General features: G+C 72.4%; 49 protein-coding genes and 2 pseudogenes (2 of these 51 running past the window's edge). 26 read left to right on the top strand and 25 right to left on the bottom strand.

Annotated features, from left to right (window positions below; all coding sequences use genetic code 11):
* Both DEJ46_RS37400 and DEJ46_RS37395 read right to left on the bottom strand, forming a co-directional pair.
* Positions 1 to 528, bottom strand: partial view of a GntR family transcriptional regulator gene (locus DEJ46_RS37400; RefSeq protein WP_150273530.1) — the 5' portion only. Its footprint begins 327 nt before the window's first position; the window shows 528 of its 855 coding nt (coding positions 1-528); its start codon is at positions 526 to 528; its stop codon lies off the left edge, out of view.
* Between the two features lie 33 nt (positions 529 to 561).
* Positions 562 to 1,329: a GntR family transcriptional regulator gene (locus DEJ46_RS37395; protein WP_150273528.1), complete on the bottom strand. Its 768-nt coding sequence runs from the start codon at positions 1,327 to 1,329 to the stop codon at positions 562 to 564.
* 205 nt (positions 1,330 to 1,534) lie between these two features.
* Between DEJ46_RS37395 and DEJ46_RS37390 the strand changes: the two genes are divergently transcribed.
* The 8 genes from DEJ46_RS37390 (at position 1,535) to DEJ46_RS37355 (ending at position 11,109) form a co-directional block, all read left to right on the top strand.
* Positions 1,535 to 2,788, top strand: coding sequence for an extracellular solute-binding protein (locus DEJ46_RS37390; RefSeq protein WP_223835377.1), 1,254 nt, complete (start codon positions 1,535 to 1,537; stop codon positions 2,786 to 2,788).
* 44 nt (positions 2,789 to 2,832) lie between these two features.
* Positions 2,833 to 3,864, top strand: a complete 1,032-nt coding sequence (locus DEJ46_RS37385) for a carbohydrate ABC transporter permease (RefSeq protein ID WP_223835376.1) — start codon at positions 2,833 to 2,835, stop codon at positions 3,862 to 3,864.
* Between the two features lie 104 nt (positions 3,865 to 3,968).
* Complete coding sequence (locus DEJ46_RS37380) at positions 3,969 to 4,718, top strand: carbohydrate ABC transporter permease (RefSeq protein WP_223835547.1); 750 nt, start codon at positions 3,969 to 3,971, stop codon at positions 4,716 to 4,718.
* A 9-nt stretch (positions 4,719 to 4,727) separates the two neighbouring features.
* A complete protein-coding gene (locus DEJ46_RS37375; protein ID WP_150273524.1) occupies positions 4,728 to 6,218 on the top strand; it encodes a beta-N-acetylhexosaminidase in 1,491 nt (496 codons plus the stop codon).
* 17 nt (positions 6,219 to 6,235) lie between these two features.
* Positions 6,236 to 7,660 (top strand): cellulose binding domain-containing protein, encoded by a 1,425-nt coding sequence (locus tag DEJ46_RS37370; protein WP_150273522.1) that lies wholly within the window; start codon positions 6,236 to 6,238, stop codon positions 7,658 to 7,660.
* Between the two features lie 268 nt (positions 7,661 to 7,928).
* Positions 7,929 to 8,369, top strand: a complete 441-nt coding sequence (locus DEJ46_RS37365) for a hypothetical protein (RefSeq protein WP_223835375.1) — start codon at positions 7,929 to 7,931, stop codon at positions 8,367 to 8,369.
* Complete coding sequence (locus DEJ46_RS37360; RefSeq protein ID WP_150273521.1) at positions 8,366 to 10,252, top strand: GMC family oxidoreductase; 1,887 nt, start codon at positions 8,366 to 8,368, stop codon at positions 10,250 to 10,252. The genes DEJ46_RS37365 and DEJ46_RS37360 overlap by 4 nt, the downstream gene beginning before the upstream one ends.
* Positions 10,249 to 11,109: a hypothetical protein gene (locus DEJ46_RS37355; protein ID WP_150273519.1), complete on the top strand. Its 861-nt coding sequence runs from the start codon at positions 10,249 to 10,251 to the stop codon at positions 11,107 to 11,109. The genes DEJ46_RS37360 and DEJ46_RS37355 overlap by 4 nt, the downstream gene beginning before the upstream one ends.
* A gap of 26 nt (positions 11,110 to 11,135) precedes the next feature.
* On the opposite strand, the gene DEJ46_RS37350 is transcribed toward DEJ46_RS37355, so the two are convergent.
* From DEJ46_RS37350 to DEJ46_RS37295, 11 genes are all read right to left on the bottom strand, one after another.
* Complete coding sequence (locus DEJ46_RS37350; protein ID WP_150273517.1) at positions 11,136 to 11,840, bottom strand: DUF2470 domain-containing protein; 705 nt, start codon at positions 11,838 to 11,840, stop codon at positions 11,136 to 11,138.
* A gap of 143 nt (positions 11,841 to 11,983) precedes the next feature.
* Positions 11,984 to 12,880, bottom strand: a complete 897-nt coding sequence (locus DEJ46_RS37345) for a geranyl diphosphate 2-C-methyltransferase (protein WP_150273515.1) — start codon at positions 12,878 to 12,880, stop codon at positions 11,984 to 11,986.
* Between the two features lie 3 nt (positions 12,881 to 12,883).
* The gene (locus tag DEJ46_RS37340) at positions 12,884 to 14,176 is read right to left on the bottom strand and encodes a family 2 encapsulin nanocompartment cargo protein terpene cyclase (protein ID WP_150273513.1); all 1,293 of its coding nucleotides are present in this window, start codon (positions 14,174 to 14,176) and stop codon (positions 12,884 to 12,886) included.
* A 113-nt stretch (positions 14,177 to 14,289) separates the two neighbouring features.
* Positions 14,290 to 15,699 (bottom strand): family 2B encapsulin nanocompartment shell protein, encoded by a 1,410-nt coding sequence (locus DEJ46_RS37335; RefSeq protein ID WP_150273511.1) that lies wholly within the window; start codon positions 15,697 to 15,699, stop codon positions 14,290 to 14,292.
* A 288-nt stretch (positions 15,700 to 15,987) separates the two neighbouring features.
* Positions 15,988 to 17,253 carry an alpha/beta fold hydrolase gene (locus DEJ46_RS37330; RefSeq protein ID WP_150273509.1) on the bottom strand — a complete coding sequence of 422 codons (1,266 nt, stop codon included), beginning with the start codon at positions 17,251 to 17,253 and terminating at the stop codon, positions 15,988 to 15,990.
* 99 nt (positions 17,254 to 17,352) lie between these two features.
* Positions 17,353 to 18,033, bottom strand: a complete 681-nt coding sequence (locus DEJ46_RS37325; protein WP_150273507.1) for a GntR family transcriptional regulator — start codon at positions 18,031 to 18,033, stop codon at positions 17,353 to 17,355.
* 47 nt (positions 18,034 to 18,080) lie between these two features.
* A complete protein-coding gene (locus DEJ46_RS37320) occupies positions 18,081 to 19,466 on the bottom strand; it encodes an aldehyde dehydrogenase family protein (RefSeq protein WP_150273506.1) in 1,386 nt (461 codons plus the stop codon).
* A gap of 157 nt (positions 19,467 to 19,623) precedes the next feature.
* On the bottom strand, positions 19,624 to 20,532 hold the full coding sequence (locus tag DEJ46_RS40330; RefSeq protein WP_150273502.1) for a dihydrodipicolinate synthase family protein: 909 nt from the start codon (positions 20,530 to 20,532) through the stop codon (positions 19,624 to 19,626).
* A gap of 79 nt (positions 20,533 to 20,611) precedes the next feature.
* A complete protein-coding gene (locus DEJ46_RS37305) occupies positions 20,612 to 22,135 on the bottom strand; it encodes an NAD(P)/FAD-dependent oxidoreductase (protein WP_150273500.1) in 1,524 nt (507 codons plus the stop codon).
* The gene (locus tag DEJ46_RS37300) at positions 22,116 to 22,430 is read right to left on the bottom strand and encodes a (2Fe-2S)-binding protein (RefSeq protein ID WP_055645314.1); all 315 of its coding nucleotides are present in this window, start codon (positions 22,428 to 22,430) and stop codon (positions 22,116 to 22,118) included. Before DEJ46_RS37300 ends, DEJ46_RS37305 begins: the two co-directional genes overlap by 20 nt.
* A 62-nt stretch (positions 22,431 to 22,492) precedes the next feature.
* On the bottom strand, positions 22,493 to 23,692 hold the full coding sequence (locus DEJ46_RS37295) for an NAD(P)/FAD-dependent oxidoreductase (protein WP_150273498.1): 1,200 nt from the start codon (positions 23,690 to 23,692) through the stop codon (positions 22,493 to 22,495).
* A 199-nt stretch (positions 23,693 to 23,891) separates the two neighbouring features.
* Between DEJ46_RS37295 and DEJ46_RS37290 the strand changes: the two genes are divergently transcribed.
* From DEJ46_RS37290 to DEJ46_RS37270, 5 genes are read left to right on the top strand one after another with little or no spacing between them, the layout of a single operon-like run.
* The gene (locus DEJ46_RS37290) at positions 23,892 to 25,637 is read left to right on the top strand and encodes an ABC transporter substrate-binding protein (protein ID WP_150273496.1); all 1,746 of its coding nucleotides are present in this window, start codon (positions 23,892 to 23,894) and stop codon (positions 25,635 to 25,637) included.
* A gap of 20 nt (positions 25,638 to 25,657) precedes the next feature.
* Complete coding sequence (locus DEJ46_RS37285) at positions 25,658 to 26,605, top strand: ABC transporter permease (RefSeq protein WP_150273494.1); 948 nt, start codon at positions 25,658 to 25,660, stop codon at positions 26,603 to 26,605.
* Positions 26,602 to 27,588, top strand: a complete 987-nt coding sequence (locus DEJ46_RS37280; protein ID WP_150273492.1) for an ABC transporter permease — start codon at positions 26,602 to 26,604, stop codon at positions 27,586 to 27,588. Before DEJ46_RS37285 ends, DEJ46_RS37280 begins: the two co-directional genes overlap by 4 nt.
* Entirely contained in the window at positions 27,588 to 28,592 is a 1,005-nt protein-coding gene (locus DEJ46_RS37275) for an ABC transporter ATP-binding protein (RefSeq protein ID WP_150273490.1), read from the top strand. The genes DEJ46_RS37280 and DEJ46_RS37275 overlap by 1 nt, the downstream gene beginning before the upstream one ends.
* On the top strand, positions 28,589 to 29,605 hold the full coding sequence (locus tag DEJ46_RS37270) for an ABC transporter ATP-binding protein (RefSeq protein ID WP_150273489.1): 1,017 nt from the start codon (positions 28,589 to 28,591) through the stop codon (positions 29,603 to 29,605). Before DEJ46_RS37275 ends, DEJ46_RS37270 begins: the two co-directional genes overlap by 4 nt.
* A 61-nt stretch (positions 29,606 to 29,666) precedes the next feature.
* Here DEJ46_RS37270 and DEJ46_RS37265 read toward each other — a convergent pair whose 3' ends face one another.
* The 3 genes from DEJ46_RS37265 to DEJ46_RS37255 form a co-directional block, all read right to left on the bottom strand.
* Positions 29,667 to 30,596, bottom strand: a complete 930-nt coding sequence (locus DEJ46_RS37265) for an ornithine cyclodeaminase family protein (protein WP_411757849.1) — start codon at positions 30,594 to 30,596, stop codon at positions 29,667 to 29,669.
* A 5-nt stretch (positions 30,597 to 30,601) separates the two neighbouring features.
* Positions 30,602 to 31,633: a proline racemase family protein gene (locus tag DEJ46_RS37260; RefSeq protein WP_150273487.1), complete on the bottom strand. Its 1,032-nt coding sequence runs from the start codon at positions 31,631 to 31,633 to the stop codon at positions 30,602 to 30,604.
* Between the two features lie 112 nt (positions 31,634 to 31,745).
* Entirely contained in the window at positions 31,746 to 34,163 is a 2,418-nt protein-coding gene (locus tag DEJ46_RS37255; RefSeq protein WP_223835373.1) for a collagenase, read from the bottom strand.
* Between the two features lie 802 nt (positions 34,164 to 34,965).
* Between DEJ46_RS37255 and thpR the strand changes: the two genes are divergently transcribed.
* Positions 34,966 to 35,568, top strand: a complete 603-nt coding sequence (gene thpR, locus DEJ46_RS37250; RefSeq protein ID WP_150273483.1) for an RNA 2',3'-cyclic phosphodiesterase — start codon at positions 34,966 to 34,968, stop codon at positions 35,566 to 35,568.
* Between the two features lie 37 nt (positions 35,569 to 35,605).
* Here the strand turns inward: thpR and DEJ46_RS37245 are convergent, their stop codons facing one another.
* The 3 genes from DEJ46_RS37245 to DEJ46_RS37230 all read right to left on the bottom strand — a co-directional run bounded on the left by DEJ46_RS37245 (position 35,606) and on the right by DEJ46_RS37230 (position 38,270).
* On the bottom strand, positions 35,606 to 36,217 hold the full coding sequence (locus DEJ46_RS37245) for a hypothetical protein (RefSeq protein WP_150273481.1): 612 nt from the start codon (positions 36,215 to 36,217) through the stop codon (positions 35,606 to 35,608).
* 465 nt (positions 36,218 to 36,682) lie between these two features.
* Positions 36,683 to 37,444, bottom strand: a complete 762-nt coding sequence (locus tag DEJ46_RS37235; protein WP_411757848.1) for an NPP1 family protein — start codon at positions 37,442 to 37,444, stop codon at positions 36,683 to 36,685.
* A 133-nt stretch (positions 37,445 to 37,577) separates the two neighbouring features.
* On the bottom strand, positions 37,578 to 38,270 hold the full coding sequence (locus DEJ46_RS37230) for an alpha-ketoglutarate-dependent dioxygenase AlkB (protein ID WP_150273477.1): 693 nt from the start codon (positions 38,268 to 38,270) through the stop codon (positions 37,578 to 37,580).
* Positions 38,271 to 38,416: 146 nt separating this feature from the next.
* On the opposite strand from DEJ46_RS37230, the gene DEJ46_RS37225 reads away from it, so the two are divergent.
* The 3 genes from DEJ46_RS37225 (at position 38,417) to DEJ46_RS37215 (ending at position 41,400) form a co-directional block, all read left to right on the top strand.
* Entirely contained in the window at positions 38,417 to 38,671 is a 255-nt protein-coding gene (locus DEJ46_RS37225; RefSeq protein WP_150273475.1) for a hypothetical protein, read from the top strand.
* A gap of 104 nt (positions 38,672 to 38,775) precedes the next feature.
* Positions 38,776 to 40,881: a HEAT repeat domain-containing protein gene (locus DEJ46_RS37220; protein WP_150273473.1), complete on the top strand. Its 2,106-nt coding sequence runs from the start codon at positions 38,776 to 38,778 to the stop codon at positions 40,879 to 40,881.
* A gap of 150 nt (positions 40,882 to 41,031) precedes the next feature.
* Positions 41,032 to 41,400, top strand: coding sequence for a hypothetical protein (locus DEJ46_RS37215; RefSeq protein ID WP_223835372.1), 369 nt, complete (start codon positions 41,032 to 41,034; stop codon positions 41,398 to 41,400).
* 18 nt (positions 41,401 to 41,418) lie between these two features.
* Here the strand turns inward: DEJ46_RS37215 and DEJ46_RS37210 are convergent, their stop codons facing one another.
* Positions 41,419 to 42,318, bottom strand: a complete 900-nt coding sequence (locus tag DEJ46_RS37210; protein ID WP_223835545.1) for a DMT family transporter — start codon at positions 42,316 to 42,318, stop codon at positions 41,419 to 41,421.
* A gap of 148 nt (positions 42,319 to 42,466) precedes the next feature.
* On the opposite strand from DEJ46_RS37210, the gene DEJ46_RS37205 reads away from it, so the two are divergent.
* Complete coding sequence (locus DEJ46_RS37205) at positions 42,467 to 43,399, top strand: LysR family transcriptional regulator (protein ID WP_190623080.1); 933 nt, start codon at positions 42,467 to 42,469, stop codon at positions 43,397 to 43,399.
* Between the two features lie 335 nt (positions 43,400 to 43,734).
* On the top strand, positions 43,735 to 44,166 hold the full coding sequence (locus tag DEJ46_RS37200; RefSeq protein ID WP_150273471.1) for a hypothetical protein: 432 nt from the start codon (positions 43,735 to 43,737) through the stop codon (positions 44,164 to 44,166).
* 89 nt (positions 44,167 to 44,255) lie between these two features.
* Here the strand turns inward: DEJ46_RS37200 and DEJ46_RS37195 are convergent, their stop codons facing one another.
* Complete coding sequence (locus DEJ46_RS37195; RefSeq protein ID WP_150273469.1) at positions 44,256 to 44,798, bottom strand: GNAT family N-acetyltransferase; 543 nt, start codon at positions 44,796 to 44,798, stop codon at positions 44,256 to 44,258.
* A 136-nt stretch (positions 44,799 to 44,934) separates the two neighbouring features.
* Here DEJ46_RS37195 and cpt point away from each other — a divergent pair, with 136 nt between their 5' ends.
* A complete protein-coding gene (gene cpt, locus DEJ46_RS37190; RefSeq protein WP_150275103.1) occupies positions 44,935 to 45,456 on the top strand; it encodes a chloramphenicol phosphotransferase CPT in 522 nt (173 codons plus the stop codon).
* Between the two features lie 96 nt (positions 45,457 to 45,552).
* Here the strand turns inward: cpt and DEJ46_RS37185 are convergent, their stop codons facing one another.
* Together DEJ46_RS37185 and DEJ46_RS37180 are read right to left on the bottom strand one after the other, a co-directional pair.
* A complete protein-coding gene (locus DEJ46_RS37185; RefSeq protein ID WP_150273467.1) occupies positions 45,553 to 46,689 on the bottom strand; it encodes a radical SAM protein in 1,137 nt (378 codons plus the stop codon).
* Positions 46,690 to 46,804: 115 nt separating this feature from the next.
* Positions 46,805 to 46,999, bottom strand: a complete 195-nt coding sequence (locus DEJ46_RS37180) for a hypothetical protein (protein ID WP_150273465.1) — start codon at positions 46,997 to 46,999, stop codon at positions 46,805 to 46,807.
* A gap of 535 nt (positions 47,000 to 47,534) precedes the next feature.
* Here DEJ46_RS37180 and DEJ46_RS37175 point away from each other — a divergent pair.
* The 3 genes from DEJ46_RS37175 to DEJ46_RS37165 all read left to right on the top strand — a co-directional run bounded on the left by DEJ46_RS37175 (position 47,535) and on the right by DEJ46_RS37165 (position 51,904).
* Positions 47,535 to 48,131, top strand: coding sequence for a hypothetical protein (locus DEJ46_RS37175; protein WP_150273463.1), 597 nt, complete (start codon positions 47,535 to 47,537; stop codon positions 48,129 to 48,131).
* Positions 48,132 to 48,200: 69 nt separating this feature from the next.
* The gene (locus DEJ46_RS37170) at positions 48,201 to 50,333 is read left to right on the top strand and encodes a DUF4139 domain-containing protein (protein WP_150273461.1); all 2,133 of its coding nucleotides are present in this window, start codon (positions 48,201 to 48,203) and stop codon (positions 50,331 to 50,333) included.
* An 8-nt stretch (positions 50,334 to 50,341) separates the two neighbouring features.
* Positions 50,342 to 51,904 (top strand): DUF4139 domain-containing protein, encoded by a 1,563-nt coding sequence (locus tag DEJ46_RS37165; protein WP_150273459.1) that lies wholly within the window; start codon positions 50,342 to 50,344, stop codon positions 51,902 to 51,904.
* A gap of 327 nt (positions 51,905 to 52,231) precedes the next feature.
* Here the strand turns inward: DEJ46_RS37165 and DEJ46_RS37160 are convergent.
* Both DEJ46_RS37160 and DEJ46_RS37155 read right to left on the bottom strand, forming a co-directional pair.
* Positions 52,232 to 52,457, bottom strand: a pseudogene (locus DEJ46_RS37160) (helix-turn-helix domain-containing protein); the annotation flags it as partial.
* Between the two features lie 125 nt (positions 52,458 to 52,582).
* A pseudogene (locus tag DEJ46_RS37155) lies at positions 52,583 to 53,076 on the bottom strand (AMP-binding enzyme); the annotation flags it as partial.
* 46 nt (positions 53,077 to 53,122) lie between these two features.
* Between DEJ46_RS37155 and DEJ46_RS37150 the strand changes: the two are divergent.
* The 3 genes from DEJ46_RS37150 to mgt form a co-directional block, all read left to right on the top strand.
* Positions 53,123 to 53,734 (top strand): TetR/AcrR family transcriptional regulator, encoded by a 612-nt coding sequence (locus DEJ46_RS37150; RefSeq protein WP_150273458.1) that lies wholly within the window; start codon positions 53,123 to 53,125, stop codon positions 53,732 to 53,734.
* Positions 53,735 to 53,820: 86 nt separating this feature from the next.
* Positions 53,821 to 55,476, top strand: a complete 1,656-nt coding sequence (locus DEJ46_RS37145) for an acyl-CoA dehydrogenase family protein (RefSeq protein WP_150273456.1) — start codon at positions 53,821 to 53,823, stop codon at positions 55,474 to 55,476.
* 259 nt (positions 55,477 to 55,735) lie between these two features.
* Positions 55,736 to 56,485 carry the 5' portion of a macrolide-inactivating glycosyltransferase gene (mgt, locus tag DEJ46_RS37140; RefSeq protein ID WP_150273455.1) on the top strand. 462 nt of this gene lie beyond the right edge of the window, so 750 of the gene's 1,212 nt are visible here — the first part of the coding sequence; its start codon is at positions 55,736 to 55,738; its stop codon lies beyond the right edge, outside the window.

Genomic DNA, 56,485 nt, shown 5'->3' with positions numbered 1-56,485 from the left:
ACCGGGCACCAGGTCCGCCGGGACGTGCAGCTGTTCCAGGGCGATCGGGTCGCCGTCGACGTACCGGATGCGGGTCACGTGCACCAGGTCCGCCGCCGGGGAGAGCGTGAGCTTGCGGCCGATCCGCGCGCCGGCTCGTACGGTACGGAGTTCGAGCACCCTGCTCGTCCAGGCGCCCCGGCCGCCCTGGCCTCGGGGCGTATCGGCCGGGTGCTGCTCGGCGACCAGTTCCTGGGTGATCTTGACGGGGGCGACGAACATGCCCCGGCCGTGCTCCCGCACCAGCAGGCCCGTGGCGACCAGTTCGTCGACCGCTGCGCGCAGGGTGGGGCGGGAGACCCCGAGGGTCGCGCAGAGGGTGCGCTCGGAGGGGATGGCGTCCCCGGGGCGCCGGGCGTCGATGACGGTGAGCAGGTGCTCCCGTACGCGCTCGCGCTTGAGTTCCGGCCGGGCCGCCACGGCCCGCGCGTCCGGTTGCGTCCCGGACCGCGCATCCGGCTGCTCCCTGCCCCCTCCGTACGGCTCCATCCCGGTCCTTCCCCGTCGTCGGTCGGTTGCGCGTCAGTATGCATCCCCCTCGGTGGAGGAGGTCACGAGGCCGTCGCGGGTGAAGTCGAGGCGGGAGACGATCCGGTAGCGGTCGCCCCGGTACACGGAGTGGACGTACTCGACCGGGCGTCCGGCGGTGTCGAGGGTGAGGCGTTCGATCAGCAGGGCGGGCGAGAGGACGGGGACATCGAGGAGCGCGGCCTCGGCCTCGCTGACGACGGTGGGCTCGATCGACTGCGTGGCCTCCTGGACGTGGACCTCGTGGTGCTCCCGCAGGTGGTCGTAGAGGTCGCCCGCTTCGAGCTCCTCCGGGGTGAGCGCCGCGCCGACCAGGTCCGCCGGGATGTGCAGGTGCTCGATGGCCATGGGTGCGCCGTCGACCAGGCGGAGGCGGGCGATGTAGAGCAGTTCGGCGGCGGGCGAGAGGCGGAGCCTGCGGCCGATGCGGGCGCCGGCCCGCACCGTGGCCGATTCCAGGACCGTGCTGGACCAGCTGCCGGAGGCCCGCGGGACGGCGAAGGCCGCGTCGTCGGGGGCGAGCCGCTGGGTGATCTTGGCGGGGGCGACGAACATGCCGCGGCCGTGCTCCCGGACCAGCGCGCCCGTGGCGACGAGTTCGTCGACCGCTGCGCGCAGGGTGGGGCGGGAGACCCCGAGGGTCGCGCAGAGGGTGCGCTCGGACGGGATCGGGTCACCGGGGCCGCCGGCTTCGATCAGGCCCAGCAGGTGTTCCCGTACGCGCTCCCGCTTCAGTACTCCGCCGGAGGAGTCGTCGTTCATGCCGTGCCGCCCTTCATGCCGCGCCCCCGGTCATCAACTGGTCAACTGGTCAACTGGTAAGTCGGATACTAGTCCTCTGAGTTGACCTGCAATCGACTGAACAGCACATCTTTTCCTGGGGATTGACGGCGCGATTGGCCCATGCCACCTTCTGGGCACACACCTGACCACTTCACCAATTGGTCAACTACCCATCGAGGTGCCCGTGCAGACCATCCTCCGTACCGCCGCCCTCGCGGCGGCCGTCGTCCTCGCCGCCACGGCCTGTGGCGGGCCGAGTTCCCCGGCCGCCACCGACGGGGCGGAGAAGGTGACCGTGTGGATCATGAAGGACAGCGTCACCGACTCCTTCCTCACCCGCTTCCGCACCGGCTTCGAGGCGGAGCACGAGAACATCGAGCTCGACATCCAGATCCAGGAGTGGGACGGCATCGGCGAGAAGGTCACTGCCGCCCTCGCCAGCAAGGACGCCCCGGACGTCATCGAGGTGGGCAACACCCAGGTCGCGCAGTACGCGGCGAGCGGCGGCGTCCGCGACCTCAGCGACAAGGTGGCGGAGCTGAACGGCGCCGACTGGCTCCCGGGGCTCGCCGAGCCGGGCAAGGTCGACGGCAAGCAGTACGGCGTCCCCTGGTACGCGGCCAACCGCGTCGTGATCTACCACAAGGACCTCTTCGCCGCGGCGGGCGTGACCGCGCCCCCGAAGACGCAGGCCGAGTGGCTCGCCGTCACCGCGAAGCTCAACAAGGGCAGGACCCAGGGCATCTACCTCCCCGGCCAGAACTGGTTCACCCTCTCCGGCTTCGTCTGGGAGGAGGGAGGCGACCTCGCCGTCCAGGACGGCACGGCGTGGAAGGGTGCACTCGACACCCCGCAGGCCCTCGCCGGCATGGACTTCTACCGCCGTCTCCAGTCGCTCGGCAAGGGTCCGAAGGACGCCGACGAGGCCAAGCCCCCGCAGGCCGAGGTCTTCGCCAAGGGCGACATCGCCCAGATCATCGCCGTGCCGGGCGGAGCGAGGATCGTCGAGGAGATCAACCCGGCACTCAAGGGCAAGCTCGGCTTCTTCCCCGTGCCCGGCAAGACGGCGGACCGGCCCGGCGCCGTCTTCACCGGCGGCTCCGACCTCCTCGTCCCCGAGGCCTCGACCCACCCGGAGGCCGCCTATCAGGTCGTCGCGGCCCTCGCGGGCGAGAAGTGGCAGACGGACATGGCGAGAACGATGAGCTACGTCCCCAACCGCACCTCCCTCGCCCGTCTCATCCAGGGCGACGCGGGCACGGCCGCGATGGCCGCCGGGGCGGCCCAGGGCCGGGCCACACCCAACTCCCCGCAGTGGGCGGCCGTCGAGGCCACCAACCCGATCAAGCAGTACATGACCGCCGTGCTGACGGGCAGCGATCCGGCGACGGCGGCCGCGACCGCCTCGCGGAGCATCACGAAGACCCTCGGCTCGTGACGGGGCCGGAAGCGACGAGCCGCGCAGCACAGGCGGGCCGAGCAGTGCGGAGGAGCCGCCCAGCGCAGGCGAGCCGCCCAGCGCAGGCGAGCTGTCCGGCAGCGACGAATCGGCCCGAGGCGAAGCTCCGTCCGGCGCCGAAGCAGCCCCCGCCATCGAAGCTCCTCCCCCGCCTCCCGCACCTCCCCCGGGGCTCGGCCCTCTGGCCGTACCTCCTCGTCGCCCCCACCGTCCTCGGCGGCGTCCTCCTCCTCGGATACCCCCTCGTCCGCAACCTGCTGATCTCCTTCCAGCAGTACGGCATGGGCGAACTCATCCGCGGCGGCGCGCCCTTCGTCGGCTTCGACAACTACCGCACCGTGCTGACCGACCCCGAATTCCGGGCGGTCGTCCGGCGCACCTTCTGGTGGACCTCCGTCAACGTCGTCCTGATCATGGTGATCGGCACGCTGATCGCCCTGATGATGCGGAAGCTCGGCCGGCGGATGCGGATCCTCGTGACGAGCGGGCTGGTCCTCGCGTGGGCCAGCCCCGTGATCGCCACCACCACCGTCTTCCAGTGGCTCTTCGCCTCCCGCCTCGGCGTGGTCAACTGGCTCCTCGTCCGGCTCGGGTTCGAGTCCTTCGAGGGTTACTCGTGGCTGGCCGACGGCCCGGCCGCGTTCACCGTGCTCGTCCTGCTCGTGGTCTGGCAGTCGGTCCCCTTCGCCGCGATCACCCTGCACTCGGCGCTGCTGACCGTCCCGGACGAGCTGTACGAGTCGGCCCGGCTGGACGGGGCCGGCGGCGGGCGCATCTTCCGCTCGATCACGCTGCCCCTCCTCCGCCCGATCTTCGGCCTCGTCCTCTGCCTCGAAGTCATCTGGGTCTTCCGCTGCTTCGCCCAGATCTGGGCCGTCACCAAGGGCGGCCCGGGCGAGGCGACGACCACCCTGCCCGTCTACGCCTACCGCGTGGCCCAGTCCCTGCACCGCTACGACCTCGGGGCGGCCGTCTCCACGCTCACCGTCCTCCTCCTCGTGGCCGCGCTCGTCGTCTACTTCCGCCAGCTGCTCCGTCAGGAGGCCGACCGGTGACACCCCGCTCCCGCTCCCGTCCGCGCTCCCGCTCTCTGCGCCGGCTCCCCCTCCACACGGCGGCGGCGGTCGTCTTCGTCCTGGCCGTCTTCCCGGTGTACTGGATGGTCCTCACCGCCTTCCGTCCGACCCGCGACATCCAGTCCGAGACCCCGGGGTTCCTTCCCGTGTCCGTGACCCTGGAGCACTTCGGGAAGGCCGTGGCCGCGGACGGCTTCTGGATCTTCTGGCGCAACAGCCTGCTCGTGACCGCCGGGTGCGTCCTGCTCGCCCTGGTGGTGGCGCTCGCCGCCGCCTTCGCCGTCGCCCGGATGCGCTGGCGCGGCCGGCGCGGCTTCATCCTGATGGTCTTCCTGGCGCAAGTCGCGCCCTGGGAGGCGCTGTTGATCCCGATGTACGTCATCGCCCGGGACGCCGACCTGCTCGACCGGCTGGCGACCCTGAGTCTGGTCTACTTCATGATCACCCTGCCGTTCACCATCGTGACCCTGCGCTCCTTCCTGGCAGCCGTCCCTGCCGAACTGGAGGAGGCCGCTCAGGTCGACGGCTGCACACGCGCCGTCGCCTTCCGCCGCGTCACGCTCCCCCTGCTCGCTCCCGGGCTGCTGGCGACCTCGCTCTTCGGATTCATCACCGCCTGGAACGAGTTCGCCTTCGCCAACATGCTCGTGATCAAGAACCAGGACGACCGCACGCTGCCCGTCTGGCTCTCGTCGTTCTCCAACGTCTTCGGCACGGACTGGGGCGCCACCATGGCCGCCTCCACCCTCTTCGCCCTGCCCGTACTCGTCCTCTTCCTGGTCCTCCAGGGCCGGGTCTCCGCCGGGATGACCGGCGGAGCCGTGAAGGGATAACGCACCTCGATGCCCCTGCCCCGACTCGTCCCCGCGCCCACCCACCTCTCACCCATGCCCGGCCGGTTCACCTTCGACGCGACGACCGCGCTGAGGGTCTCGGCCGGCGCCGGCCCCGCCGCGCGGCTGCTGCGCACCCTGCTCGGACCGGCCACCGGGCTGCCGCTGCCCACTCACCCGGACGGCTCCGTCGTCCTCGCCGTCGACGGCGCCCTCACCGGCCTCGGCGAGGAGGGATACGGGCTCACCGTCGGCCCCGAAGCGATCCTGCTGCGGGCCGCCCACCCCCGCGGACTCCTCTCCGGGGTCCAGACGCTGCGCCAGCTCCTGCCCGTCGACGCCCTCGGCGGCGAGCCCGCGCCCGGCGTCGAGTGGTCCGTCCCCTGCGTGCAGATCACCGACACCCCGCGCTTCCCCTGGCGTGGTTCGATGCTCGACGTCGCCCGCCGCTTCCGCCCCGTCTCCTACCTCCGCCGGTACGTCGACCTGCTCGCCCTCCACAAGCTCAACGTCCTCCACCTCCATCTCACCGACGACCAGGGCTGGCGCATGCCGGTCGCCGCGCTCCCCCGGCTCACCGAGGTCGGCGGGGTGCCGCACGGCGGCGCGTACACCCGGGCCGAGCTCACCGGGCTCGTCGCGTACGCGGCGGAGCGCGGCGTCACCGTCGTGCCCGAGATCGAGATGCCCGGCCACGTCCGCGCCGCCCTGGCCGCCTACCCCGAGCTCGGCAACCACCCCGGCCGGACCTACGAGGTCTGGGACCGCTGGGGGGTCTGCGACACGATCCTCGGCGTCCACGACGAGGCCCTCGACTTCTGCCGCACCGTCCTGGACGAGGTGATGGACGTCTTCCCCTCCTCGTACGTCCACATCGGCGGCGAGGAGTGCCCCACCACCGAGTGGCACATCTCGGCGTCCGCGCTCCGGCGTGCCGCCGAGGAGGGGCTGTCGGGTCCCGACGCCCTGCACGGCTGGTTCATGGAGCGGATCGGACGCCACCTGCTCGACGCGGGCCGGCAGCCGCTCAGCTGGACCGAGAACGGCGCCGACCTCCCGCCGTACTTCACCGTCATGCCCTGGCGCGACTCCGACCACGGCCGCGTCGCCGTCCAGCGGGGACACCACGTCGTCATGGCGCCGCACCGTACGACCTACCTCGACTACCCGCAGTCCGCGAGCCCCGCCGAGCCGCCCGGCCAGGCCGGCGAGGTCGTCGACCTCCGCACGGTCCACGGCAACGACCCGGCGCCGGCGGAGTGGACCGCCGAGGAATCGGCACGGGTCCTCGGCTCCCAGGCGCAGTTGTGGACCGAGTACGTGCCGACCGCGGCGCACGCCGAGTACCTCACCTTCCCCCGGCTCTGCGCCCTCGCCGAGGTCGTCTGGACCGGCCGCCACGACTGGCCCGGCTTCCAGGAGCGCCTGCGCCACCACAGGACCCGGCTCGACGCCCTCGGGGTGCCGCGCCGTCCCTCACCCATGTCCGTCCCCACCTGAGGAGAGGAACCACCACCATGAACGTCCCCACGAGGACCAGGAGCGGCCTGCGGGTGCGTGCCGCGCTCGCCGTCGCCGCGGTGACCGGGCTCGGCGCCACCGCCCTGACCGCGCTGCCCGCGGCGGCGGCCGGTGAGGCCGTCACCGTCCAGTACCGGCAGAGCGCCACCGGCGGCGACCAGGCCGAGCCCTGGCTCAAGGTCGTCAACACCGGTACGGCCGGCGTGCCGTTGAGCCAGGTCAAGGTGCGCTACTACTTCAAGGCCGAGGCGGGCGCCTCGTACGCCTACGCCTGCTCCTGGGCCGTGAAGGGCTGCGCCAACCTCACCGGCACCTTCGGGACCCTGGCCAATCCGACCGCGACCGCCGACCGCTATCTGGAGATCGGTTTCACCGCCGGCGCCGGCTCGCTCGCTCCCGGCGCGGACACCGGTGACATGCAGCTGCGCTTCCACCGCTCCAACTGGCAGCCGCTGAACCAGAACGACGACTACTCCTTCGGCCCCGACCGGACCACGTACGCCAACTGGTCGAAGGTCACCGCGGCCGTCGGCGGCGTCCAGGTGTGGGGGACGGCCCCCGCGGGCAACGAGCCCACCCCGACGCCGACCGACCCGACCACGCCCCCGCCCACCGGGGCCGCGCTCTTCGACGACTTCGACTACACCGGCCACACCGACCCGGCGATCGCAGCCCACGGCTGGAGCGTACGGTCCAACTCCGGCGGCCCCGGAGTGCCCGGCGCCACGTGGGCCCCCGAGAACGTCACCTTCGCCAAGGAGGGCACGAACTCCCTGATGAACCTGCGGAGTTCGACCGCCGGTACGGGTGAGTCGACCAAGCACACCGAGATCCTCACCCGCGCCTCGAAGTTCCGGAACGGCACCTACGCGGCGCGTGTGCGCTTCTCCGACGCGCCGCTCTCCGGCCCGGACGGCGACCGGATCGTCCAGACCTTCTTCACCATCAACGACCTCAAGGCCCCGATGGCCGACGACTACGCCGAGTACGACTTCGAGTACCTGCCCAACGGCGGCTGGGGCGAGCCCGCCAACATCCTCTACACGACGTCGTGGGAGACGTACCGGCCCGACCCCTGGGAGGCCGTCAACCAGCACTCGGAGGTCCGGGCGAGCTACGCCGGCTGGCACGACCTCGTCCTGACGATCGACGACAACGCCATCGTCTACTACGTCGACGGCCAGGAGTTCGGCCGCCACGACGCCCGCTACCTGCCCGAACGTCCCATGTCCATCAACTTCAACCAGTGGCTGATCGACCTGGCCGGCCAGACCTCGACGACCCCGCGCGCGTACGACCAGAAGGTCGACTACGTCCTGCACGTCAAGGACCAGGTACTGACCCCGTCCCAGGTGGCGGCCAAGATCGCCGCCTACCGCTCGTCGGGCACGACCTTCGAGGACTCGGTCCCGGCGGCTTAGCGGCCCACTGCACCCGGCCCGCGGCGGCGCCGACGCCATCGGCCGCCGCCCAACCGGCCCCGCCGGCCGTCACCGCGACGGCCGGCGGGGCCTCCGCTCGGCCCGAACGCGCCAAAGGCGCCCCGGGCGCCGCGCGCCCCCGGAACGCGCCATCGCACGCCGCCGTCGGTCGGCCATCTCACCTGCACGGTTGTCCTGAACTGGACGCGTCCGAAGCTCGGCGTCGGGGAACGATCACCGTCGTGCGTCGAGGGAGGGGTACGGGTACGTGAACGTGTCGAGTGCGGCCGAGGCCTGGGGTGGTACGGAGGAGTTCGTCGAGCTGTCCTCGGTGCTCAGCGGATTCAGCGTGCCCGAACTGGAGAAGACGGGGATGGCCGGGACGTACGCGGAGTTCGTCGCGGCGCGGGTGGGCGCCGCGCCGTGCCGCGCGCTGCGGGCCGCCGTCGCCGGGCTCCCCCGCACACCGGAATCCGTCGGGGAGCTCGCGGAGAGACTGGCGGAGGAGCCGCTCGGCCTCGCCAGAGCGCTCACCTGTCTCTGGTACACGGGCAGTTGGCCGGGGCCGCCCGGATCGGCGCCCACCGTCGTCTCCGCCCGCTCCTATGCCGAGGGGCTGGTGTGGCGGGCCCTCGGCGGGCATGCGCCCGGCACCGGCCGGCCCGGGTTCGGGAGCTGGTCCGAGGCGCCCGAGGGGGCGGTCCGATGAGCGCCGCCGGGAGGCCCGCCGCCGCACCCGGTCCCGGTCCTTACGACGTGATCGTGGTCGGCGCAGGGATCGCCGGTTCGCTCGTCGCCCGGCGGCTCGGCGAGCTGGGGCGGCGGGTGCTGGTCCTGGAGGCGGGGCCCGCGGCGGCCGACCCCGAGTCCGGGCACCGGGCCGCGCTCGACACCTTCCTCACGGCGGGCGTCAAGGTCCCCGGTTCCCCGTATCTCCCGAGCCCCGAGGCGGCCTGGCCGGAGGTGACCGATCTGACCGGCCCGCCCCCGGGCGGGTACGCGGCCGAGGGCCATCTCCTCCAACGGGGTCCCCTCCCCTACGCGAGCGGTTACGTACGCGTCAACGGCGGCACCGGGAACGTCTGGACCGGCCTCACCCCGAGGATGCACCCGGAGGACTTCCGTACGGCCGAGTTCGGCTACGGACGCAGCTGGCCGATCGGCTACGACGAGCTGGAGCCCCACTACCGGGCGGCGGAGTACGAGATCGGGGTCGCCGCCGACGTCGACGAGCAGCGCGAGCACGTCGGGCTGCCGTTCCCCGAGGGTTACGCCTTCCCCATGCGGGCGCTCCCCGTCAGCCACCTCGACCGGACACTCGCCACGCGGCTCGACGGCCGGACCCTGCCCGACCCGGCCACCGGGGACCCGGTCGTCCTGCGGGTCACCGGTACCCCGCACGGCCGCAACGGCATCCCCGATCCGCGCTACGACGACGGCGCGGGGTACGTCCCCGTGGGCGCGCACGGCCGGCCCGACCCCGACAGCCGATGCCTCGGCAGCGCCAGCTGCATCCCGCTCTGCCCCAGCCACGCCAAGTACACGCCGCTCAAGACGCAGGCCCGCTGGAGCGACTCGGTGACGCTGGTCGACCGGGCGGTCGTCCACCGGGTCCTCGTCGACGGAAACGGCCGCGCGACCGGGGTCGAGTTCCTGCGCTGGAGTGCCGGGACGGGTCCGGCGACGCCGGGCACGGCCTCGGCCGACGTGGTGGTCCTGGCCGCGCACGCCGTCGAGAACGCCCGGCTGCTGCTCCTGTCCGGCCTCGCCAACCGCAGCGACCAGGTCGGCCGCAATCTGATGGACCATCCGGTGCTGCTCACCTGGGGGCTGATGCCCGAGGAGGTCGGCCCGTACCGGGGCCCGGGCTCCACCTCCGGACTGGAAGGCTTCCGTTTCGGCCCCGCCCGCCGCGCCCGCGCGCCCTTCCGGGTCGAGATCGGCAACTGGGGCTGGGCGTGGGCCAGGGGAGCCGTCGACGGTGACGTCGCCGCGCTCCTGCGCACCGGAGGCGCGGGCGGGCGGGGGCTCTTCGGGCCGGCGCTGCGGTCCGCCGTGCGGGAGCGCCTGGGACGTCGGTTCACGCTCCAGTTCGAGATGGAGCAGGAAGCGGACCCGGCCAACCGCGTCACCCTCGACCCTCGGCACCGCGACGCACTCGGTCTGCCGCGCCCGGCGGTCTCGTACGACCTTTCGCCGCACGTCCGGGAGGGCATGGCCGCCGCTCGGCGGGTCTCCGACGGGATCTTCGCCCTGCTCGGCGCAGAGGACCACACCGACGACCCGGCCGCTCACGGCTGGCCGGGGCGCTTCGAGCACCGGGGCAGGACATACGCCTACCGGGGAGCCGGTCACGGAGCGGGCACCCACGTCATGGGCGACGACCCCGCCACCTCCGTCGTCGACTCCCACCAACGCTGCTGGGACCATCCCGGCCTGTACGCCGTGGGCTGCGGCAGCATGCCCTCGGTCGCCACCTCCAACCCGACGCTGACCATGGCCGCCCTGGCGCTGCGCAGCGCCGGGGCCGTCGCGCGCGAGCTCGACGCCCGCGACCGGCCCGCCCGTCTCACCTCAGGAGCCGCCCCGTGACCCCCCTGCCGCTGCCGCCCGTCCCCGCGCCGTACCAGCTGCCGTTCCACTACGGTGCGCTGCACCAGATCGGCGTCGACTTCCTCGTGGATCCCGAGCCGGTGCGGGACGTGCTGGCCAAACGTCATCCGGCCCTGAGCGCGGCCGAGTTCGGCGGTCGGGCCGTCGTCTCGCTCAACTACCAGCTGTACTTCGCCCAGTACGCCTTCGGCGGTGGCGTCACCCAGGAGATCGAGTTCAACATCATCGCCCACCCGACGGCGGAGGCCCACCGGCTGCCGCACCTCTCCTACGAGGAGTACGCGCACGGCGTCGACCAGACGCGGCTGCTCGGCATCGCGCGGGTCCACGTGCTGTGCGACAACCCGCTGGCCATCGACGCGGGGCGGCGTCTCTTCGCCGAGCCCAAGCATCCCGGCTGGTTCGAGTCGACGATGCCGTCGCCCAACGGCCCCGCGGGAGACGCCTGGACGGTGCACTGCCGCAAGGCCTCGGCGGGCCCGGAGGGTTCGCAGGCCGTGGTCCGGCACGACGAGGACGTCTTCACCCTCACCGCCGACCTCACAGGCCTGGGCTCGGTCCCGGCGAACAACGCCCCGGTCACCGGCTACGGCACCGATACCGAGGGGCGCGCGCTGGCCGGGCCGATGAACCTCTACCAGCCGTACCGGCACCACGCGCTCGACCCCGTGGCCGACGCCGGGCGGATCCGTCTGACGGTCCATGACGGGGCGACGGAGCTCGGTCAGGACCTCACCGCTCTCGTGGGCCCCGCGCGTGCGGTCGGCGCGTGGACGTTCCAGTCCCCGCCGGTGGCCGCACACAACCGCCCGTACTATCTGCCCGGCCCGCGCTGAGGAGTTCGCCCGGGGCGCTCGGGACCTCAGGTCAGCAGGCTGTTGGGGTGCGAGGAGCGTCGCGCAGCGGCGAAGAGGGCGTGGATCCGGGGGCCGGCCTCGTCGATGTGGGTGACGGCGGTGGGGAAGGGCAGGCGGGCATCCTGGTGGCCCGTGGGGTACTCCAGGCGCAGCGTGACTCCGTAGCGGTCCAGGGCGACCGGCAGGACGCGGAGCATGCGGCGCTCGGGGCGCGGCCGGACGAGGCGCAGGAGCAGCGGGACGAGTTCGGCGTGGCTGTCGACGAGGTGGGTGAGCATGGCCGACTCGCGGGAGGCGATGGGGTCGGCGTCCGCCTCGTGGAGGGCGTCCAGGGTGACGTACGTCCGCCCCTGGGCGTCTTCGAGGAGTGCCTGGCCGAACTCCAGACAGGTGCTCTCGGCGGCGTCGTGCGCGTACTCGGCGCCCAGCAGCCCGGTGAGGGTGACGCGCGCCCGCACGCGTTCGCGTACGGCGGTGGGGGCGATGTCCGTGAGCTCCAGACGTACGGGGATCCGTGCGTCGCGGCCGTCGTGGACGCCCTCGGACGGGTCGTGGAGGTGGATGTGGCCCATCGGTCCCGTCCCGTCCAGGAGGTGGACCTCCTGACGGCGTCCGTCGGCCACGACCGTCATCGAGTGCGCGGAGGCCAGGATGGAGCGCACGCGTTCCGCGGGGGTGGGCTGGGCGACGGGGGAACTGAAGGGGCGCATCCGAGCTCTCCAGGGGCAAGGTGAGGAGATACCCAAGTCGTTACTTAGGCAAGCCTAACCTAACCCATTCTCGGGCTTCTTGGAAGACGCAGGGCCGGGCCCGTCGGGTGACGGGCCCGGCCCTCTCCGGCGGGGACCGGAGGTCAGACGCGGTCGGCCGCGATCAGCACGTACTGGAAGGAGCCGTCCTTGTACGACTCGATGAACGCCTCCTCGATCCCGGTGACCAGCGAGGAGGTGGCCCGCAGCTCCCAGTAGGGCAGGGTCGCGGGCGTCAGGTCGACGACCGCCTGCGGGACGAGCCGGTTGTCGGCCATGGCGCGGAGGTACTCACGGCGGGAGTGGATGTTGCACTCGAAGTGCGCGTTGATCTGCGAGACCCACTTCGAGGGCTGGCCGTACCGCGGGTTCCAGCAGCCCGTGATGGTCACGTAGCGGCCGCCGACCTTGAGGAAGCGGGAGTGCTCGGCGAAGAGGTCGTCCAGGTCGACGTACATGCTCGACTCGTTGTTCCACGAGGCGGCGATGCTGCCCTTCTCGAACGGGGTGTCGAGCATGTTGCAGACCTGGGCACGGACGTGGTCGTCGATGCCGAGCTCCTTCGCGCGCCGGTTGCCGAACTCGGCCTGCGTGGAGGAGAGGGTGACGCCCTCGACCTTGCAGCCGAAGCGCTGGTGGGCCATGACGCTCGAACCGCCGCGGCCGCAGCCGGCGTCGACGAGCGTGTCGTCCCGCGTGATGGCGCCGAGGTGGTCGAGGAGGACCTCGGCCTGCGCGGACTCGAGGCGGTGCAGCTCGGCGATCAGCTTCTTCTCGTACTCGCTGTCCTCGGTGTCTCCGAGGGCGGCGTGGTCGATGTCGCCGATGCCGTAGTGGTGGTGGTAGAGCCCGTCGACGTCGCCGAGGCGCAGGTTCACGGGCCTGGCCTCCTGGTTCCAGTAACGGGCGATGTCGCTCTGGTAGGGCGACGCCGGAGCCGGAACGAACGCGGAAGTGGCGTTGGCGGAGGTGAGCTCGGTGCTGGTCACAAGGTTTTCCATTTCTTACCAGAAATCGGGCAGGCTGTAGCGGAAGGTGTTGGTCTGGTGCCAGTAGTGGTTGCCGTCGACCCATACGGCGACTCCCCGCAGGAAGCGCAGCACGCTGGGGACGGGACAGGCGGCGGCGAGGGCGGCGGCCTCGGACTCGAAGTCGCGCATGAGGTCGTTGTGGACCTCGACCGCCTTGAGGTAGCCGTCCTGGTCCGAGAGGTTCTCCCGGTCGGCGAGCACCACGGGCAGGTTCAAGTGCCGGCCGGGGCTGGCGAGTTCCTTGGTGTACGAGTAAAGGTCGTTGACGATGGTGCACGCGTTTCCGGCGAGAGCGAGCACCCGCTGCATGGCGGGCTGGGCGTGCAGGTCCGCCGGGAGTTCGTAGCCACCGACGGTGTCGGTGATGGTGGGACACGGCCGGAAGTTGTTGAACTGCCGCATCACCAGGTACTCCCACACCTCGGGGGTGTGGTCGGTCTCGGCCCAGGCGCCCTCCGCGAGGTAACCGAGGTGGAGGCGGGCCATGTCGTGGCGGAACCGGTCGGCCTGGGAGGGCGTGGCCTGCCGGACGAAGTACTCCATGGCCGAGCGGTACGAGCGCCGCGGGGCGTCCTCGTGGAGCGACTGCGCCCACTGCGGCTGGTACTCCGCCGTCGTGTGCAGGGGGTCGAGGGCGGTGTGCGCGAGGAGGAGGCGACCGCCGAGTCCGACGGGCGAGCCCCCGTGGTCCTCGCAGTAGCAGTCGTCGACCGCGTTCTCGGCGACCATCAGGCGCGCGGCCACCATCAGGTGCTCGATGCTCGGGGCGTCCGGGTGGCAGGCGACCATGTACTTCCCGACGGAGAAGCCGTCGAACTGGCCCTCCCACTCCTCGGGGTACAGCTGCACCTCGTTCAGCGCCCAGTCCTTGATCCGGCGGCTGAGCTCCTCCACCCGCACCGGATCGGGCTCGACCACCGGGTGGTAGTAGAGGCCCGGGATGTGCAGGGCGTCGACCGGTGCCGCGGGGGCCGCCGTGACCGGCGCCTCCACGACGGGCGGCGCCACGGGCCGGGCCAGACTCAGAGCCGCTGTGCCGAGGCCGCTGGGCCCGCGGAGGACCCGGCCGAGGCCGGGACCCGGCTCCGGCGCCGACACGGGCACCGGCGCGGGCTCCGCCACCTCCGCCGGAACGGGGACGGTGGACGGCGCGGTGTCGACCGCTTCGACGCCGACGGAGCCGGCCTGGGTGAGGACGTGGGCCCCGAAGTGGGCCGCTGCGCTGGGCAGGCTCGACTGCAGAGGGGAAAGCCCGGGCTCGGGCATCCGTGACTCCTTGAAGGGGGTGGGGTGGTTCGTCCCGGATCCCGGGCATGGCCGCCCGGCCCGGAAGGGGCCGGGCGATGGCGTCGTCCGGACGGGTGCGGCTCCGGGGCGGGTCAGCGCCTGCGGGCGATCTGCACGTTCTCCAGGACTCCGAGCGCGTTGGGCACGAGGATCGCGGCCGAGTAGTACGTGGTGACCAGGTACGACATGATCGCCTGCTCGCTGATCCCCATGAACCGCACGGACAGGCCCGGCTCGTACTCCTCCGGCAGGCCGGTCTGGCGGAGGCCGATGACGCCCTGGTTGTCCTCGCCGAGACGCATGGCGAGGATCGAGCTGGTGTTCTCCTTGCTGATGGGGATCTTGTTGCAGGGCAGGATCGGGACCCCGCGCCAGGACGGGACCTGGTGCCCGTCGAGGAGGACCGTGTCCGGATAGAGCCCGGCCCGGTTCCATTCGCGGCCGATGGCCGCGATCGTCCGGGGGTGGGCGAGGAAGAGCTTGGTGCCGCGACGGCGGGTGAGCAGCTCGTCGAGGTCGTCCGGAGTGGGCGGGCCCGAGTGGGTCTGGATCCGCTGCTTGAAGTCGGCGTTGTGCAGGAGGCCGAACTCCGGGTGGTTGATGAGCTCGTGCTCCTGGCGCTCGCGCAGGGCCTCGATGGTGAGCTTGAGCTGCTGCTCCGTCTGGTTCATCGGGCCGTTGTAGAGGTCGGCGACCCGGGTGTGGACCTTGAGGACGGTCTGGGCGACGGAGAGTTCGTACTCGCGCGGCTTGAGCTCGTAGTCCACGAAGGCGCCGGGCAGCGCGACCTCGCCGACGTGGCCGGCGGACATCGCGATCTCGGCCTCGCCGTGACGGTTCTGCCGCTGCTGGGGAAGCGAGCTGAACCCGTCGAGGTGCGCCCGGAGGGCGGGCGCGGAGTCCACGATCGAGGCGAAGTCGGCGCGGGACAGGGTGAGCAGGGTGCCGGCGGTCTCGGCGGTGGCGGTGTAGTCCCACCTGGCGTCGGCGTCCAGGAGGGCGTTCTCGCCGAGGCGGTCGCCGTCGGCGAGGACGGAGACCGCGACCTCGTCGCCGTACTTGCCGACGGAGGTCTGGTTGATCCGGCCGTGGGCGATCAGGTGGATCTGCTCGGCGGGGGTGCCGCGCTCGGCCAGTACCTCGCCGGCGCGGAAGTCGCGCTGGACGCAGCGGTCGGCGATCGCGGTGAGCACCTCGACGTCGTCGAAGCCGCGCAGCAGGGCCAGTTCGCCCAGTTCCTGGGGGATCACGCGGACGCGGGAGCCGTCCTGGACGAACTCGATGCGGCCGTCGCCGACGGTGTAGCTCAGTCGGCGGTTCACCCGGTAGGCGCCGCCCTTCGTCTCCACCCAGGGGAGCATCCGGAGCAGCCAGCGGGAGGAGATCTCCTGCATCTGCGGGGTGGACTTGGTCGTGGTGGCGAGGTTGCGGGCGGCCGCGGTGCTCAGGCTGGACTGCCTGGGCGGCTCCACCTGCGCTTCCGGGCCGGTCTCAACGGTCATCGGGGCGAGCTCTCCTTCGGGTGGACGACGGTCGGAGTACGGGACACCGCCGGTGAAAGAGGAAATAGAGGGTCAATCTCTGGGAATTCGTCCAGATCCCGGGGAACAGTAACGGCCGGTAAGCCCCGTTCACCCCACCAGTTCGAGGGCATTACCCAGAAACAGTGATCTTGCTTCGCGTGAGGTTTAACCGGGCTGTCGACGGTTTCCGGCCACGTTCCTCGGGGTATGCGAAAGCCCTCCGGCTCCGTGGGGCGGGAGCGGGAGGGCTGCGACGCGGGTCAGGGGCTATGCGCGGCCGGCGGCCAGGTCCATCAGGCGGGCGAGGACTCGGCCACCGGAGGCGGCGACGCCGTCGTGTTCCCACTCGTTGGTGACCCAGACGCGGGAGGCGCCGATCCGGCGGGCGGTGGCGAGGGAGATGCCCGCGTCGACGTACATGTCGTCGTGGTAGACGACCGCGGCGAGCGGGACCTCGTTGACGGCGAGGCGAGCGAGGTCGTAGAGGGGCGGCCAGTCGGTGCGCGCGGCGAGCAGGTCGGCGGCGTCGGCGAAGGGGCGCAGGCCCGCGATCTCCCGGAACATCCAGGGGTACATCATCTCGCCGGTGAGCAGCAGAGGGTCGGCATCCTCCGCGAACTCGGGGAGGCCGGCCAGGGCGCGGGCGGCCGCCCAGTCGGTCGGGCCCGCTCCCTGTCCGTACAGCGACTCCTGCATGACGGCGAAGAGCGGGTTGTCGGTGAAGCCGGTCAGAGTCATCACCTGGTGGAGGAAGGTGTCGCTCAACTCGCCGTCCTCGCCGATGGCTTCGTCGAGGAGCCAGTGGACGCGCTCGAAGCCGTCACCCATGCCGAGCGCGAGTCCGAGGGTGCGCAGGCGGTGCGGGGTGAGGCGGTCGCCGTTCGGGAGACGGACGTCTTCGGCCGCGAGGAGGTCGGCGATCTTCCGGAGGCGGGGGGCGTCCTCGGGGTAGCGGGCGTAGAGGTCGAGGACGCGGTCGCGGACGCGGGGGTAGGTGTGGGCGTACACGTCGTCGGCGGTGGCGGTGAGGCCGGGCAGGCCGCCGGTGACGTAGCAGCCGCGCAGCCCCTCGGGCGCCTGGGAGAGGTACGTGAGGGTGATGAAGCCGCCGTAGCTCTGACCGAGGGTCTCCCAGGGGGTGTCGCCGCAGAGTTCGCGGCGGATCAGCTCGGCGTCGGCGACGATCGCGTCGGCCCGGAAGTGGGCGAGGTGGCCGGCGAGGCGCTCGGGTGAGGCGAACCGGGCGGCGGACCTCGCGGTGACCGGGGTGGAGCGGCCGGTGCCGCGCTGGTCGAGGAGCAGCACACGGTGGGTCCTCAGCGCCTGGGCCAGCCAGCCCGGCGAACCGGCCGACGGGCGGGGCGACTTGCCGCCGGGTCCGCCCTGGAGGTAGAGCAGCCACGGGAGTTGCTCGCCGGCGCGGGCGGGGTCGGCGACCTCCCGGGCGAACACCTCGATGGTGGGGCCGTCGGGCGCCCGGTGGTCCAGGGGGACGGTGAAGGTGTGGTCGACGGTCGCGTAGGCGGGGTTCATGGCTTCCTTCCACGGCCGCGGACGGCCGGTCGGATGTGACATTGCATCGAGGGTGACCGTCGTCCGCCCGTCGAAGGGAGCCACCTCCGGCCGGTGCCGCTACTTCCCGGTCGGACGGTCGCCCTTGGCCCAGAGGGAGCGGACGTGGCCGAGGTGGCGCGTCATGCACTTCTCCGCGCCCTTGGCGTCGCCGGCGAGCATCAGGTCGAGCAGCTCCAGGTGCTCCTCGGCCGAGGGGACGAGGTCGCCGCTCTCGTCCAGGGCGGTGAGCCCGTACAGGCGGGACCGCTTGCGCAGGTCGCCGACGGTCTCGACCAGCCGTTCGTTGCCCGCGAGGCCGAGCAGGGTGAGGTGGAACAGGCGGTCGGCCTCCAGGTAGCCGATGAGGTCGTGCTCGCGGGCGGCGCGCACGATGTCCTCGGCGACCGGTCGCAGCGCCTCCAGGTCCTCGCGGGCGGCGATCCGGGTGATCCTGCCGACCATCGGGATCTCGATGAGCGCACGGATCTCGGTGTACTGGTCGAGGTCGCGCTCGTCGACCTCGGTGACCCGGAAGCCCTTGTTGCGGACGGGCTCGACCAGGCCTTCGCGGGCCAGGTCGAGCATCGCCTCGCGGACCGGGGTGGCGGAGATCCCGAAGTCCTCGGCGAGGGTCGGCGCCGAGTACACCACCCCCGGGCGGAGCTCGCCCGAGATCAGGGCGGCGCGCAGGGCATGGGCGACCTGGTCGCGCAGCCGCTCCCGGGAGGCGTTGAGGTCGCGGTGGGTCAGGTGCCCCATGACGGTGGTGATCCCTTCGTTCCGGTTGACATCACCACCGTACGATGTCACGCCGCGGGGCCCGCGGGTGCCAGCGTGTAGGTCCGGCTCGACGTGTAGAAGTCGAGGGCCGCCGCGCCCTGCTCGCGCGGCCCGTGACTGGACGCCTTGGAGCCGCCGAAGGGCAGGTGGAAGTCGACTCCGGTGGAGGGGGCGTTGAGCCGGATCATGCCGGTGTCGAGCAGGTCGAGGCCCGTCAGCGCGGTGTTCAGGTCTGCGGTGTGGACCGAGGTGACCAGACCGTACGGTACGGAGTTGGTGATCCGGATCGCGTGGGCCAGGTCCTCCGCGGCGAGCAGGGACGCGACCGGGCCGAAGACCTCTTCGCGCAGCAGCCGGTGTCCCGGGGAGACCTTCTCCACCAGGGTCGGGGCCGCGTACCAGCCGGACCGGTCGGGCACGGTGCCGCCCGCGAGGACGGAGAGCCCCCGGCAGGCCTCGCCGACCTGGTCGCGTGCGTGCTCGTGGATGAGGGGCCCGCACACGGTGGCCGGGTCGGCGGGGTCGCCGACGGGGACGGCCCGCAGTGCTTCGGAGAGGGCCTCGCGGAGCGGGTCGAGCGCGGCGCCGACGGCGATGACCCGGCTGGTGGCGGTGCACTTCTGGCCGGCGTACCCGGAGACGGCGGCGGCGATGTGGGCGGCGGCCTGTTCGATGTCCGCGTCCGGCAGGACGAGCGCCGCGTTGAGACCGCCCATCTCCGCCTGCATCGGGATGCCCCGGGCTGTCGCGGCCCGGGCGACGGCCTGGCCGACGGGGGTGGAGCCGGTGAAGGAGACGACGTCGGCGGCGGAGACGAGCGCGTTGCCCTCGGTCGCACCGCCGGGCACCACGGTGAACACCGCCTCGGGCAGCGCCCGCTGGACGATCTCGCCGAGGCGCTGGGCGCACGCCGTGGCTTCGGGGGCGGGCTTGAGGACGACCGTGTTCCCGGTGGCGAGCGCCGGGGCGGCCTTCCAGGTCGGGATGGCGAAGGGGAAGTTCCAGGGGGTGATGAGCCCGGCCACCCCGTGCGGTCGGCGGCGGGTCAGGAGCAGCCCGGGGCCCGCCGCGGTCTCGTGGACCGCTCCGGTGGGCTCGAAGGGCGCCTGGGCGTAGTAGCGCCAGATGGCGACGGTACGGGCGACCTCTGCCCTGGCCTCGGCGAGCGGCTTGCCCACCTCGCGTACGGCGAGCGCGGCCAGTTCGTCGGCCGCGGCCTCGACGGCGGCGGCGACGGCGCCGAGGGCGGCCGAGCGGGCGGCGGCCCCGGCGAGCAGCCAGCCGGGCTGGGCGGCGCGGGCCCGCTCGACGGTGTCGACCGCGGCGAAGGCTCCGGGGGCCGGGATCTGCAGGAGCACGTCGGCCGGGTCGGCCGGGTTGCGGGAGGTGAGGGTGGGGTGGGTGTCGGTCACGGGAGGAAGCCTCCGGGGAAGGGGTCGTCCGGGTCGAGGAGGTACTGCGCGGTGCCGGAGGGCCGGGCCGGGCCGGTGACCGGCTCGACGACCGGCACCGTCCCGATCTCTGTCTCGGTCTCGGTCGTCTCGGTATTGGCCTCGGTCTCGGTCTCGGTCAGCGGTGGCCGTCGGCGACGGCCTTCTCGGTGGCGGTCCGCACGCCGGCCTCGATCGCGCCGGTGAGCGGGTGGCGCGGGGGACGGGTCGGTCCGCCCTGGCGGCCGGCGATGTCCATGGAGAGCTTGATGGACTGGACGAACTCGGTCTTCGAGTCCCAGCGCAGCAGGGAGTGCAGGGACTTGTAGAGCGGCACGGCGGTGGCCAGGTCGCCCGCGACGGCCGCGTGGTAGAGCTCGGCGCAGCTCGCGGGGAAGGCGTTCGGGTATCCGGCGATCCAGCCGACCGCCCCCGCGACGGCGAGCTCCAGGAGGACGTCGTCGGCGCCGATCAGGAGGTCCAGCTCCGGGGCGAGCTCGCCGATCTCGTACGCCCTGCGGACGTCGCCGCTGAACTCCTTGACCGCGACGATGCTGCCGTCGCGGTGCAGGCGCGCCAGGAGGTCGGGGGTGAGGTCGACCTTGGTGTCGATCGGGTTGTTGTAGGCGACGATCGGGACACCGGCCCTGGCGACCTCGCTGTAGTGGGCGCGCACGGCGGCCGGTTCGGCGCGGTACGCGTTGGGCGGCAGGAGCAGGACGGATCCGGCACCGGCCTCGGCCGCCTGCTCGGCCCAGCGCCGGGACTCGGCGCTGCCGTAGGCGGCGACACCCGGCATGACCCGCGCCCCGTCACCGGCGGCGGCGACGGCGGTACGGACGACCTGGGCGCGCTCCGCGTCGGTGAGGGTCTGGTACTCGCCGAGGGAGCCGTTGGGGACGACACCGTCGCAGCCGTTGGCGATCAGCCAGGCCACGTGCTCCGCGTACGCGTCGTGGTCGACGGACAGGTCGTCGCGGAAGGGGAGGGTGGTGGCGACCATGATGCCGCGCCAGGGCCGGTCGGTGTTCCAGGTGGTGGCGGTCATGTCAACGACCTTTCTGTAATGTGTGACATTTTATAGAGAAGGAAAGAAGAGAGGCCTCGTGGGCCTCTCCCCCGTGGTTCTAGGGGGCCTGCTCGGCTGCCGGCTCGACTGCCTGCTCGTCCAGCGCGGCGAGCGTCGCGAGGGGTACGGGGACGGCGAACGGCCGCCGCTCCGCGGGCGGTTCGGGGGTGTCGCCGCGCGCCGCGAGGCATGCCACGGCCGTCCCGCACATCCGCCCCTGGCACCACCCCATGCCGGCTCGCGTGAGGAGCTTGACGGTCCGCGCGTCCCGCGCCCCGAGGTCGCTGACCGCCTCGCGCACACGCCCCGCGGTCACCTCCTCGCAGCGGCACACGTCCGTCTCGTCCTCCAGCCACGCGGGCCAGCCGGGGCCCGGTGCGTGCGCCGCGGACATGACGTCCGCGAAGGCCCGCATCCGGTCGCGGCGGCGCCGGAGTTCGCCGGCCCGGCCCGGGCCCACGCCCCGGTCCGGGGCCGGGTCGGCGCGGCGGCCGCGCAGCCGGGCGGCGATCGCCCGGCCCGCCAGCTCGCCCTCGGTGCGGGCGAGTTCGGCGCCTCCCACGCCGCCGGCCTCACCCGCCGCCCACAGACCGGCCACCGAGGTCTCCTGGAGCTCGCTCAGGGCGAGCCCCAGGGTTCCGTCGGGCAGCGCGCGAGTGGCACAGCCGAGGGCGGTGGCCAGCTCGATCTGGGGCACGAGGCCGTGCCCGACGGCGAGCGCGTCGCAGGCGATCCTGCGACCGGTCCCCGGTACCGGCGCCCAGTCGCCGTCCAGGCGGCTGACCGTGACGGCCTCCACCCGGTCGGCGCCGTGGACCTCGGTGACCGCACTGCGCGGCAGCACCCGCACGCGGTGCCTGAGCAGTGCGGTCCCGTGCACCAGGGCTTCGGCGGCCTTCGCCGGATTGGTCACGAGCGCGCGGGGGCTGCGGGCGTACCGCAGATAGCCAGCGGCCTCGACCACGGCCGGGACCCGCGCGCCCGCCGCGGCGAGCGAGGACGCGACGGCGAGCAGCAGAGGGCCGCTGCCGGCCACGACGATGCGCCGTCCGGGCAGCACGAGCCCGGACTTGAGCATGGCCTGCGCCCCGCCCGCGCCGACGACGCCGGGCAGGGTCCAGCCGGGAAAGGGGAGTTGGCGCTCGTAGGCGCCGGTGGCGAGGAGCACCGCACGGGCCCTGATCCGGACGGGCCGCTCCTCGGTGCCGTCGGCGCCGGTGATCGCGTGGACCGTCCAGCCCTCTCCGGTGTCGCCGTCCCCGCCGTCCCCGCCGTCCTCGCCGGACTCGCCGGACTCCTTTGTGACGGTCCACACGTGGTGCCCCGTCAGGTGGTCGACCGTGCTCGCTCCGAGCCTGCGCCGCAGGTCGGAGAAGGCGGACCAGTCGTGGTGCAGGGCCTCGGGACGTACCGCACCCAGGGCGGGCGCGGGGTGCCGGTAGAACTGTCCGCCGGACTGGGGGGAGGAGTCCAGCAGAGCGACGGAGAGCCCCAGTTCGGAGGCGGTGACGGCACCGGCGAGACCCGCGGAACCCGCGCCGACGACCGCCAGGTCGTACGGTTCAGACGGCGAGGCGGTCATGGCCGTGCCCTTCCTGGGTGGTGATCGCGTCGCCGGGGCGGGCGGGGACCAGGCAGGCGCGCCGGTTGGGCTCGCCGTTGACGGTGGCGAGGCAGTCGTAGCACTGGCCGATGCCGCAGAACGCGCCGCGCGGCCGCCCCCCTTCCCGGGTGGTGCGCCAGGCCAGGATGCCGGCCCCCCAGAGGGCGGCGGCGACGGTCTGGCCGGGCAGGGCGGTGACGCTCCGGCCGTCGAAGGTGATCTCGAACGGCGGATCGGGCTGTGCCCCGACCAGGTCGGCGGGCGTGCGGGCCACGGGCCCTCCTCTCGTGAAGGTCAAGGTGAAGCTGGCGGTGACGACGGCGGTTCGGGCGCGCGTCAGAGTGTCGGGGCGGGGTCGGGTACGGAGTCGGGCGCGGGCGCGGGTTCAGGAGTGCCGAACCGGTCCGGGCGGAACGGGGCGATGTCGAGGGGAACTTCGCCGTTCGTCAGGCAGAGGGCGATGATCTGTCCGGTCACCGGCGCGAGGCCGATCCCCGCCCCTTCGTGGCCGCAGGCGTGCAGCAGCCCGTGGACGCGCGGGTCGGGCCCGATCGCGGGCAGGTGGTCCGGCAGATACGGCCGGAAGCCCGGATAGGTCCGCATGGCCCGTACGGTGCCGAGGACCGGGAAGAGGCCGGTGGCCCCGGCGGCGAGCCGGCGCAGGACCTCGACGGAGAGGGTGCGGTCGAAGCCGACCCGCTCCCGGCTGGCGCCGATGAGGACCGGTCCCGCCGGGGTGCCCTCGACGACCGCCGAGGTCTGGAGGGCGGCCGAGCCGCTGGCCACGTCGGCCACGTAGTCGGCGGCGTACACCTTGTGGCGCACCACGCGCGGCAGGGGTTCGGTGACGAGCACGAAGCCCCTGCGGGGCATCACGGGAAGGTGGACGCCCGCGAGTTCGGCGAGGGCGCCGCCCCAGGTGCCGGCGGCGTTGACCACGTACGGGGCGTGGAGCTCTCCGGCGGCGGTCCGCACGCCGCGGATCTCGCCGGCGGCGCCGGTGAGGAGGCCGGTGACCTCCTCGCCCAGACGCAGCCGGACGCGGTCTCCGGCGGCGCGCAGCAGCTGGGCGGCGGCGTGGGCGGGCATCACCTGGGAGTCCTGCGGATAGAGGAATCCTCCGGCGAGGCCAGGAGCGAGGTGGGGCTCCAGATCGTGGAGCCGGTCCCCGGGAACCTCCTGGGCGGTGACGCCCGCCTCCTCCTGTCGGGCCGCGAAGTCGCGCAGGGCGCGCATCCCCGACTCGTCGGAGGCGACCACGAGACCTCCCTTGGCCTCGTACTCGACGTGCGGCGGGAGCACGTCCGCCAGCTCCCGCCACAGGGTGTTGGCGAGGAGGGCGAGTTCGAGCTCCGGTCCCGGCTCCTTGTCGGAGACGAGGAGGTTTCCCTCGCCGGCCCCCGTCGTCCCGCCCGCGACGGAACCGCGGTCGACGACGGTGACGGAGAGGCCGGCTTGGGCGGCGTAGTAGGCGCAGGCCGCGCCGACGACGCCGGCGCCGACGACGATGACATCCGAGGGTTTTCTCGTGGGCACGTCAGTAATATTTCACATTGCACTGGAGTTGCCAAGACCCCGAAACGGAGCATTCCAGTCGAGGGGCACTCTCCTGAGTGCCTCCCGGACACGGATGAGTAACGGACCGCCCGATACCTTGTCAGTGCAATTTCACATTACTATGTTACAGGTCACATTCCAGCCATCGGGATGCTCGACCGCTCTCTCGGAGTGACCTATGAACAAGCGCACCTACACCCTGGCCACCGCTCTGGTGACGGCCCTCGCCCTCGGCGCGACCGGCTGTGCCGACGGCAAGAAGTCCGACGGCTCCCGGGACCGCGGCAAGAACCCCGCGACCTCCAACAACGGCGCGGTGGTCGGCGGCACTCCGCAGAAGGGCGGCACGCTGACCATCCTGTCCAACCAGGACTTCACCCACCTCGACCCGGCCCGCAACTGGGTCATGGGCGACATGGACTTCGGCACGCGCCTGCTCTACCGCACCCTCCTGACGTACAAGGCCGAGCCGGGCGCGAAGGGCGGGGAGCTCACCACGGACCTCGCCGAGGACCTCGGCGTCTCCTCCAACGGCGCCAAGACCTGGACCTTCAAGCTCAAGCCGGGCCTCAAGTACGAGGACGGCACCCCGATCACCGCCCAGGACGTCAAGTACAACGTGGAGCGGTCCTTCTCCCCCGACCTGCCCGGCGGGCCCGACTACGCGGCCCGCTACCTCGTCGGCGCCGAGGGCTACAAGGGCCCGGCGCAGGGCAAGCATCTCGACTCCGTGAAGACCCCGGACGACCGCACGATCGTCTTCGAGCTCCGCAAGCCCTTCGCCGAGTTCCCCTACGCGACCGTGCTGCCCACCTTCAGCCCCGTGCCCAAGTCCCAGGACAAGGGCCCGCAGTACGACAACCGGCCCTTCTCCTCCGGCCCGTACAAGATCGAGACGTACGCCCGGGACAAGCAGATCGTCCTCGTGCGCAACACCCACTGGAGCGCCTCGACCGACACCGTCCGCAAGGCCTACCCGGACCGGATCGTCGTCACGATGGGCCTCAAGGCCAACCAGGTCGACGACCGCCTCATCGCCTCCGCCGGCGCCGACGCCTCCGCGGTCGCCTGGGCCTCGCTCCGCCCCGAGTCCACCCCCAAGGTGCTCACCAAGCCCGACGTCAAGGCACGTCTGCTCGCCGAGACGACCAACTGCACCGAGATGGTCCAGATGCACACCGGCCGCGCGCCGTTCGACGACGTGAAGGTCCGCCAGGCCGTGCAGTACGCGCTCGACCGCGAGGCCCTCCTCACCGCCTCCGGCGGCCCCGCGCTCAACGACCCGGCCACCGCGCTCATGCCCGGCGTCCTCCACGGCGGCAAGCAGCCCGACACGCTGAAGATCCCGCTCACCGGCGACGTCGAGAAGGCCAAGCAGCTGCTGAAGGAGGCGGGCAAGGCCGACGGCATCTCCACGAACCTCACCGTCTCCACCGGCGACAAGGCCGTCGGCGAGGCCATCCAGCAGTCCCTGGGCCGCGCCGGGATCAAGGTCACCATCGAGACCGTCGACCCGTCCGCCTTCTACGACACGATCGGCGACACCAAGAACCGCACGGACCTCGCCTACACCGGCTGGTGCCCTGACTTCCCCTCCGGCTCGACCTTCCTCCCCTTCGTCTTCGACGGCCGCTACATCAAGGAGAAGGGCAACTCCGGCAACCACTCCCTCTTCCGTGACGACACCACGATGAAGCGCATGGACGAGATCGCCGCGATGACCGACGCCCAGCAGGCCGACAAGGCCTGGCGGGAGCTCGACGCCCAGATCCTCGCCAAGGCCCCGACCGCGCCCGCCCTCATCGAGCGCAAGCCCCTGCTGATCGGCACCAACATCGCCGGCGCCTTCGGCCACACCTCCTTCGGCGGCCAGATCGACTTCGCGACGGTCGGTCTCAAGGACCCCGCGAAGAGCGCCCGTTGAAGGCCGGAACGACCACGACCATGACCACCTCCACGTCCACTGCCACTTCCGCCTCCCCGCCCGTCCGGGCGGGCAGCGGGCCGTGGCAGCTCGCCCGCGCGGAGCTGCGCCGCCGCACGTCGGTCAAACTGTCGCTCGTGGTGGTCGGGCTCTTCGCGCTCCTGACCGTCGCCGCCCCGCTGATCGGCTCGCTGGGCGGCTGGGGCCCCGAGGAGTTCGACAAGAGCGCCGTCGATCCGTACCTGGGCGGGCTGCCCATCGGACCGCTCGGCGGCGTCTCGGCCGAGCACTGGCTCGGCGTCGAACCCGTCACCGGCCGCGACCTGTTCGCCCGGGTCGTGCACGGCGGGCAGGTCTCCCTGCTCATCGCCTTCGCGGCGACGGCCATCGTCGTCGCCGCCGGGACGGCGGCCGGCATCGCCGCGGGCTACTTCGGCGGCCGCACCGACACCGTGCTGTCCCGGCTGATGGACCTCACCATGTCCTTCCCGTCCCTCATCTTCATGATCGCGATGATGTCGGTGGCCCGGGACGTCAACCGGACCCTCCTGATGACCGTCGTCATCGGCCTCTTCGGCTGGCCCGGCATCGCCCGGGTCGTCCGCGGCCAGACCCTGTCGCTCAAGCACCGCGAGTACGTCGACGCCGCCCGCGTCGGCGGCTCCGGCCCCCTGCGGATCCTCGCCCGCGACATCCTGCCGGGCGTCGCCGGGCCGGTCATCGCGTACACCACGCTGATCATCCCCGGGATGATCGCCACCGAGGCCGCCCTCAGCTATCTGGGCGTCGGTGTGCGCCCGCCGACCCCGTCCTGGGGCCAGATGATCGCCGAGAGCGTCGCGTACTACGACACGGACCCCATGTACTTCCTCGTACCGAGCCTCTGTCTGTTCCTGACCGTGCTCGCGTTCACCCTGCTCGGGGACGCGCTGCGCGACATCCTCGACCCGAGAGGCAGCGGCTCGTGATCCTCTACCTCGGACGCCGGCTCCTGGGCGTCCTCGGCGTCCTCCTCGCCATCGCCGCCGTCACCTTCACCATCTTCTACGTCCTCCCCTCCGACCCGGCCGCCGCCGCCTGCGGCAAGGCCTGCAGCACCGAGCGGCTGGAGGCGATCCGCGCCAACATGGGCCTCGACGCCCCGCTGTGGCGGCAGTTCACCGACTTCGTCACCGGCATCTTCACCGGCCGCACGATGGGCACCGGCCAGTACGCCCTGACCTGCGACTTCCCGTGTCTGGGCTACTCGTACGAGAACAGCCAGAGCGTGTGGGACCTGCTCGTGGACCGGCTGCCCGTCTCGGCCTCGCTGGCCCTGGGCGCCGCCGCGATCTGGCTGGTCCTCGGGCTCACCGCGGGCGTCACCGCCGCGCTCCACAAGGACACGCTCACCGACCGGGCCCTGATGGTCGGCGCGGTCGCCGCGGCCTCGCTGCCCGTCTACTTCACCTCGGTCCTGCTGATCTTCGGACTGATCCGGGTCTCCGGTCTGCTGCCCTACCCGCAGTACGTGGCCTTCGGCGACGACCCGCTGTCCTGGGCCACCAACCTGCTGCTCCCCTGGCTCGCGCTCGCGATCTTGTACGCCGCGATGTACGCGCGGCAGAGCCGCAGTTCGATGATCGAGTCCATGGCGGAGCCGTACATCCGCACCGCCCGCGCCAAGGGTCTCCCCCGCCGCACGGTCGTCGTCAAGCACGGGCTGCGCGCCGGGATGACCCCGATCCTGACCATCTTCGGCATGGACCTGGGCGGACTCCTCGCGGGTGCCGTGATCACGGAGTCCATCTTCGGGCTGCCCGGCATCGGCCGCCTCTTCTACGGCGCCCTGTCCAGCGGGGACCAGCCCGTCATCCTCGGGGTCACGCTGCTCGCCGCCACCTTCATCGTCGTCGCCAACCTGGCCGTCGACCTGCTGTACGCCGTCGTCGACCCGCGAGTGAGGTACTGATGGCCGACCCTGCTCCCCTCCTGTCGGTACGGGACCTCACGGTCACCTTCCCGACGAAGCGCGGCCCGGTCCGGGCCGTCGACTCGCTCGCGTTCGACGTGCGGCCCGGCCGGACCCTCGTCATCGTCGGCGAGTCCGGCTCCGGCAAGTCCGTGACCTCGCTCGCCGTCATGGGCCTGCACACGGGCGCCGAGGTCACCGGCTCCGTCACCCTCGGCGGGCGCGAGCTGATCGGCCTGTCCGACCGCGAGCTCAACGGGCTGCGCGGCCGGCGGATGGCCATGATCTTCCAGGACCCGCTGTCCAGCCTGCACCCGTACTACACCGTCGGGGAGCAGATCGCCGAGCATCACCGGGTCCACTTCGGCTCCCGCCGGGCGGCCGCACGCGAGCGGGCCGTCGAGGCGCTCGGGGAGGTCGGCATCCCCGAACCACGCCGCCGGGCAGGTGAGTACCCCCACCAGTTCTCGGGCGGCATGCGCCAGCGCGTGATGATCGCGATGGCCCTGTCCTGCGAGCCCGACCTTCTCATCGCCGACGAACCCACCACCGCACTCGACGTCACCGTCCAGGCCCAGATCCTGGAGCTGATCGCCCGGATCCAGCAGGAACGGGGACTCGCCGTCGTCATGATCACGCACGATCTCGGCGTGGTCGCCCGCGTGGCCCACGACGTCCTGGTGATGTACGGCGGCCGGGCGGCCGAACACGCCCCGGTGGACTCCCTCTTCGCCTCCCCCGCCCACCCCTACACCCGCGGTCTGCTCGACTCGCTGCCCCGGCTCGACGATGACGACGACGCGCCGCTGCGGGCGATACCGGGCAGCCCGCCGTCCCTGCTCGACCCCGCTCCCGGCTGCGCGTTCGCGCCCCGCTGCCCCCGGGCGGCCGCCGGCTCCGAGGAGGAGCGGGCACGCTGCGCGGGCGAACGCCCGCTGCTCGTCGGCCCGGAGGGGCATCCGGCCGCCTGCCACTTCCCCGCGTACGAAGGCGTCGCCTCATGACCACGACCACCACCGCGACCCCGGACGCGGCCACGAGCACGACGTCCACGCCCCTGCTCAGCGTGCGGGACCTGACGATGACCTTCCCGGGGCGCCGGGCCCGCTCGGCGCCCGTCCGGGCCGTCGACGGCATCGACTTCGACGTGTCGGCGGGCGAGACCCTCGGCCTCGTCGGCGAGTCCGGCTGCGGCAAGTCGACCACCGGCCGCATGATCGTGCGGCTCCTGGAGCCGACCGCCGGCTCCGTCTCGTACGACGGGCACGACATCACGCACCTGTCGCAGCGGGAGCTCAAGCCGCTCCGCCGCGACCTCCAGATGGTCTTCCAGGACCCGCACTCCTCGCTCAACCCCCGCCAGACCGTGGCCCGGATCATCTCCGATCCGCTGATGGTGCAGGGGAGTTCGGCGGCCGACGCCCGCAAACGGGCGGTGGAGCTGATGGATCTGGTCGGGCTCATCCCGGAGCACATCGACCGCTATCCGCACGAGTTCTCCGGCGGACAGGCGCAGCGCATCGGGATCGCCCGGTCCCTGGCCACGAGCCCGCGGCTCGTCGTCGCCGACGAACCCGTCTCCGCGCTCGACGTCTCCGTCCAGGCGCAGATCGTCAATCTGATGGAACGGCTCCAGCGCGAGCTGGGGCTCGCCTACCTCTTCATCGCCCACGACCTCTCGGTCGTCAAGCGGGTCTGCGACCGGGTCGCGGTGATGTACCTCGGCCGGATCGTGGAGATCGGGGTGAAGGAGCGGGTGTACGCGGCCCCCGCGCACCCCTACACGCGGGCGCTGCTCTCCGCCGTACCGCTGCCCGACCCGGCGGCGGAGCGGGCCCGGGAGCGGATCACGCTGCTCGGTGACCCGCCGAGCCCGGCCGCTCCGCCGCCCGGCTGCACCTTCCACCCGCGCTGTCCCAAGGCGCAGGAGATCTGCCGGACGGAGGCACCGCTGCTGCGGATCGCCTCCCCCGGTGAGGCGCGCCAGGTCGCCTGCCACTTCCCCGAGGCCGCCTGAGCATGCCGAGACGCCCCGGTCCCGCGTGTGCGGGGCCGGGGCGTTCGGCGTGAGGCCGTCCTCATGACGTGGCGAGTGCCGCCGTGTACAGCGCGCCGGCCACGGCGAGGTCCTCCCAGGCCATGCCGACGCTCTTGAAGAACCGCGGGCGTTCGGTGGTGGGGGTGCGGCGGCCGGTCACGAGGTCGGCGATGCCGCCGACGACGTGGTCCTCCTCGATGGCCCCTTCGGCCGTGGGGACGAGCAGGTCACCGGCCTCGCGCAGGGCGGCGCCACGCGCCTCGACGTACACCTCGGACCGGGCCACGAGCGCGCTGTCGACCTCCCGGGCGTCCGGTTCGTGCGAGCCGACGGCGACGACGGTGGCGCCGGGGGCGACGAGGGATCCCTCGAAGAGGGGCTCGCGCGCGGTGGTGCAGCAGACGACGAGGTCCGCCTTGGCCACGTCGTCGGGCGTGCCGGTCCTGGCGAGGACGCCGAGCGTGCGCGCGTACCCGGCGAGGGCGCGCGCGCCGATCTGGTTGCGCCCGACGACGATCGCCTCGGCGACCCGGCGTACGGCGAGGACGGCCTCCAGGTGCCCGTACGCCTGCGGGCCGGTCCCGAAGAGCACGAGGCGCAGCGGCTTGTCGGCGGGTGTCAGGTGGCGTACGGCGAGGGCGGAGACGGCCGGTGTGCGCAGTTCGGTGAGGGCGGCGCCGTCGAGGAGGGCGAGCGGGCGGAGGTTCTCGCCGTCGAGGAGCAGGTAGGAGCCGGTGATGCGGGGCAGGCCCGCGGCGGCGTTGCCGGGGGCCACGCCGGCGATCTTCACTCCGGCGTACGGGCCGAAGGCGGCGGGCATGAGGAGGAGTTCGCCGGCGGGGACGCTGACGGAGGTGCGGGCCGGTCCTTCCTCGGGGTCGAGTCCGGCGCGCAGGACCTCGGCCAGGACGTCGATCGCCTCGGCCGGGCCCAGGAGGCGGGCGATGGCCGCGGCGTCGATCTGGGTCAGGTGCGTCACAGCAGGAACCCCGTCCCCAGGTCGTCGTCCGGTTCGACGAGGAAGGTGTGGGTGCCGGTGCGGTACGCCCTTCCGGTGACCTCGGTGATGCCTCCGGGGAGCAGCCGGCCGGTGAAGACGGTGCCTGCCACGGATTCGTGCGTCAGGGTGCCGCCGGGGCCGAGGCGCCCGTCCGCGGCGAGCAGGGCGAGCCTCGCCGAGGTGCCTGATCCGCAGGGCGAGCGGTCGATCTGGCCGTCGGCGAAGACGGTGACGTTGCGCTGGCGCGGGCCGTCGTCGGCCGCTGCTTCTTCGGGCAGGTCCTCGTACAGGATCACGCCGTAGACGCCGGAGAGGCGCGGGTCGCCCGCGTGCCGGGTGGCCGGGTGGCCGGCGAGCGCGGCGCGGATCTCCTGGCCGGCGCGGACGAGCGCGGGCAGGGCCGTCTTGGTGGTGTCGAGGCCGAGGTCGCGGGCCGCGACGGAGGCGTAACAGGCGCCGGAGTGGGCGAGGTCGACCTCGACGTTGCCGAAGGAGGTCGTGACGGGGACCTTCCGTGCGGTGACGAAGGTCGGGATGTTGCGGAAGGTGACGCCGGTGGTGCGTCCGGCCGCGCGGTGCACGGTCGCGGTGACGCGGCCCGAGGGTACGTCGATCCTGACGGCGACGTCGCCGTCGTCGGGGGCCGGGACGCGGCCGGAGTCGACGGCCCAGGCGCCGAGCGCCATGGTGCCGTGGCCGCACGCCGTGGAGTAGCCGTCCTTGTGCCAGAACAGCACGCCGAAGTGGGCGCCGTCGTCGTCGGCCGGGACGACGAACCCGCCGTACATGCCCGCGTGTCCGCGGGGTTCCTGGACGAGGAGACGGCGCACGTCGTCGAGGGGTCCCGGGCGCGGGTCCGTGGCCGTGCCGCCTGCGCCGATGACGGTGGCGCGCCGCTCGGCGACGGTGTCGCCGGGGACCGGCGGAAGGTCCTGGTCGACGATCCTGAAGGGTTCGCCTGCGGCGTGGTAGTCGGTGGTGCGCACGGAGTGCGGGGTGGTGCTCACGAGGTACGGCCTCCGGGAAGCGGTTTCGGGGGAACTTGCCGGTGATGCGGAAACGCGGAAGCCGGGCCGGCCTCTCCCCCGTGAGGGAGGCCGGCCCGGACGACGGGGGTGGTCAGCTGCGCAGGGGGCCCTCGCAGCTGAAGCTCGACGTGCCCGCGGCCTTGGAGGACCAGATGTCGATCGGTCCGAAGGAGCAGTTCATGTCGGCGAGGTTGTTGGACGCGGCGCCCGCGCGGTCGAGGATGAAGTAGTCGACCGTCTCGGACATGTCCTTGAAGTTCTGGTCCTCGCTGGCCCAGTTGGACAGGTTGGCGGTGATCCGGCCGGTGCAGGTGAACCGGCGCTTGCCCGGGTCGCCGTTCTCGACGCAGTCGGGGGTGTTGTAGGTGGCGGCGGCGAACGTGGACTTCACGTTCGCGAGCGCGGAGTCGCGGAGCTGGTCGTTGGGCGTGTAGGTGGTGTTCGGGACGAACAGGTCGTCGACCTTGGCGATCTGCTTGTCGAGGAAGAGGTTGTACTCGCGCTGGATGTTGGCGTCGGCGGCCATCCGGTTGCGCCACGAGTCGTACGCCTGGACGTCGTTGGCCCGCAGGTGCCGGTACATCTCGCGCAGGTAGCCGGGCCGCTCGGTCCAGAGGTACTCGAAGAAGGTGCCGGCGTAGCTGTAGAAGCGGAAGCCGTCGCCGGCGTAGGTGGCGTTGACGATCTGGCCCACGCTCATGCGGGGGCCGCCGTCGGCGGTGTCGCCGATGACGCTCTTGACGAGCGACTTGCGGACGGCGATGCCGTTGTCGCGGGTGGCTCCGTCGAAGAACTCGGCCGTGCCCTCGTCCATGAAGGTGGTGCGGTCGTTCTGGTACCACGGGCCCTCGCCGAAGGAGCCGTGGACGGCGTAGCGGCCGTTGAGGTAGTGGACGTACTCGTGGCGGAACAACTCCTCGAGGGTGAGGGAGGAGTCCTGCGGGACGCGCCGCTGGTAGGTGTAGAAGGTGGCGCCGCGCTCGATGTAGATGCCGCCGTTGTTGGTGTCCATGCCGGTCAGGACGGGGTGGTAGTTCTCGTAGTCCGCGCGGGAGGCGTAGAGGACGATGTTCAGGGTGGTGTTGGTGTCGCCGGTGACGGGCTGCTCGCTGCCGAGGACGCGGTGGAACTGCGCCTTGACGAGCTTGCTGGCGTAGTAGAGCTGGTCGACGGTGGCCCGGTCGAGTCCGGTGCGGACCTTGATGGCGCCGTTGTCGTAGGTGTACGTGTACGGGAAGATCTGCTTCTCGATGTCCTCCTTGCACACGCCGTACGGCTTGCACGCCTCGTAGAAGTTGAGCCACGAGACGACCTTCGCCCACTGCTGGCTGCCGCTGCCGAAGGTGTTCACGACCGTGCCGAAGGTCTCGCCGAGTCCGGCGACGATCTCCGTCTTCAGGACCGCGATCTGGCCGAAGCGGCCGTACTCGCTGAGGGCGTCACGGGCCACCCAGGCGTTGGCGGTGCCCTTCAGGTGCCCGTAGGACGCGAAGGCCTTGAAGGCGGCGCGGTACGAGGGGTCGGCGGCCGCGGCGGCGTGGAAGCCGGTGTCCTGGTTGCCCGGGTAGATGCCGAGGTAGTTGACGGAGAGCGCGGCGAGCGCGGCACCCGCCCAGGCCGGGTCCTGGTTGGTGGCGGTGTGGGACGGGTCCATGGTGGCCAGGACCCGCTTGACCAGGCCGAGCTGGTGCTGGCGCAGGCCGGGGCCGCTCGCGGCGTAGAGGGCCTCGCGCAGGGCGGTCGCGTTGCTCTTCGTGACGTCGAAGGTGCGCGGGGCGTTGCCGAAGGCGGTGACGGCCTGGGTGATCGCGTTCACCGTGGGCGCGTCGGTGGTGTCGATCTCGCCGCGCGAGAAGTCGTGGTACACGACGGCGTGCAGGTACGTGAACATCTCCTCCAGGTGCGAGGAGTTCTTGCCGTCGTGGGAGGCGGCCAGGCTCGATATGCGACGGGCGACGGCCTGCACGTGGGCGTCGGACATCACGGGGACGAGCCGGGCGTCCCACGTCCAGATGAGCTTGCTGAGACAGCCGTCGGAGGTGACCGCGGGGTCGGCGAGGAAGTCGGTGAACTGCTCAGGGGAGAGACCGGTGATCCCGTCGAGCGTGCAGGGCACGCCGGCGGCCGTGGCGCCGGCGGCCACGGCGGTCGTCCGCGCGGCGGAGTCGGCGGCCTTGGCCTTCGACTTGGTGGCGGCCGTGGAGGTCTCGGTCGCCTCGGCGGTGCCGGTGGCCTTGGCCTTTCCGGCCACGCGGCCGGCGGCGAGACCGCCGGGGGCGGGCGCGGGCCCGAAGGTCTTGCCGGGAGCGGTGGCGAGGTGCTCGACCTCGTCGAAGGGGTTGGCCACGGGCTTGGCCTGCGGCGCAGCCGGACCGGCCACCGGGGACGCCGGTGCGGGCTGGTTCTCCGTGTCCGCCGCGGACACGGAGAACTGGCCGGCGGAGGAGAGGAGGGTGACCGCGATGGCGGAGGCGAGCAGGGACGAGCGCACACGTCTGTGGAGGGACAACAGAACTCCTGCTGGTGAGGGGGGTAAGTGCGGGGATCGACAAGCAAGAACAGCTCTGGTTCGCACGGTGTATGACGGCGGTTCATCAGCCCGTGTGCGCTGTAACATAGTAATGTGAAATTGCACTGACAACCCTTCCGGCAACATCAGTTCCCCCGACTCTCCCGAACCCCTCCTCCAAGTCCGGCCAATCCCCTGCATACCGGCCCCGTCTGCCTCGCGGATCGCGGATCGCGGATCGCGGATCGCGGATCGCGGATCGCCCACACGATGTCGCCGAGCCGGCCCTCGCAGCGGACCGCGCCGCGCTGGATCCGGTAGAGGAAGTGGCGGCCCTGGCAGGAGGGCAGCGCCCCCTCGGGAGAGGTGTACTGGTCGTCCCGCGCGGCCGTCGCGGTCGAGGGGGGCTTGGGATCAGGTACCGCCGGCTCGCCGGCCCCGCTTCTCGTCGCACTCGGACCCGTCGTCGCCCCGGCCGGACCGGGGCTTCCGCCCCGCGGCCCGAGCATCCGGCGACCGCCACCCGTAACGCGACGCGACGCCGTCCGTACGTCACCGTCCCCCGGGAACTCAACTCGCGCAATATTGTTGAACGTTAGGACGGAAATCCGATGGTGGCGGCATCACGGACCGACGGTCGACATCGGAACGCCCGGGGCCCCCACCCGCCCCCGCGCGGCCCCGCCTTCACTCGCGCCCCGCAGACCACATAGCCTCGTGCGACGAGGGGACTGCGGGCCGGCGGGACGGCAGGGACGCGGCTCCCGTCGACACAGCACGAGCGGGAAACGGAAACCGGAAGATGACTGAGCCAGCGGGTGGGGCCACCCACTCCGAGCCCGCCGAGACGGTACGCGTGTTCATCGCGCTCGCGCCGCCCGACGAGGCGAAGGACGAGCTGGCCCACGCGCTGGGCCCGGCCTACGAGGCGTACCCGCGCATGCGGTGGAACCGGATCGAGGACTGGCACATCACGCTGGCGTTCCTCGGCGAGCTCCCCGTCGCGGCCGTGCCGCTCCTTCGGCCGCCGCTCGCGCGCCTGGCGGCGAACCGTCGCCCCCTGGAACTGGGGCTGCTGGGCGGGGGGCACTTCGACGAGCGCGTGCTGTGGAGCGGGATCGACGGGGACGTCGACGGCCTTCAGCAGCTCGCCGCCGAGGTGCGTACCGTGGTGCGGGAGTGCGGCATCACCTTCCAGGAGCGCCCTCTGCGCCCCCATCTGACACTGGCCCGCGCGCGGCGCGACGACCCGGCGAGCGTGACGGAGGTCGCCGCCCAGCTGGCCGGCTTCACCGGCCGCAGATGGCGGACGGAACGCCTCCACCTGGTCGGAAGCAACTTCGGCCGCGGCCCGGCGCCGATCCGCTACCGCGACATCGAGGCCTGGCCGTTCGCCGGGCCCTGAAACCGGGGCGGGGTCGCTTCGCGGGAACTCGCACGTCCTAGGAAACGAAGCCCACGACACCGAATCCGGGGCGCGACGCCACGTGGCCGAGCCAGCCCATCACGTCCATGACGGCGTCGACGACCTCGGGCTCCAGAGGCGGCGCATGGCCCGCCTTCTTGGTCTCCTCGAACTGGGCCAGGGCCTCCAGGCACTGCTCGTGCGTCCACTCGCCGCAGCGCGGCAGGTCATAGGACGGGACGCCCTTGGGGAAGCCGCCGGAGTAGCCGAACTCCGCCACCGAGACGGCGGTGATCCGCAGCGCGCGCAGCCCCTCGTCGACCATGTCGAGCCAGTCGCCCCGGAACGGACTGAAGCAGGAGTTGTCGAGGAAGGACCCGGTCAGCGAGCAGAGGCGCTTGTAGGCGTAGCCGTACTGGAAGGCGTACTGGCTGTTCTCGGGGAACGGCCCGCCGTACACCACCGTCCGCAGCGCCTCGTACGCGGTGGGGGCGCCGTCCGCGATCTCGGAGGAGAACCAACTGTCGTCGGACGCCAGGTCGTCACCGAAGCTCTCGCGAACGACCTGGAGCAACTGGTCGTCACACGACCCGACGAAGGCGCGCGCGGCCACGGGATCGATCAGGTACACACTCAGGGATGAACTCATGTGATCACGTTAACCACCGGCACTGACAACGCGATCACCGGTGGCGCGACGCTTCAGGCACGCCGCAGACGGGCCTCCTTGCCCACTCCGACCCGTCGAGGATCGGTTCCTCTTCGTTGCTGGTGGAACCACGCCGCTTTCCCCCAGCCTTCGGGGGGTACGGCCGCTGAGGGCCGGGGAGACGGGGGTCTCCGACGAGGAGGCATCCGCTTCCGGTGTCGTCGTCGGCGCCTTCGGTTCAGCGGGCCGGGTGGTACCCCCGCCCACGCCGCCACCTGCCCCGGCCGCAGCCGAGTCGCTGGGCCGCCGCCCGTCCGGCCTCGCGCCGTCGACCACGGGAAACAACCAGGCCAGCAATCCGACGACGAGGCGGGAGGGGTTGCTGCGGGGGTGGCAGGAAGTGGGCTCCGAGCGCCGGGACATGCACATGGACGCCTTGCTCGGCGGCGACCGGAGCCCCTCTTCTCAGGCGTAGGGGTCGAAGGGGATGCCCGACGGTTTCGCCTTCGCCAGGTGGGCGGCGAAGTTGCCGTCCTTGAGCCCGAAGACCGCGCTGCCGAAGTTCGCCTGGGTGAGCTTGTCGCGCAGGCCGGCGGGGTACCCGTTCCAGCCGACCAGGCTCGGGAACTGCCAGGTGTGCTGGTGGTTCTCCGGCGGCTCGTCGTTCGAGTTGGCCGGGCGGAAGCAGTGGGTGCTGATGCCGTCCTTGTGGTAGACGATCTTGGGGTGGGTGCCGTCCCAGCGGATCCGGTCACGGCCGTACACCGAGAAGCCTCCGTGGGCGGATGTGGAGACGTACTGCGCCTGGTTGTTCTGCACCCACACCACGACGTGCTCCCAGTCGTGGCGGTGTCCCCCGAGTCCGCTTCCGGCCACGGCCTGGTCCTTCTCGAAGTACAGGCCGTAGATGATCGCGCACCAGCCGTTGTTGCACTTGTACCGCGCGTACCCGTTGGTGTTGGTGAGGTCCCAGGAGTCGCGGCACTGGCCGTTGAGGGCGCCGGAGGGATTGAGTCCACCGTTGATCGTGCCGTCCGCCCCGATGGCGGGCGTGGGGTAGCAGCCGTCCGTGTCGTAGTCGTATGCCGGCTGGAACGTCTGCTCCAGGCCGTCCGCGTTCGCGGGCAGAGCCGGGGGCGGAGCGGCGAACGCGCTGCCCGGCAGGGCTACCAGCAGCGCGAGCGAACTACCTAGGGTGAGTGCTCCCTTGACGAGGTGGCGCTTGATCCTCACTCCGACTCCCTGACCTGGACTGGGCGGCGCACGCCGGCGCACGTTGGCGCGGTTGGCATGCCCATTCCAATGGGTCAGGAATCATGCACAGTCGAAGCGGATCAGAGGGACAGCAGAGCCACGGCGGTCAGGCCACGCCTCGCGGGCGGAACTGCACGCTGATGCGCGGTCCGACGGCCCGTGTCGTCTTCGGGACGGCGTGCTCCCAGGTGCGCTGGCACGAGCCGCCCATCACCACGAGATCCCCGTGCCCCAACGGGAGGCGCAGCTCGACGGGGCCGCCTCCGCGCGGCCGGAACGCGAGATCGCGAGGATCTCCGAGGGAGAGGATGGCGACCATCGTGTCCTCCGTGGCGGAACGCCCGATGCGGTCGCCGTGCCAGGCGACGCTGTCGCGCCCGTCGCGGTAGAGACAGAGCCCGGCGGTGACGAAATGCTCGCCGAGCTCGGGCGCATAGTGCCCGTTGAGGGCCTCGCGCGCCTCCAGGAGCGCGGGGTGCGGGAGGGGGTCGCCCTCGCGGTAGTACGCGAGGAGGCGCGGCACCGCGACGACCCGGTCGTACATCTCGCGCTCCTCGGCCTGCCACGACACGCAGCTCGCCAGCTCCTCGAAGAGGGCATCGGCGCCGTGGAACCAGCCGGGCAGATGGTCCACCCACGCGCCTGCTCCACCGCCGCCGTCGCCGTCGCCGTCGCCGTCGCCGTCGCCGTCGCCGAGCATGATCCGCCGGAGGCCGCCCAAGGGACCAGGTCCAGTGTCGGCGCCCTGGTCGAAGAGGGAGCCCTGGAGGCCGGGGAAGGCAGGTCGTGATGCCGTCATGGGTCCAGCATAAACCCAATATCGAACATGTGGTCGAATGAGCTTCCGGGCCGGCGTGCGGGGACGCTCGTTGGGCCGGCTCGCGCAGCGCGGCGCCGGTTTCTGCGGAGTTCTGGGAGTCGGAGGCCCAGGCCGCACGCTGGAGCATGACCGGCTCGCCGACCGTCCTCCTCGACGGCGTCGACCCCTCCGCGCAGCCCGCCGCCGTGGGTGACTGCTGCGAGAGCGAGGGATTCGACGTCGTCGGTCAGGACGCGGTGATCACGTCCCTCGACCCGGTCACCGAGACGCCACCGCCCGCACCTGGGCGAAGGCGCGTCCCGCGATCCGGCCGGATCGTCGGCCCGCAGGACGCGGAGAAGCTCGCCACGCAGACCTTCGGACCGCTGCCGGCCCCCTGACTCACGCCCTTGCGCTCCCCGGCGCGCTCCTGCTCCTCGGTGTCCTCGTCATCGAGACCCGCCGCGGTCCGTGACGACTACGGCACTCCGGCACACTGGTGATCATGTTCACGGGGATCGACGACGTCGACTGGGCGTCCATGGATCATGCGTACGGCGACGCCTCCGACGTGCCGGAGCTCCTGCGCGGGCTCGCCTCGGCCGACGCGGCCGAGCGGGAGATCGCGCTCGACGGGATGTACGGCGCGGTGCATCACCAAGAGGACGTGTACGACAGCACAGTTGCGTGCGTCCCCTTCCTCTTCGAGCTCGTCGCGACGGCCGGGCTGCCGGGGCGGGGCGAGATCGTCGAGTTGCTCCGCAGCATCGACGGCGACGGCCGCGACCCCGAGCAGATGGACTTCTGGTCCGACGACGAGGACGAGTACGCCGCCTGGGTGGAGACCCTCGCGCGCGCCGAGTCGGACACCCGGGCCCGCAGCGGGGTACTCCTCGACGTCCTCGCGGATCCCGACCCCCGGCTGCGGCGGGCGGTGCCCGGGGCGCTCGTACAGTTGCACGGCGATCCGGAGGAAGTGCTGGCGGTCCTGCGGCGGCGGCTCGCGGTGGAGCGGGACGGGGGCGTCCTGCGGGCGCTGGCTGCGGCCGTGGGAGAACTGGGCGTCCGGGAAGGGAAGTCCACCGAGGCGTCGAGTGCCGTCCTGGCCGACCTGCTCACGCGTGGGGACGGGCCGGGTGGCCCGGGGCTGCGGCTGTCGGCTCTCGTACAGCTGGCGCGCTGCTCGCCGTCCGGGCCACTTCCGGAGCGGGCCGCAGGGATCGCCCTCGATGCCATGCGGGAGGCGCTGGAGGAAGAGGCCGAGGAAGAGGGCGTCGGGGCCGGGGCCGGCGCCGAGGTCGGGAGTCCGACCCTCATCTCGTACCTCCGCCGCCTCAAGGCGTCCCAGCGCGGCTCGGTGAAGGCTCCTTGGGCCACGGAGCTGCTCGGAGAGCTGCACCATGCCCTGGGGGATCGGGTCGCCGAGCGTTTCTCGCTCCTTGAGGACCAGTTGCGCAGTCCCGACTGGGGACAGCGGCGCGAGGCGATCGACATGGGCGGCCTGCTCCTCACGGGCTGGCGCGGGCCCCACGAGGAGTCCGTACGACTCCTGGGCGAGCAGCTCCGGGAGGCGGACCACCGGATCGTCCGGTGGGCTGCCGCAGAGCTGGAACGGCTGTACGCGATCGGGGGCCCCGCGGCGGACGCGCTGGCCGCTCGGGTGGCGGCGGGACCGGAGTTCCTCCCGCAGGCCCGGTGGCGCGAGACGTCCTACGGGGCGGCGGTGAGCGCGCTCGCCGCACAGGGCGACGCGCGGGCCGTTCCCGCGCTCGTCGACGTGCTGCGGTTCGGCGAGGTGCCCGAGGACCTCGGTGACTGGATCGGCAGGATGGCCCCGGCGGCGGCCGCCGAGCTCGCTCCCGTGCTGCTCGGGAGGCTGGCCCGGATCGCCCCCGGGAAGCAGCCCCGTCGTACGGACCACCTCCTGAAGGCCGCCGTCGCCACCGGTGTCGCCGAGGCGGTCGGACCGGCGCTGAGGATCCTGCGGGCACCCGTCGACACGGCCCGTCCCGTGCTCCGGGACGCCGTGCAGGCACTCGCCGAGCTCGGCGAGCCGGCCCGCGAGGCCCTCCCGGAGCTGCGGCGGCTGGCCCGGGACGGCGACACGCATCTCCGTGTCCACGCGGCGGCTGCGCTCTGGTCCGCCGGGGGCGGGACAGAGGACGTTCTGCCCGTCCTGTCCCTGGGGCTCACCGCGGACCACTGGTCGGGGCGCGTCGACGCGCTGCGGCTGATCGCCCGCGTGGGGACCGAGGCCGCGGGTCTGCTGCCCGAGCTGCGCCGGCTCGTCGCGTCCCCCGAGGAGAACGGCGGCTGGGTCGCGGGCGCCCTCGCGACCGCCCTGTGGGAGGCGGGCCGCGACGAGGACGAGTCCCTGCCCGTGCTGCTGCACGCCTGGTCCGCGCACGTCGACAACCGGCCGGACGTGGCGGGCGTGTGGGCACGGATGGGTTCCGCGGCCCGGTCCGCCGTCCCGGTCGTCCGCGAGGAGCTCGCCGCCGTCCGCCGCCACAACAACACGGGCGGCACGGGCAGGATCCGCTACCGCTGCGCCGATGACGAACTGCTGCTCAGGCACGGGCGGGCGCTCCTGGAGTCCTGCGACGGCTGAGGCGGCGTGGACCCCGGCCGGCGCGTTACCGCGTGGCACGGCGGGCGGCGGCGCGCGTAGCCTGCGGGCGTGCATCAGCTCCGAGGCCGCGGTCGGCGCCGTCCGGCTCGTCGCGCGAGACGGGTTCCCGCCGGCCGGCCGGATCCCCCTGTGGCGGTTGCGGGGGCCCGCGTCGTCCTCGTCGGCTACTTCTCCGCGAAGGAGAAGCAGCACGCCGCGGTCATGGACGAGGCGGACGCGCAGCTGACAGCGCGCGGCGCCCGGGTCGTGGGGCGGGTCGTGCAGCGGCGTGGCGTCTCGGCCGGCGGCGTCGGGAAGATGGCTCTTCCGTACTCCTCGCGCACGCTGCTGAGCAGCGGCAAGGTCCGTGAGCTCGCCGAGGTCTGCGAGGAGGCCGAGGCGGACATGGTCCTGGTGGTGGTCGCGGCGGCTGCTCTGACCGACCATCAGCAGTGCGTGCTGACCGGGGTGTCGGGCCGTCCGGTCGTACGTCTCGCCGAGGCCCTCGGCGCTGCATGACCTTGCTCTCGGCAGCGGTCAGCCGCGTACGGACGACCGTGACCGCGGCGCCGGTGGCCGGGTCCTCCCGGGCGCCGGATTCCTGCGGCGCGTCATGCCCACGCCCACCAGCACGATCACCATGCCCGCCGCCGCGCGCGGGCTGAAGGGCTCGTCCAGCACCACGAATCCCAGGACCAGCGACACCACGGGCAGCAGATATCCGACGGTCGCGGCGTTGGTGGCGCCTTCGGCGGCGATGATCCGGTACGTGAGGTGGAACGTGATCCCCGTGGCGAAGATCCCCAGGATCACGACCGCGATCAGGCTCTCCGCGGCGATGTGGGCCGGGGGCCGGCCGTCGAGCGGCAGGCTCAGGCCGGTCAGGACGGTCGCGGCGAGGAGTTGGGCCGAGGAGAGGGAGAGCGTCGCGTGGCCCCGCCCCACGAGGTGCCGGCCCATGTACGCGAAGCCCACCGCATAGCTCGCCGCCGCCGCGACGATGGCCAGGGCGCCCCAGCCGACCCGACCCGTGCCCTGCCACGGCGCGAAGATGACCACCACGCCGGTGAAGCCGAGCAGCAGGCCGCCCGTGCGGACGGGGCGGAGCCCCCGCTCCGTACCGAGGGCGAGGCCGAGCAGCAGGGACCAGAGCGGGGTCGTCGCGTTCAGCACTCCGGCCAGTCCGGAGCCGACGGTCTTCTGGCCGAGGCTGAACAGGGCGAAGGGCAGGGCGTTGCACCAGAAGGCCGCCACGAAGACATGGCCCCAGACGGCCCGGCCGCGCGGGAGGCGCAGCCGGGTCACCAGGCACAGGACGAGCAGCGTGCCCGCGCCGAGGAGGCAGCGGGCCACGGTGACCTGGAGCGGGGACAGGGCGCGCAGGGCCAGCTCGATCCAGAGGAAGGTCGAGCCCCACAACAGAGCGAGTACGCCCATCCGGGCCCCGGCCCGCACTCCGCCCTCGGCACTCTTCACTCTCGGTCTCCCCTTCCCAGGACCCCGTCCGGCTGAGGAGAACCACGATGCCGCCCCCTCACCCTTCAGCACCATCACAAGATGGTTCATCACTCTTAAGCTGAGCTACATGCTTGATGTGAGGCGGATGCAGATCCTGCGGGCCGTGGTCACCAGCGGATCGGTGACCGCCGCGGCAGCGGAGTTGGGGTACACGCCGTCCGCGGTGAGCCAGCAGGTGGCTGCCCTGGAACGGGAGGCCGGAACCGCACTCCTCGAACGGGCCGGCCGCGGGGTACGGCCGACGGAGGCGGGCCTGCTCCTCACCCAGTACGCCGCGGCCATCAGCCGCAACCTCACCGAGGCCGAAGCCGCCCTGGCCGATCTGCGGGCCGGCCGGACCGGCAGCCTCGCCGTCCGCTACTTCGGCTCGGTCGGTCCCGCGCTGGTGGCCCCCGCACTGGCCCGGCTCCGCCGGGAGCACCCGGGCGTCCGGATCGACCTCACGCTGCTCGATCCCCAGGAGGCGCTCGCCGAGGTCGCCCGGGGAGACGCGGACGTCGCGGTCGTGGTCAGGCCGCGCGAGGACCCGGCCCCGGGCCTCCGCCTCGTCCGGCTGCTCGACGACGAGTACCTCGTCGCGCTGCCGCCGGGGCACCCGCTGGCCGCGCGGCGCGTCCTCGACCTGGCCGAGCTCGCCGGCGAGCCGTGGGTCGGAAGCGAGCCTCAGGGGCCGTGCCTCGACGTGGTGCTCGGGGCGTGCTCCGCGGCGGGGTTCAGCCCGGACTTCGTGGCGGGCAGCGAGGACTACGCGACCGCGCTGGGGTTCGTCGCGGCGGGTCTGGGCGTCGGCCTCGTCCCGCGGCTCGGCGCGGGCCGCCGCCGTACGGACGTCGTGCTGCGCAGGGTACGGAACCCGCGCCCGGTCAGGACCGTCCAGGCGGCCGTCCGTGAGGGCGCGCCGGGCCATCCCGCCCTCACCACGCTGCTCGAAGCGCTCGCCGAGGCGGGACGACGGTCCGTGCCGGCGGAGGCCGGGTGGCGACCACGGGGCCGCGGGTAGCCCGAGGGCGGCCCGGTTGCCGTCACCTCTCGGCGGGGTCGGCCAGGTGGTCGCCAGTGCTGTGACCGTGAACGTTCACCGGGTCGCTCGGTGTGCTGGCCGGAAGTGACGACGCTTCCAACCATCGTGGGGAGGCAGGGTGGCGCACCCGGTCAGGGTCCGTGGGCTGCCCGAGCAACTCCCACCACCCCAGGCAGCCAGGAAATCGGGCTGCGACACACTGACGTGGCGATCGACAACGCCTTCGTGATCGTCTCCGGTATGCCGGCCAGCGGCAAGAGCACCCTGGCCCGCGGCTCGCCGCGGAACTCGGCCTGCCGGTCATCGACAAAGACGTGATCCTGGAATCGCTCTGCGACTCCCTCGGCGTCGGCGATCAGGCATGGCGTCACCGACTGAGCCGGGCCGGCGACGACATCCTGTTCGCACTCGCTGCCGACGCCGGGCGAGCCGTCCTCGTCAACTGGTGGCACCGCGACACCGCCCCCGCCCGGCTCCACCACCTCGACGCCCAGCTGGTCGAGGTGTCCTGCGACTGCGATACCGAACTTGTCGCTGAACGGTTCCGGACACGCAAACGCCACCCAGGCCACTCCGACCAGGACCTCACCCGCAAGGAGGTCAGCGACCGCGTCGCTGTCTGGGCCGCCCACCCAGGACCGCTCGGACCGGGCGGGCACGCTCTGATCATCGACACCGCCCAGACCGTCGACATCACCGCCCTCGCCAAAGAAGTCGACGCTCTCATCGCCGGCACTCAACGTTGAACTGACAGCGGCACCACGGCCCGCACGGGACGGTCGAACCCCTCACTTCCCGTCCCGGTGAACCTTCCCCGTCACAGCACTAGGGCGGGTCAGTCGCCAGGGCGGTCGATCCGATACACGTAGTGGGCACGGTCGTCGATCGGGTTGTCGGGTTCGAGGGAGGCCTCGGCGACACGGCGAAGCCCGGCCTTCTCCAGGGCTCGCCAGGACGGGCGGTTGGCCGCGTGGACCGGGACGATGATCGTGGTGGCCCGCGGGTGGTCGGTCCAGGTCGCCGCGACGACCGCCCGGATCAGCTCCGCACCGTGGCCCCGACCCGTCAGACCGGGAACGCCGATCAGGTAGTCGAGCGTCATCGCACCGTCCGGAACCTCGACCTCGGCGGCCGCCAGCTCGGCCTCGTACTCCGGGAAGTCGGCGAAGCGGCAGCGCTGGATCAGGCCGATCGGCCGGCCGTCGAGGAGGACGAGCAGGTCCTCCGACGCCTCCTCGCCCCGGGCGGCCGGGCCGAAGTCGCGCGCGACGGCCTCGGGTGAGGTCTCGTGGTTCCACCAGCGTGCGACGTGCGACTGGGACAGCCACTCCCCCACCTGCGGGAAGTCCGCTTCGCCGAGCCTGCGCCAGGTGATCATCGGAGCTGCTCCACGGGTGGCCGGACGGCATCTGTCGTACCCGAGGAAGAGTAGGTCCCGCAGTGGAGGGAAGTCCGGCGAAAACGCGTTTCCCGCCGCGCGCCGGACGCCCTACTGTGACGCGGTGACGACTCAGATGATCATCCTCAACGGCGGTTCCAGCTCGGGAAAGTCCGGGATCGTGAGGTGTCTGCAATCGGTGCTGCCCGATCCCTGGCTGGCCTTCGGCTGTGACTCGTTCGTCGACGCCCTGCCCGCGCGGATGCAGGCCTCGGACGACGGAATCGCGTTCGCGGCGGACGGCGAGGTCAGCATCGGGGCGGACTTCCTCACGCTGGAGGCGGCCTGGCGGGAAGGCGTCGCGACGATGGCCCGTGCGGGCGCGCGGATCATCATCGACGACGTCTTCCTCGGCGGGTCGGCCTCCCAGCAGCGGTGGCGGACGGCGCTGGGCGACGTGCCGGTGCTGTGGGTGGGCGTGCGGTGCGCGAGCGCGACCGCCGCCGGCCGGGAGGTCGCGCGGGGAGACCGTGTCCCGGGCATGGCGGCGACGCAGGCGGAGTCGGTGCACAAGGACGTGTTCTACGACCTGGAGGTGGACACGACGCACACCGAGTCCCTGGACTGCGCGCGCACCATCGCCGCCCGGGTCGGCTGAGACCGGCAGGGATCCGCTTCGGTCCGCACCGCGGCGCCGGACGGACCCCAGGGCGCCTGTCCGGCGGAGCCGTGGCATCCGCCGGACAGGGGTGACTCACCTCATCAACCGACCGGCTGCCACTTCTGATTGGCCGCGCCCTCGCAGGACCGGATCCGCGCTCGGCTTGCTCCGCGCGTCGACTCGTGGCCGAGGGCCGGAACCAATCTGCAGGAGCTGCGGTGCCGAACGCGGCATGCCGACGTAGGGGCAGCGCACGGAGGCCCGGTCGCGGCGTGCCCATCCGCGTACCCAAGGCATCAGGTGCTCGTTGTCGATCCGGAGTGTGCCGTCAGGCAGCAGGTGTCCGACGCTGTTCGCCGGATCATTGAGCGCCACGGTGCACTTCGCGATGCTGCCGTTGGACCGAATGACGAACGAGTTCGGACGTGCCGCGTAGCAGACATCCATTGTTTCGGTTTCTCGCGAGGTGGACGGCCGGGCGCCGAGTACCTCCTCGAGGTCCTCGATGATTCTGGCCCGTGCGCTCCCTGAAATGATGTCAATGGACTCGTCGTTGGGGCCGCCCATTCGTTCGACCGGCCTGAGGCTGACGGAGAAGCGTTCATCGTCAAGGAACGTGTCACGGACCCGAGCGAGGAAGTCCGGCATATATGGCAAGGTGGCGGGCGAGAGATGGATTCGGAGAGTGACACGCACCGGGACCCTGCTGGCCCGGATCGACAACAGATTGTTCCAGATGCGCTGAAAGGTGCCGCTGCCGTTGACTCTGACGCGGGTGGTGTCGTGTACGGCTTCCGGTCCGTCCAGGGAAATCTGGTAGGCGCGGATGCCGAGCGCTGTCAGCTTCTCCGTCGTCGGAAGATCGAGGAGATAGCCATTGGTGGTCATATCGGCCTCGTACCGCAGCTCCGGCCTGGCAGCCACTGCTTCGGTGATGTGGGCCGACACATCCTCCACCACTCCTCGCCCCAAGAGGGGTTCGCCGCCGAACCACGAGATGCTCAGGCGCTGCAGCCCATCCAGTCTTCTGTCCAACAGCCGCTTGACGCCCTGCACGGTGGACACATCCATCTGACCGATCGCAAAGTCCTCGTAGCAGTATGTGCAACGGAAATTGCATTGCTCAGTTGGAAGGATGATCAAGTGCAGGGTTTCATCCGTGAATGATGCGACGAGTTCTTCCTGGAAGGCTTCTTGCGCGCGACTGGACGAGCCGGCGGAATTACTCATGGATCACACCCCGATGCATTGACGAAGGCGAACAGTGTTCGACAGGAGAGGAGTTGGAGTCACCTGCGGCCGGCCAGTCGCGGCCGCAGGCACGTGGGTCTCGGTCGACCGCTGGCTACTCCTCCGGGGTGAAGCCACACATGGGCACGAGGTTGCAACCATTGTTGATCACGGTTCGCGCCATGGCGGGTGAGGACGATTTCGCTTCTCGTAGCTGCGCCGCAATCTCCGGCGCATTGACGATGATGCGGCCTGCGTTGTCGACTTCGACGTCGACCGAGGGCTGGTTCCTGCCCCTTTCAGAACCCATAGCGGTCTCCTTTACGAATAGAGAATCGGCGGCCCTTCCTCACCAACAGTCGTGCGCAGCCTCACCCCCCGCCACTCCCCACAGCCAGACGGGCGACGAGTGGACCTCTTTCATCCTGTGCCGGGAGTGTGAAACGGCCTGGTGGGCGGGGTGTGACAGGGCAGGGCCCCTTGTCGGCGCGGCGACATTCAGCGGACGTGGGCGAACTTCGGCCAACGCCGTGGCTCCCTGAAGCGTGGGGGAGCAGGCGGTTGATCGAGGCTCCGGGAGGCTCCTCATTACGTCAGGAGTAATCGGCCCCCGCCTCGGTGGACCCGAGCGGCAACGGGCCGCATCGGGCGGGAACGAGACGAGGTACGGAATGTTCGCGGGTCGCCGTGGTCTGGTGGGAGTCGTGGTGGGGGCGGCGCATTCATGCAGCGCCAGATCGCCTTCGGTGAGCTGCCGACCGGCGCCCCGCCGGCCGTCGGGGACCTGAGTCACCCCCGGGTGAAGGCCTATCTCGACACCCGGCCTGCGCTACCTGGGCACGGACGTGGTGGCCGACGGCGGTGTCGTGATGTTCGGCCAGTGGAACCGCCGCTGCTACGACCGCTACGCCCTGTTCCGCGACACGCTCCCGGAGCAGGTGCCCGAGGGCCTCTTCGCCGGGATCGCGGACTCCGGCCCGGCCCCTTCCCGCGGCCCGGCGCCCGAGCGCTTGCGGGCCGTGGAGATCCCGGACCGCCTGGCGGCATGGAACGGGGAGGGCGTCGACGCCCTGCTCGCCCGGACGGGCAACGTACGGCTGTCGGGGCCGGGGCTGGACGCTCCGCTGAGGACAGAGGCCGGCAAGCGGGCCTACCTGCAGCGGTTCTTCGGCACGGCGGACGTCCGCTTCAAGTCCGGCCAGGCCGCTTTCGGCAGGACCACGACCTACGTGGAGTGGCACGGCACGGTCTCCGGATCGAAGGGCAGGGACATCCCGTTCGGGATCGTGGAGCGCTTCGGCCCGGGCGGTGAGTGGGATGTCCTTCGACACCCTCGCGCTGGTCGCCGACCGGACGGAGATCGACGCTCTCTTCCGGAGCCTGGCCCAGCCCTAGCTCGTCCTCTGTCCGGCCGAGCCCCCGCGCGGTCGGCTTCACCGTAATCCCCGCCCGTCCTCCCCGGCCGGCGACGTAGGCTTCGGTCGGCATCGACGCGGCGGGGAGCGGAGCACATGGCGGCTGGGGAAGTAGGGCGGTGGGGGTCGGCACTCGACTCGGTCGTCGTGTACGCACAGGGGGCGGTCTGCGTCCGCCTCGCCCGGGGTTCCGTGCCCTCCGACGGCCGGATACGGGTGACGGGGCTGCCGCGCTCGATGGACCCCGGCTCCCTGCGGGCGCGCGTCCGGGGAAGCGGCCACGTCCGGGTCACCGAGGCCCGGGTGGAGGTCGAGGCCGAGCCGCTCGGCACCGGGGCGTCCGACGCCTCGCGGCGCGAGGTCGAGCTGCTGCGCGACGTGTACGAGGCGGCGCTGGGCCGCCGGGACCGACAGCGGGAGCGCATCGCCGAGGTCCAGTCCCTCCGCCCCATCGCGCCCGCCCGCAAGCGCGAGGATCCGCACCGCCGCGCCCCGGTCGACGCCTGGCTGGAGCTCGCCGACTTCGTCGACGGCCGGCTGACGGCGCAGCACGCCCGCCTCGTCGAACTGGAGGAGGCGCTGCGCGTCGCCGAGCACGAGCTGACCGTCGCCGCCGACCGGCTCGACCGCGCGTCCACCGACGCCCCGCCCTCACACGTGGAGACCTCGGTCTGCGCGGTCCTGACCCTCGACGTGACCGGTACCGGTACCGGTGACCCTGACGGTGAGGCTGACCTCGACGTCGAGGATGAGGTCGAGGTGGAGGTGGAGTACGGGGTGCCCGGTGCCGTCTGGGTGCCCACGTACCGTCTGCGCCACCGTCAGGGCGACGGCACCGGACGCCTGGTGCTGCGCGCCTCGGTCGCCCAGCGGACCGGCGAGGACTGGACCGGCGTGCGCGTCGCGCTGGCCACCGCCGATCTCCGTCGCCGTACGGACCTGCCGCAGCTCCGCTCGATCCGGGTCGGACGCCGTCAGGACGCCCCCGCGCCGTCCGGCTGGCGCGAGCCTCCGGCGGGGCTCGCCGACCTGTTCTCCGGTTACGACGCGGCGGGGCCTCGTCCGGCCGTCGGCGGGTCAGCGGCCTGGGGCGGGGCGGCCGTGGCCGTCGGCGGCGCACCCGGATCCGCTCCGTCACCACCGCCACCGCCGCCCGCGCCGTCGATGCCCTCGATGCCTCAGGGTTACGGCGGTGCTCCCGGCGCGCTCCCCGTGCCCGGCGGTCCGGCCCCTGGTCCCTCGCAGGAGCGGCAGCGCTCCGTCGGCGGGTCCTTCGCGGGTGCACCCGCTCCCCTGGCACGCATGGCTCCCCCTGCGCCCTCGGCACCCGGCGCGCCGGCCCCCGCGCCCGCCGGAGCCGCGCCGACACCCCCTCCGGCGCCGGTGAACGGTCCGCCGCGGCCGAGCGGCGCCGAGCTCGACTACGCCTCCCTCGTCCTGTCCGGCCCCGAAGAGCAGGGCACGCGCAGGGGCCGGCTGTTCCCCGACGCCCCGTTCGATCCCGTGGCGGCCGAGTACCGCCGGCGCGCCGAGGCGGTGGCCGCGCTGCCACTGCCCGGGCACGCCAGGCGGCCCCGCGAGTCGGCCGGTTCCTTCGACCACCGCTTCGACGCCGCCGCCCGCGCCGACATCCCCTCGGACGGCACCTGGCACACCGTCACCGTCGGCGAGATCCCGGTCGGTCTGCGGACCGAGTACCTCTGCGTGCCGTCCGTGGAGCCGACGGTGTACGCGACGCTGGTCCTCGACAACTCCACCACTCAGGCCCTCCTCGCGGGCCCGGTCGAGGTCACCGTCGACGACGACTTCCTGCTGACCGCCGCGCTGCCCACGCTCGCCCCGGGCGGAGTCCGCCGGGTCGGCCTCGGGCCTGCCGAGGGCATCCGGGTCACGCGGCGCACGAACGTCCACGAGTCGACCGCGGGCCTGCGCAACAACACCACCGTCCTCGACCACCGCGTCCATGTGGAGCTGGCCAACGGGCTCGCGAGGCCCGTCACCGTCGAGGTCCACGAGCGGGTTCCGGTCACCTCCGAGTCCGACGTCCGGATCGAGGAGCGCGCCGACTGGACGACACCCGCCGCCGACACGGGGGCCGATCGCCACGCACCGGGCACCCGCCTCTGGCGGGTCGACCTCCCGGCAGGCGCCACCACCGCCCTCGACGGCCGTTACGAGATCCGCATCCCGACCGGCAAGGCCCTGGTCGGCGGCAACCGCAGGAGCTGACACCCGCCATGTCCACGGACCCCAAGCCGATCCCCCTCCCCGTCACCGCCGTCACCTGCCTCGAGGACCGCGCCCATGTCGAGCGCTCCACCGTGCTCGACCTGGTGGCCGGGGTCCAGCGGCTGCGCCTCGGACCCGTCAGCGCGCTGGCCGTCGACCGCACCCTCCACGCCGAGGTGACCGCCGAGCGCCCCGCGACCGTCCTCGACGTGCGGATCGTCCGCGACTGGACGCCGCGCGGCCCGCTGCCGTCGGCCGACGACGACTCGGACCTGCGCCTCCGCGTCCACGCCCTCGAAGGCGAGCGGGTCACCCTTGAGCAGCGGCGCGACCGGCTCCGCGCCCGTCTCGACCTGCTCGGCCGCCTCGCCTCGGACGTCCTGCGGGAGATCGGCGAGGGTACGGGCCACGGGGAGAGCGAGCGCCCCCGCTGGGCCCGTGAGCTCGACCGGGTGGACGAGGAGCGCGACGAGCACGGTGAGCGACTCCGTACCGTCGAGGCCCGGCTGTCCGCCGTCATCGCCGAACTCGGCGCCTGCCGACGGGCCATGGAGCTCGCCGAGGAGGAGCCCGCCGAGCTGGTCGGTCACGTCGAGCTGACCGTGGACGCCTCGGCGGCCGGGCCGGGCACCCTGCGGCTGAGCCATCTCACCTCGTGCGCGCTGTGGCGCCCCGCCTACCGGGCCGCGCTCGACGGGGAGTCGCTGACGCTGGAGACCGAGGCGACGGTCTGGCAGCGCACGGGCGAGGACTGGTCGGACGTACGACTGACCCTGTCGACGGCCCGCTCTGCGCTGGCCACCGAGCCGCCCAGGCTCGGCGAGGACCGGCTGACGCTCAAGGACCGCTCGGCGGCGGAGCGTCGTACCGTCGACGTCGAGCTGCGCGAGGAGGAGATCGGGAGTCTCGGCCCGGTTCCGGTGCTCGGCCTGCCGGGGGTGGACGACGGCGGCGAGGCACGGGTGCTGAGGTCCCCCGCGCCGGTCTCGGTGCCGGGTGACGGGCGTGCCCACCGCGTGCCGCTGTCCGCGTTCACGGCGGGCGCCCACCGGGAGTACGCCTGCTCCCCCGAACTGTCTCCCCTGGTGACCCAGGTGGTGCGGTTCGACAACCTCTCCGGCCACGCGCTGCTCGCCGGTCCCGTGGACCTGGTCCGCGACGGCGGGTTCGGCGGTCGGGGCACGCTCGAGTTCACCGCTCCCGGCGCCCCCGTCGAGCTGGCCTTCGGCAGCCGCGACGACTACCGGGTCGTCCGGCGGGCCGAGGAGACGCGCGACACGACCGGGATCACCCAGCGGACCGTGGTCACGCGTACGGTCCAGCTGTATCTGTCACGGTTCTCCGGCCCCGGGGAGCAAGGAGACCGGGTGGTCGCGCTGCGGGAACGGATCCCGGTCTCCGAGGTCGCGGCGGTGGAGGTGCGCCTGCGCGCGGACGCGTGCTCGCCGGCGCCGGACGAGGTCGACGCCGAGGGCATCGTCCGCTGGGACGTCGCCCTGCCGCCCGGCGGGCGCCGAAAGGTCACCCTGGTCTACGAGTTGTCGGCGAGCTCCAAGGTCACCGGTCTCTGACCTCTCCGGTACCTCTCCGACGCGCGCGTCTGCACGGGCGCCCACCCGGGCGCCCTGTCGTCCTGCGGCCAGGCGTACGCGTCGAAGCCCTCCGGCAGCTGGGGCCTGTCCGGCGGATCAGGCCGGATCAGGGAGCGGGGCCGCGATCGCAAGGCGGAGGAGGGAGTCAGCGCGGTGGGGGCACCTCCCGTGCCCGAAGGGCTACGGGGGACGTTGGCGACCGACGACGACGCGGCGAGCGTGCGTGCCGGGCCCTGCGAGACCGGCATGATCCGGAAGACAGGCCCTAGGTGTATTGACCCGCAGCGTTGTTGACGCGGCTGATGGGCGTGGGTCCGTCGAGTGCGGTGTGGCAGCGGTGGTGGTTGTAGGTGTGGAGGAAGTCTGCCAGGCCCGCATCGCCTTCGGCCTTCCAACGGCGGACCCATTTGTGGGCCGTGGGCCTCGATATGCCCATCTCCGCGGCCACATGCGCGACCGGACGGCCGGAACGGACACGTTCGACCAGGATCCGCCTGCCGTGAACGGTCAGACGGGCATTACGGTGGGACACGAAGACCTCCGTGTGCGGTGAAGCCTAGACACCTCCACCACACCGGAGGTCTTCGCCATGATCAAGACCCAGCCAGCGTTAACAACGCTCGTGATCAATACACCTAGGGCGCGCAGACGTGGACCCTCAGCCGACCGCGACGGGTTCACGCCCAGTTCCGCCCGGAGCACATGCCTGGTGATCTTCCCCGAGGCCGTGCGCGGCAGGTCCGCCCGCAGGATCAGTTCGCGCGGGATCTCGTAGCGGGCGATCCGCGACGCGAGCCACTCACGTACGCCTTCCAGGCCGGGGGGTCGCGCCCTCGCGCGGCATGACGACGGCGGTCACGGTCTCGCCCCACGACGCATGGGGCCGGCCGATCACGGCGACGTCGAGCACGTCCGGGTGGCCGCGGAGGACTCCCCTCCACCTCCTGCGAGGCGACGTTCTCGCCGCCGGTGACGATGACCTCCTTCATCCGGTCCACGATCGTGCCGTAGCCGTCCTCGTCCGTCCGTACGACCCCGAGGTCGACGCCGGGCATGCCGCCGCGCCCGATCGCTCCGGCCTTGTCGACCTGCTCGGCCGGTGAGAGCGAGGCTCCGACGGGGCCCGTCTCACTCGACCTCGGCGGTCTGTGTGCCCCGGCCATGGCGGGAAGCTCTGAATGATGCTTCACTTCTTCCATGGCCTACCGCAAGACCCCCGCAGAGATTCGCCGGCTCGAAACCGCCCGTGACCACCTGGTCACCCGGGCGACCGAGGTCGTCGCCGAGGTCGGCTGGGCGCAGGCGTCCGTGACGGCGGTCGCCGACGCGGCCGGGATCGCGGCCGGCTCGGTCTACCAGCACTTCCCGTCCAAGGCGGCGCTCGCCGTCGAGGTGTTCCGGCGTGCCTCCGGGCACGAGGTCGAGGTCCTCGGCGAGGTGCTGCGCGCCGAGGGCGATCCCGTCGAGCGCCTCGCACGGGGCGTCGAGACCTTCGCCCGGCGCGCCCTGGAGAACCGCGGCCTGGCGTACGCGCTCCTCGCCGCGCCCGCCGAACCGGCCGTCGGCGCCGAGCGGCTCGCCTACCGCCTCCGCTACCGGGCCCTGTTCGCCGAGACGGTCGAACAGGGCATGGCGGCGGGGCTGTTGCCGCCGCAGGACGGGCGGATCACCGCCGCCGCTCTCACCGGGGCGATCGGCGAGGTCCTCGTCGATCCGCTCGGTACCCCCGACGAGGGCAGGACCGAGGAGCTCCTCGTCGAACTCGTCGCCATGGCCCTGCGCTGCGCGGGCGCCGCGCCGGCGCCATGATGCCGCGGAGCTCCGCCACCCACGACGGCTCCTCGGCAACGACGCACGCGCACTTCCTTCCACCACTCGCCACCTGGAGGAATCCGATGACCGCCACCGTCCCCCGCACCGCCCCGAGCGCCGTGACGCACGAGGTGACCAACCAGCCGCCGCCGCTCGCGGGCCACGACGTCGCCGACGACCCGGTGCTGATCGAGGGTGTGCGCCGGGAGGGTGCGGAGTGGTACCTCGACGACCTGCACCGGATCGGCCGGCTCGCGGGCAGCGAGGAGACGCAGCGCTGGGCCGAGGAGGCCAATCGGTACGAGCCCGTGCTGCGCACCCACGACCGCTACGGCCACCGCGTGGACGAGGTCGACTTCCACCCCTCGTACCACTCCCTCATGGACGTGGCGGTGAGCGAGGGCCTCGCCGGCAGCGCCTGGGCCGATCCGCGGCCCGGCGCCCATGTGGCGCGCGCCGCCGGATTCATGGTGTGGAGCAGCACCGAGGCCGGGCACGGCTGTCCCGTCTCCATGACGTACGCGGTCGTCCCGGCGCTGCGCCGCTCTCCCGAACTCGCCGCGCTCTACGAGCCGTTGCTCACGAGCCGGGTGTACGACCCGGGGCTGCGCGCGCCCGGCGGGAAGCGCGGCCTGCTGGCCGGGATGGGCATGACGGAGAAGCAGGGCGGGACCGACGTCCGCGCCAACACCACCACCGCCGAGGAGCAGCCGGACGGCACCTGGCGGCTGCGCGGGCACAAGTGGTTCACGAGCGCGCCGATGAACGACCTCTTCCTCGTCCTCGCCCAGGCGCCCGGCGGACTGTCCTGCTTCCTCGTGCCGCGGGTGCTGCCCGACGGCAGCCGCAACACCTTCCGCATCCAGCGGCTCAAGGACAAGCTGGGCAACCGCTCCAACGCCAGCAGCGAGCCCGAGTTCGACGACACCGTCGCCTGGCTCGTCGGCGACGAGGGCAAGGGCGTGCGCACCATCATCGACATGGTGACCATGACCCGGCTGGACTGTGTACTCGGCTCCGCCTCCGGTACGCGCGCCGCGCTCGCCCAGGCCGCCCATCACGCACGCCATCGGTCCGTCTTCGGTGCCCGCCTGGTCGAGCAGCCGCTGATGCGCAACGTCCTGGCCGACCTCGGCCTGGAGTCGGAGGCGGCGACCGCTCTCGCGCTGCGGCTCGCCGGGGCGGCGGACCGCGCCCAGCGCGGTGACGCCGGGGAGCGGGCCTTCCTGCGGCTGGCCACGGCGGTCGGCAAGTACTGGGTCTGCAAGCGGCAGCCGGCCGCGGTCGCCGAGGCCCTGGAGTGCCTCGGCGGCAACGGCTACGACGAGGCGTCCGGCCTGCCCCGCCTCTACCGCGACGCCCCGCTCAACGGCATCTGGGAAGGCTCCGGCAACGTCAACGCGCTCGACATGCTGCGTGCGCTGGCCCGTGAGCCGGAGTCCCTCGAAGCCTTCGGCGCGGAGATCGAGGCGGCCCTCGGGGCGGACCGGCGGCTCGACGCCGCGTGGCGCGAGCTGCGCGCGGAGCTCGTCCTCACCGAGGACGCGCAGCTGCGTGCCCGGCGGCTCATCGAGCGGGCCGCCCTTGTGCTCCAGGCTTCGCTGCTGGTCCGGCACGCGCCGGCCGCCGTCGCGGACGCGTTCTGCGCGTCCCGCCTCGCCGGCGACCGCGGTCTCGCCTTCGGCACGCTCCCGGCAGGAACGGACTTCGCGGCGCTGCTCGACCGCCTGCCCCGGTAGCCGAGGCCCGGCAGGGAGGCGACGGAGCCCTCTCCGGCAACCGAGGCCTATGCCTGGCCGACGCCCGAGCCGACGCATCACGCCCGGCCCGACGCGCCACGCCCGGCCCGTCAGCCCGCCGTTCCCGAGTGGCTCCACCGAACGGCAGTCCCGGCGCCCGCCCTTCTCGTACGGGGGCGGGCGCCGGGGCCTCTCCGGCCGCGCAGACCGGACTTCACGGCGGTCAACGGCACGTATCGCCGTATCTAGGGTGGCCGGCATGACCCCCGCTCCCCCCGCCCACCTGGCCATGTTCTCGATCGCCGCCCACGGACACGTGAACCCGAGCCTGGAAGTCATCCGTGAGCTCGTCACGCGCGGCCACCGCGTCAGTTACGCCGTCCCCGCCCCGTTCGCCGAGAAGGTCGCGGAGACGGGGGCCACGCCCGTCGTCTACGCCTCGACGCTGCCGACCGACGACGACCCGGACGCCTGGGGCACGGAGCTCATCGACCACGTCGAGCCGTTCCTGAACGACGCCGTGCAGGCCTTGCCGCAGCTCGCCAAGGCCTTCGAGGAGGACGTGCCGGACCTGGTGCTCCACGACATCACCGCCTACCCCGCCCCCGTCCTCGCCCACACCTGGGGCGTGCCGTCGCTCTCCCTGTGGCCGAACCTCGTGCCGTGGGAGGGGTACGAGGAGGAGGTCGCCGAGCCGATGTTCGCCGAGCTCAAGGCGTCGCCGCGCGGCAAGGCGTACTACGCGCGGTTCGAGGCGTGGCTGGCCGAGCACGGGGTCGACACCCACCCGGACCGGCTGATCGCGCGGCCGAGGCGCGCGCTCGTGCTCATCCCCCGGGCGCTCCAGCCGCACGCCGACCGGGTCGACGAGTCCGTCTACACCTTCGTCGGCGCCTGCCAGGGCGCCCGCGCCGACCAGGGCGAGTGGCGGCCGCCGGCCGGCGCGGAGAAGGTCGTCCTGGTGTCGCTGGGTTCCTCCTTCACGAAGCGCCCCGAGTTCTACCGGACC

The organism is Streptomyces venezuelae, from assembly GCF_008642375.1.
Classification (GTDB): domain Bacteria; phylum Actinomycetota; class Actinomycetes; order Streptomycetales; family Streptomycetaceae; genus Streptomyces; species Streptomyces venezuelae_G.
Note: the sequence above shows the minus strand (reverse complement) of the source record. Positions and strands in the feature narration are given on the sequence as shown.

Excerpts from the sequence above, each read along its gene's own strand:
- DEJ46_RS37395 (WP_150273528.1), bottom strand. The coding sequence starts at position 1,329 with ATGAACGACGACTCCTCCGGCGGAGTACTGAAGCGGGAGCGCGTACGG.
- DEJ46_RS37380 (WP_223835547.1), top strand. The coding sequence starts at position 3,969 with ATGGTCCTCACCGCCTTCCGTCCGACCCGCGACATCCAGTCCGAGACC.
- DEJ46_RS37375 (WP_150273524.1), top strand. The coding sequence starts at position 4,728 with ATGCCCCTGCCCCGACTCGTCCCCGCGCCCACCCACCTCTCACCCATG.
- DEJ46_RS37370 (WP_150273522.1), top strand. The coding sequence starts at position 6,236 with ATGAACGTCCCCACGAGGACCAGGAGCGGCCTGCGGGTGCGTGCCGCG.
- DEJ46_RS37360 (WP_150273521.1), top strand. The coding sequence starts at position 8,366 with ATGAGCGCCGCCGGGAGGCCCGCCGCCGCACCCGGTCCCGGTCCTTAC.
- DEJ46_RS37350 (WP_150273517.1), bottom strand. The coding sequence starts at position 11,840 with ATGCGCCCCTTCAGTTCCCCCGTCGCCCAGCCCACCCCCGCGGAACGC.
- DEJ46_RS37345 (WP_150273515.1), bottom strand. The coding sequence starts at position 12,880 with ATGGAAAACCTTGTGACCAGCACCGAGCTCACCTCCGCCAACGCCACT.
- DEJ46_RS37340 (WP_150273513.1), bottom strand. The coding sequence starts at position 14,176 with ATGCCCGAGCCCGGGCTTTCCCCTCTGCAGTCGAGCCTGCCCAGCGCA.
- DEJ46_RS37335 (WP_150273511.1), bottom strand. The coding sequence starts at position 15,699 with ATGACCGTTGAGACCGGCCCGGAAGCGCAGGTGGAGCCGCCCAGGCAG.
- DEJ46_RS37330 (WP_150273509.1), bottom strand. The coding sequence starts at position 17,253 with ATGAACCCCGCCTACGCGACCGTCGACCACACCTTCACCGTCCCCCTG.
- DEJ46_RS37325 (WP_150273507.1), bottom strand. The coding sequence starts at position 18,033 with ATGGGGCACCTGACCCACCGCGACCTCAACGCCTCCCGGGAGCGGCTG.
- DEJ46_RS40330 (WP_150273502.1), bottom strand. The coding sequence starts at position 20,532 with ATGACCGCCACCACCTGGAACACCGACCGGCCCTGGCGCGGCATCATG.
- DEJ46_RS37305 (WP_150273500.1), bottom strand. The coding sequence starts at position 22,135 with ATGACCGCCTCGCCGTCTGAACCGTACGACCTGGCGGTCGTCGGCGCG.
- DEJ46_RS37290 (WP_150273496.1), top strand. The coding sequence starts at position 23,892 with ATGAACAAGCGCACCTACACCCTGGCCACCGCTCTGGTGACGGCCCTC.
- DEJ46_RS37285 (WP_150273494.1), top strand. The coding sequence starts at position 25,658 with ATGACCACCTCCACGTCCACTGCCACTTCCGCCTCCCCGCCCGTCCGG.
- DEJ46_RS37275 (WP_150273490.1), top strand. The coding sequence starts at position 27,588 with ATGGCCGACCCTGCTCCCCTCCTGTCGGTACGGGACCTCACGGTCACC.
- DEJ46_RS37270 (WP_150273489.1), top strand. The coding sequence starts at position 28,589 with ATGACCACGACCACCACCGCGACCCCGGACGCGGCCACGAGCACGACG.
- thpR (WP_150273483.1), top strand. The coding sequence starts at position 34,966 with ATGACTGAGCCAGCGGGTGGGGCCACCCACTCCGAGCCCGCCGAGACG.
- DEJ46_RS37245 (WP_150273481.1), bottom strand. The coding sequence starts at position 36,217 with ATGAGTTCATCCCTGAGTGTGTACCTGATCGATCCCGTGGCCGCGCGC.
- DEJ46_RS37230 (WP_150273477.1), bottom strand. The coding sequence starts at position 38,270 with ATGACGGCATCACGACCTGCCTTCCCCGGCCTCCAGGGCTCCCTCTTC.
- DEJ46_RS37225 (WP_150273475.1), top strand. The coding sequence starts at position 38,417 with ATGACCGGCTCGCCGACCGTCCTCCTCGACGGCGTCGACCCCTCCGCG.
- DEJ46_RS37220 (WP_150273473.1), top strand. The coding sequence starts at position 38,776 with ATGTTCACGGGGATCGACGACGTCGACTGGGCGTCCATGGATCATGCG.
- DEJ46_RS37210 (WP_223835545.1), bottom strand. The coding sequence starts at position 42,318 with ATGGGCGTACTCGCTCTGTTGTGGGGCTCGACCTTCCTCTGGATCGAG.
- DEJ46_RS37205 (WP_190623080.1), top strand. The coding sequence starts at position 42,467 with ATGCTTGATGTGAGGCGGATGCAGATCCTGCGGGCCGTGGTCACCAGC.
- DEJ46_RS37195 (WP_150273469.1), bottom strand. The coding sequence starts at position 44,798 with ATGATCACCTGGCGCAGGCTCGGCGAAGCGGACTTCCCGCAGGTGGGG.
- cpt (WP_150275103.1), top strand. The coding sequence starts at position 44,935 with ATGATCATCCTCAACGGCGGTTCCAGCTCGGGAAAGTCCGGGATCGTG.
- DEJ46_RS37185 (WP_150273467.1), bottom strand. The coding sequence starts at position 46,689 with ATGAGTAATTCCGCCGGCTCGTCCAGTCGCGCGCAAGAAGCCTTCCAG.
- DEJ46_RS37180 (WP_150273465.1), bottom strand. The coding sequence starts at position 46,999 with ATGGGTTCTGAAAGGGGCAGGAACCAGCCCTCGGTCGACGTCGAAGTC.
- DEJ46_RS37170 (WP_150273461.1), top strand. The coding sequence starts at position 48,201 with ATGGCGGCTGGGGAAGTAGGGCGGTGGGGGTCGGCACTCGACTCGGTC.
- DEJ46_RS37165 (WP_150273459.1), top strand. The coding sequence starts at position 50,342 with ATGTCCACGGACCCCAAGCCGATCCCCCTCCCCGTCACCGCCGTCACC.
- DEJ46_RS37150 (WP_150273458.1), top strand. The coding sequence starts at position 53,123 with ATGGCCTACCGCAAGACCCCCGCAGAGATTCGCCGGCTCGAAACCGCC.
- DEJ46_RS37145 (WP_150273456.1), top strand. The coding sequence starts at position 53,821 with ATGACCGCCACCGTCCCCCGCACCGCCCCGAGCGCCGTGACGCACGAG.